At 62.3% G+C, this 56352-nt stretch carries 53 protein-coding genes; 10 read left to right on the top strand and 43 right to left on the bottom strand.

The window, feature by feature from the left end; all coding sequences use genetic code 11:
• The 5 genes from Q7T10_RS09350 to Q7T10_RS09330 form a co-directional block, all read right to left on the bottom strand.
• Positions 1-1115, bottom strand: a 1115-nt coding sequence (locus Q7T10_RS09350; RefSeq protein ID WP_304747627.1) for an acyl-CoA dehydrogenase family protein, incomplete at its 3' end; no start/stop codon positions are given.
• A complete protein-coding gene (locus Q7T10_RS09345; RefSeq protein WP_304747626.1) occupies positions 1099-1953 on the bottom strand; it encodes a PaaX family transcriptional regulator C-terminal domain-containing protein in 855 nt (284 codons plus the stop codon). The genes Q7T10_RS09350 and Q7T10_RS09345, both read right to left, overlap by 17 nt.
• Positions 1954-2094: 141 nt before the next feature.
• Complete coding sequence (locus Q7T10_RS09340; RefSeq protein ID WP_304747625.1) at positions 2095-3303, bottom strand: phospholipase A; 1209 nt, start codon at positions 3301-3303, stop codon at positions 2095-2097.
• Positions 3237-3680, bottom strand: coding sequence for a hypothetical protein (locus tag Q7T10_RS09335; protein WP_304747624.1), 444 nt, complete (start codon positions 3678-3680; stop codon positions 3237-3239). The genes Q7T10_RS09340 and Q7T10_RS09335 overlap by 67 nt, the downstream gene beginning before the upstream one ends.
• A 10-nt stretch (positions 3681-3690) precedes the next feature.
• Positions 3691-5859, bottom strand: coding sequence for an ATP-dependent helicase (locus Q7T10_RS09330; protein WP_304747623.1), 2169 nt, complete (start codon positions 5857-5859; stop codon positions 3691-3693).
• 75 nt (positions 5860-5934) lie between these two features.
• Between Q7T10_RS09330 and Q7T10_RS09325 the strand changes: the two genes are divergently transcribed.
• Positions 5935-6900, top strand: coding sequence for an AEC family transporter (locus Q7T10_RS09325; RefSeq protein WP_304747622.1), 966 nt, complete (start codon positions 5935-5937; stop codon positions 6898-6900).
• A gap of 37 nt (positions 6901-6937) precedes the next feature.
• Here the strand turns inward: Q7T10_RS09325 and Q7T10_RS09320 are convergent, their stop codons facing one another.
• Positions 6938-8257: a S8/S53 family peptidase gene (locus Q7T10_RS09320; protein WP_304747621.1), complete on the bottom strand. Its 1320-nt coding sequence runs from the start codon at positions 8255-8257 to the stop codon at positions 6938-6940.
• A gap of 320 nt (positions 8258-8577) precedes the next feature.
• Here Q7T10_RS09320 and Q7T10_RS09315 point away from each other — a divergent pair, with 320 nt between their 5' ends.
• Positions 8578-10254, top strand: a complete 1677-nt coding sequence (locus tag Q7T10_RS09315) for an AMP-binding protein (RefSeq protein WP_304747620.1) — start codon at positions 8578-8580, stop codon at positions 10252-10254.
• A gap of 37 nt (positions 10255-10291) precedes the next feature.
• Here the strand turns inward: Q7T10_RS09315 and Q7T10_RS09310 are convergent, their stop codons facing one another.
• Positions 10292-10957: a ProQ/FINO family protein gene (locus tag Q7T10_RS09310; protein WP_304747619.1), complete on the bottom strand. Its 666-nt coding sequence runs from the start codon at positions 10955-10957 to the stop codon at positions 10292-10294.
• 299 nt (positions 10958-11256) lie between these two features.
• Between Q7T10_RS09310 and Q7T10_RS09305 the strand changes: the two genes are divergently transcribed.
• Positions 11257-12702, top strand: coding sequence for a catalase (locus Q7T10_RS09305; protein WP_304747618.1), 1446 nt, complete (start codon positions 11257-11259; stop codon positions 12700-12702).
• A 26-nt stretch (positions 12703-12728) separates the two neighbouring features.
• On the opposite strand, the gene priA is transcribed toward Q7T10_RS09305, so the two are convergent.
• The 6 genes from priA to Q7T10_RS09275 form a co-directional block, all read right to left on the bottom strand.
• Positions 12729-14867, bottom strand: a complete 2139-nt coding sequence (gene priA, locus Q7T10_RS09300) for a primosomal protein N' (protein ID WP_304747617.1) — start codon at positions 14865-14867, stop codon at positions 12729-12731.
• Positions 14868-15220: 353 nt separating this feature from the next.
• Entirely contained in the window at positions 15221-16330 is a 1110-nt protein-coding gene (gene hemE / locus Q7T10_RS09295) for a uroporphyrinogen decarboxylase (protein ID WP_304747616.1), read from the bottom strand.
• Between the two features lie 31 nt (positions 16331-16361).
• On the bottom strand, positions 16362-16781 hold the full coding sequence (locus Q7T10_RS09290) for a CoA-binding protein (protein WP_304747615.1): 420 nt from the start codon (positions 16779-16781) through the stop codon (positions 16362-16364).
• A 57-nt stretch (positions 16782-16838) separates the two neighbouring features.
• Positions 16839-18893 (bottom strand): protein-disulfide reductase DsbD, encoded by a 2055-nt coding sequence (locus tag Q7T10_RS09285; RefSeq protein WP_304747614.1) that lies wholly within the window; start codon positions 18891-18893, stop codon positions 16839-16841.
• Between the two features lie 154 nt (positions 18894-19047).
• A complete protein-coding gene (locus Q7T10_RS09280) occupies positions 19048-19386 on the bottom strand; it encodes a DUF167 family protein (protein ID WP_304747613.1) in 339 nt (112 codons plus the stop codon).
• Positions 19383-20150 carry an alanyl-tRNA editing protein gene (locus tag Q7T10_RS09275; protein ID WP_304747612.1) on the bottom strand — a complete coding sequence of 256 codons (768 nt, stop codon included), beginning with the start codon at positions 20148-20150 and terminating at the stop codon, positions 19383-19385. Before Q7T10_RS09275 ends, Q7T10_RS09280 begins: the two co-directional genes overlap by 4 nt.
• A gap of 17 nt (positions 20151-20167) precedes the next feature.
• On the opposite strand from Q7T10_RS09275, the gene Q7T10_RS09270 reads away from it, so the two are divergent.
• Genes Q7T10_RS09270 through Q7T10_RS09260 form a run of 3 tightly spaced genes read left to right on the top strand, consistent with a single transcriptional unit; the run spans position 20168 to position 23080 of the window.
• Positions 20168-21817: a B12-binding domain-containing radical SAM protein gene (locus Q7T10_RS09270; protein WP_304747611.1), complete on the top strand. Its 1650-nt coding sequence runs from the start codon at positions 20168-20170 to the stop codon at positions 21815-21817.
• 15 nt (positions 21818-21832) lie between these two features.
• On the top strand, positions 21833-22174 hold the full coding sequence (locus tag Q7T10_RS09265; protein WP_304747610.1) for a zinc ribbon domain-containing protein YjdM: 342 nt from the start codon (positions 21833-21835) through the stop codon (positions 22172-22174).
• A gap of 60 nt (positions 22175-22234) precedes the next feature.
• Positions 22235-23080, top strand: coding sequence for a creatininase family protein (locus Q7T10_RS09260; RefSeq protein ID WP_304747609.1), 846 nt, complete (start codon positions 22235-22237; stop codon positions 23078-23080).
• A gap of 29 nt (positions 23081-23109) precedes the next feature.
• Here the strand turns inward: Q7T10_RS09260 and Q7T10_RS09255 are convergent, their stop codons facing one another.
• The 7 genes from Q7T10_RS09255 to Q7T10_RS09225 form a co-directional block, all read right to left on the bottom strand.
• Positions 23110-24759 (bottom strand): PAS domain-containing methyl-accepting chemotaxis protein, encoded by a 1650-nt coding sequence (locus Q7T10_RS09255; protein WP_304747608.1) that lies wholly within the window; start codon positions 24757-24759, stop codon positions 23110-23112.
• 263 nt (positions 24760-25022) lie between these two features.
• Positions 25023-25763 carry a histidine phosphatase family protein gene (locus Q7T10_RS09250; RefSeq protein ID WP_304747607.1) on the bottom strand — a complete coding sequence of 247 codons (741 nt, stop codon included), beginning with the start codon at positions 25761-25763 and terminating at the stop codon, positions 25023-25025.
• Positions 25764-25817: 54 nt separating this feature from the next.
• On the bottom strand, positions 25818-26780 hold the full coding sequence (locus Q7T10_RS09245; RefSeq protein ID WP_304747606.1) for a threonine dehydratase: 963 nt from the start codon (positions 26778-26780) through the stop codon (positions 25818-25820).
• Positions 26781-26782: 2 nt separating this feature from the next.
• On the bottom strand, positions 26783-27721 hold the full coding sequence (locus Q7T10_RS09240) for a PhzF family phenazine biosynthesis protein (RefSeq protein WP_304747605.1): 939 nt from the start codon (positions 27719-27721) through the stop codon (positions 26783-26785).
• Positions 27718-28956, bottom strand: a complete 1239-nt coding sequence (locus Q7T10_RS09235) for a PLP-dependent aminotransferase family protein (RefSeq protein ID WP_304747604.1) — start codon at positions 28954-28956, stop codon at positions 27718-27720. Before Q7T10_RS09235 ends, Q7T10_RS09240 begins: the two co-directional genes overlap by 4 nt.
• 27 nt (positions 28957-28983) lie before the next feature.
• Positions 28984-29889 carry a DMT family transporter gene (locus tag Q7T10_RS09230; protein ID WP_304747603.1) on the bottom strand — a complete coding sequence of 302 codons (906 nt, stop codon included), beginning with the start codon at positions 29887-29889 and terminating at the stop codon, positions 28984-28986.
• A gap of 18 nt (positions 29890-29907) precedes the next feature.
• Positions 29908-30519 (bottom strand): LysE family translocator, encoded by a 612-nt coding sequence (locus Q7T10_RS09225; RefSeq protein ID WP_304747602.1) that lies wholly within the window; start codon positions 30517-30519, stop codon positions 29908-29910.
• Positions 30520-30647: 128 nt separating this feature from the next.
• Here Q7T10_RS09225 and Q7T10_RS09220 point away from each other — a divergent pair, with 128 nt between their 5' ends.
• Positions 30648-32093: a PLP-dependent aminotransferase family protein gene (locus Q7T10_RS09220; protein ID WP_304747601.1), complete on the top strand. Its 1446-nt coding sequence runs from the start codon at positions 30648-30650 to the stop codon at positions 32091-32093.
• Between the two features lie 18 nt (positions 32094-32111).
• On the opposite strand, the gene Q7T10_RS09215 is transcribed toward Q7T10_RS09220, so the two are convergent.
• The 12 genes from Q7T10_RS09215 to flgB are packed head-to-tail and all read right to left on the bottom strand — an operon-like array spanning position 32112 to position 43886.
• Entirely contained in the window at positions 32112-33365 is a 1254-nt protein-coding gene (locus Q7T10_RS09215) for an HDOD domain-containing protein (protein ID WP_304747600.1), read from the bottom strand.
• Between the two features lie 4 nt (positions 33366-33369).
• Positions 33370-34662 carry a flagellar hook-associated protein FlgL gene (flgL, locus tag Q7T10_RS09210; protein ID WP_304747599.1) on the bottom strand — a complete coding sequence of 431 codons (1293 nt, stop codon included), beginning with the start codon at positions 34660-34662 and terminating at the stop codon, positions 33370-33372.
• Between the two features lie 26 nt (positions 34663-34688).
• Entirely contained in the window at positions 34689-36659 is a 1971-nt protein-coding gene (gene flgK, locus Q7T10_RS09205; protein ID WP_304747598.1) for a flagellar hook-associated protein FlgK, read from the bottom strand.
• Positions 36656-37576 carry a flagellar assembly peptidoglycan hydrolase FlgJ gene (flgJ, locus tag Q7T10_RS09200; protein ID WP_304747597.1) on the bottom strand — a complete coding sequence of 307 codons (921 nt, stop codon included), beginning with the start codon at positions 37574-37576 and terminating at the stop codon, positions 36656-36658. Before flgJ ends, flgK begins: the two co-directional genes overlap by 4 nt.
• Position 37577: 1 nt before the next feature.
• The gene (locus Q7T10_RS09195) at positions 37578-38723 is read right to left on the bottom strand and encodes a flagellar basal body P-ring protein FlgI (RefSeq protein WP_304747596.1); all 1146 of its coding nucleotides are present in this window, start codon (positions 38721-38723) and stop codon (positions 37578-37580) included.
• Between the two features lie 34 nt (positions 38724-38757).
• Positions 38758-39465, bottom strand: a complete 708-nt coding sequence (locus Q7T10_RS09190; RefSeq protein WP_304747595.1) for a flagellar basal body L-ring protein FlgH — start codon at positions 39463-39465, stop codon at positions 38758-38760.
• A gap of 8 nt (positions 39466-39473) precedes the next feature.
• Positions 39474-40256 (bottom strand): flagellar basal-body rod protein FlgG, encoded by a 783-nt coding sequence (flgG, locus tag Q7T10_RS09185; protein ID WP_304747594.1) that lies wholly within the window; start codon positions 40254-40256, stop codon positions 39474-39476.
• Positions 40257-40310: 54 nt separating this feature from the next.
• Positions 40311-41051 (bottom strand): flagellar basal body rod protein FlgF, encoded by a 741-nt coding sequence (locus Q7T10_RS09180; protein WP_304747593.1) that lies wholly within the window; start codon positions 41049-41051, stop codon positions 40311-40313.
• 40 nt (positions 41052-41091) lie between these two features.
• Positions 41092-42309 carry a flagellar hook protein FlgE gene (flgE, locus tag Q7T10_RS09175; protein WP_304747592.1) on the bottom strand — a complete coding sequence of 406 codons (1218 nt, stop codon included), beginning with the start codon at positions 42307-42309 and terminating at the stop codon, positions 41092-41094.
• A gap of 29 nt (positions 42310-42338) precedes the next feature.
• A complete protein-coding gene (locus Q7T10_RS09170; RefSeq protein WP_304747591.1) occupies positions 42339-42992 on the bottom strand; it encodes a flagellar hook assembly protein FlgD in 654 nt (217 codons plus the stop codon).
• 21 nt (positions 42993-43013) lie between these two features.
• Positions 43014-43418 carry a flagellar basal body rod protein FlgC gene (gene flgC, locus Q7T10_RS09165; RefSeq protein WP_114972581.1) on the bottom strand — a complete coding sequence of 135 codons (405 nt, stop codon included), beginning with the start codon at positions 43416-43418 and terminating at the stop codon, positions 43014-43016.
• A gap of 27 nt (positions 43419-43445) precedes the next feature.
• Positions 43446-43886 (bottom strand): flagellar basal body rod protein FlgB, encoded by a 441-nt coding sequence (flgB, locus tag Q7T10_RS09160; RefSeq protein WP_304747590.1) that lies wholly within the window; start codon positions 43884-43886, stop codon positions 43446-43448.
• A gap of 181 nt (positions 43887-44067) precedes the next feature.
• On the opposite strand from flgB, the gene flgA reads away from it, so the two are divergent.
• From flgA to Q7T10_RS09145, 3 genes are all read left to right on the top strand, one after another.
• Positions 44068-44820, top strand: coding sequence for a flagellar basal body P-ring formation chaperone FlgA (gene flgA / locus Q7T10_RS09155; protein ID WP_304747589.1), 753 nt, complete (start codon positions 44068-44070; stop codon positions 44818-44820).
• 84 nt (positions 44821-44904) lie between these two features.
• Positions 44905-45243, top strand: a complete 339-nt coding sequence (gene flgM, locus Q7T10_RS09150; RefSeq protein ID WP_304747588.1) for a flagellar biosynthesis anti-sigma factor FlgM — start codon at positions 44905-44907, stop codon at positions 45241-45243.
• A 31-nt stretch (positions 45244-45274) separates the two neighbouring features.
• Positions 45275-45658, top strand: coding sequence for a hypothetical protein (locus Q7T10_RS09145; protein WP_304747587.1), 384 nt, complete (start codon positions 45275-45277; stop codon positions 45656-45658).
• Between the two features lie 86 nt (positions 45659-45744).
• Here Q7T10_RS09145 and Q7T10_RS09140 read toward each other — a convergent pair whose 3' ends face one another.
• The 11 genes from Q7T10_RS09140 to flhD all read right to left on the bottom strand — a co-directional run bounded on the left by Q7T10_RS09140 (position 45745) and on the right by flhD (position 55951).
• Positions 45745-46461, bottom strand: a complete 717-nt coding sequence (locus Q7T10_RS09140) for an RNA polymerase sigma factor FliA (RefSeq protein WP_304747586.1) — start codon at positions 46459-46461, stop codon at positions 45745-45747.
• On the bottom strand, positions 46461-47216 hold the full coding sequence (locus tag Q7T10_RS09135) for a hypothetical protein (protein WP_304747585.1): 756 nt from the start codon (positions 47214-47216) through the stop codon (positions 46461-46463). The genes Q7T10_RS09140 and Q7T10_RS09135 overlap by 1 nt, the downstream gene beginning before the upstream one ends.
• Positions 47209-48654, bottom strand: coding sequence for a flagellar biosynthesis protein FlhF (gene flhF / locus Q7T10_RS09130; protein WP_304747584.1), 1446 nt, complete (start codon positions 48652-48654; stop codon positions 47209-47211). The genes Q7T10_RS09135 and flhF overlap by 8 nt, the downstream gene beginning before the upstream one ends.
• Entirely contained in the window at positions 48651-50732 is a 2082-nt protein-coding gene (flhA, locus tag Q7T10_RS09125; protein WP_304747583.1) for a flagellar biosynthesis protein FlhA, read from the bottom strand. The genes flhF and flhA overlap by 4 nt, the downstream gene beginning before the upstream one ends.
• Positions 50729-51880 carry a flagellar biosynthesis protein FlhB gene (locus Q7T10_RS09120; RefSeq protein WP_304747582.1) on the bottom strand — a complete coding sequence of 384 codons (1152 nt, stop codon included), beginning with the start codon at positions 51878-51880 and terminating at the stop codon, positions 50729-50731. Before Q7T10_RS09120 ends, flhA begins: the two co-directional genes overlap by 4 nt.
• Positions 51881-51997: 117 nt before the next feature.
• Entirely contained in the window at positions 51998-52654 is a 657-nt protein-coding gene (locus Q7T10_RS09115; protein ID WP_370653751.1) for a protein phosphatase CheZ, read from the bottom strand.
• Complete coding sequence (cheY, locus tag Q7T10_RS09110) at positions 52651-53040, bottom strand: chemotaxis response regulator CheY (protein ID WP_304747581.1); 390 nt, start codon at positions 53038-53040, stop codon at positions 52651-52653. Before cheY ends, Q7T10_RS09115 begins: the two co-directional genes overlap by 4 nt.
• Positions 53041-53107: 67 nt before the next feature.
• On the bottom strand, positions 53108-54046 hold the full coding sequence (motB, locus tag Q7T10_RS09105; protein ID WP_304747580.1) for a flagellar motor protein MotB: 939 nt from the start codon (positions 54044-54046) through the stop codon (positions 53108-53110).
• A 17-nt stretch (positions 54047-54063) separates the two neighbouring features.
• Positions 54064-54924 (bottom strand): flagellar motor stator protein MotA, encoded by an 861-nt coding sequence (motA, locus tag Q7T10_RS09100; RefSeq protein WP_304747579.1) that lies wholly within the window; start codon positions 54922-54924, stop codon positions 54064-54066.
• 152 nt (positions 54925-55076) lie between these two features.
• Positions 55077-55613, bottom strand: a complete 537-nt coding sequence (flhC, locus tag Q7T10_RS09095; RefSeq protein ID WP_304747578.1) for a flagellar transcriptional regulator FlhC — start codon at positions 55611-55613, stop codon at positions 55077-55079.
• 11 nt (positions 55614-55624) lie between these two features.
• Positions 55625-55951 carry a flagellar transcriptional regulator FlhD gene (gene flhD, locus Q7T10_RS09090; protein WP_304747577.1) on the bottom strand — a complete coding sequence of 109 codons (327 nt, stop codon included), beginning with the start codon at positions 55949-55951 and terminating at the stop codon, positions 55625-55627.
• Between the last annotated feature and the right edge of the window lie 401 nt (positions 55952-56352).

The following is a 56352-nucleotide window of genomic DNA, read 5'->3' as shown; positions in this document are numbered from 1 at the left end:
ATGCGCATGCTTAAGCTCAGGGCCGCTTCGCTTTCCAGGGCCAGATCGGCCAGCACGTTTTGCATCAGCGGCTGCTGGTTCAGCACCTGGCCGAAGGCCGAGCGGTTGGCGCAGTGGTGCAACGCCTGCGATGCCGCCATGCGCATGCCGGCACTGGAGCCCACCATGCAGTCGAAGCGGGTCATGCTCACCATTTCAATGATGCTGCGCACGCCGCGTCCCTCCTCGCCGACCATCCTCGCCAGGGCGCCGCGCAGTTCAGTCTCCGACGACGCGTTGGAGGCGTTGCCCATCTTCTTCTTGAGCCGCAGCACCTGCATTGGGTTCTTGCTGCCGTCCGGGCGCCAGCGCGGCAGCAGGAAGCACGAAAGGCCACCAGGCGCTTGGGCCAGCACCAGAAAAGCGTCGCACATGGGGGCCGACACAAAATACTTGTGGCCGACGAGTTCGTAGGCTTGGCCCGGCCCACCCGTGCCCAGTGGATGGGCGCGCGTGCTGTTGGTGCGGACATCCGAGCCACCCTGTTTCTCGGTCATCGCCATGCCAATGGTGATGCCCTGCTTCTGCTCCACCGGCACGTTGCGGGGGTCGTACACGCGTGCCGTGATTTTGGGTTCCCAAACACTGGCCAGCTCGGGTTGCAGGCGCAACGCGGGCACGGCGGCAAAGGTCATGGTGATGGGGCAGCCATGGCCCGCCTCCACCTGCCCGTGCAAAAAGCTCTTGGCAGCGCGGGCGACGTGGGCGCCCGGTCCGGGCGCCGTCCACGGCGAGGCATGCAGCCCGTGCTCGATGGAAGTTTTCATCAGCTGGTGGTAGGCCGGATGAAATTTGACCAGATCGATGCGGTTGCCGAAGCGGTCGTGGGTATCAAACTCGGGTGTGAACTTGTTGGCCAGATTCCCCAGCTCAAGATAGTCGGCAGACCCCGTCAACTTGCCGAATTCGGCAAGTTCGGGCTCGGCCCACTGCCCGCCTTCGCGCTGGACTGCCTCCCGTAACGCAGCGTCTTCCATGTACATGTTGTAGTCAGTCAGCTCGCGCGAGAGGTTGGTTACTTCATGCGTGTCGGCCAGATAAAGCGAACCTTGTGCGGGCTCAATACGGGTGTTCATGGCTTGTCTCCAATTCTGCAGGTTGATGGGTGAACGGCAAAGGGGAAGGTGCCTCGGCAATAGATGCGAAAAAACGGTTCCAGATGGCGCGACCGGCTTCGTCAAAACGGTGAACGGCCTGGATGAATGCGTGGCGCTCGCTGGTGTCAACAAAAGGTTCCGGCAACAGGGGATCAAAGACCAGTTGATGAATGGCCCGGCCGCCGAGCAGGAATGACTCGCGGGCCGCCGCATCCAGCGCGAGCCCATTCGCGCCGGCCAGCCACGCCTCAAGCTGGTCTCGCCATTGGCGGTAGCTTTTCGTCAGTGCGGCGCCGTCCCACAGGTGCCTCACCATGGCCGCCCGTTCCGGATCGAGGTCCTCGGCCCGGAAGACGGCCGCTTGCCGGTCCAGTCCGAGTTTGTAGAGGCGTTGGCGTACCTCGTCAACGTCCGGTCCGATGTTGTCCGGGCGGATATGCAGGCCTCGTTCGAATGGCCGAAAGCCCAGCATCTGCAGGGCACGTTCGCGCCGCTGCAGCGCCACGCGGTCGCTGCGACCCAACGCTCCGGAATGCACGACGACATAGCCGCCCCGCCACGGCCGCAGTCGCGCCTCCATCGTGCGCCAGGTGGCAACGTCGCCGGCGAGATCGATCGCGGCCGGCCCCAGGCGGTAGGCACCGCGTCCCGCGATCTCAATGAATCCGGCCGCAGACAGGCGCGCGAGGGTGACGCGAAGGCTGTTTTCGCTGATCTGAAAAAGGGAACACGCCGAAATCGCATCGCGGGCGGTCATCGGCTTGTCGCCGGCCGCCAGCATGAGATCGAGCAGCAGGTTTTTCGGGTTGACCTTCATCGGTTGGGTGTGTTGCCTGGTCGTTGCACCAAAACATTACCAATTTTCACGCAAAATATATTTGCGTGTAATGTATTGTGCTCCGACGGCCAAGGAACGTCAACCGCCGCTCAGGAACCATGCCGCGCTCTGCGTGCAGATCTACCAGTCCACCAGGCTCAAACCGATACTCAGCACAGTACGCCGGCGGTTGTAATCCACCAGGGAATCGCCGTAGCCGGTGAACAGCTGGGTGTGAAAGCGCAGGCCACTCTTGCTGCCCGGGATGCCGCCATCAGCAATGTTTCTGAGCCATTCCAGTCGCACCGAGCCATTGGTGTCGGCCTTCAGCGAATGGCGCAGCGTCACGCCCAGCGTGTTGTCTTTGTTGACGTTCCAGTAGCCGGCCACTTCCGCCCGGCCGATCAGATCACTGATGCCCGGATTGTCGTCATCGTCGGCATTTTCATTGATCCGTTTCCATAGCCGACCCTGCAACCGGAACCGATCGCCTTTTTCCATGCCGGCCATCAGTACCAGCCGGTTCCAGCTGCGCGACAGCGGCAAGTCCTGTCCATTGGACTGGTGGACCAGGCTCACGCCGCTGTAACGCAGCCGCCATCCGAGCGGCAACTGCGCATCGGTCGGGTAGACATAGGTGAGTTCCGGCTCGTGGTCCGTACTGCGAAAGGGGCGGGACAACTCCCCGTTAAACAGCTGCCAGTGGGATTGCTGCGTATAGCCAAACCACAGGGAGTCGCGCAGCAAGGGTTGCTCGCGGGTGAGCAGCCCCTGCGCAATTTTGGTACGGACCGACAGCTGGATGCGGGCCTCGCTGGGGCTGTAAGGCTTGGCCGCCGCCGTGCGACCGGGCGATGGCGAATCGGGCTGGGTATTCACGCTGTCAGCGCTGATCCATGACAGGCTGATGGGACGGTAGCCACGAATGTTGAGGGATCCGCAGTCGGTGCCGGCTTCCAGCTCCCAGAAACGGGAGAGCTCTGAAAACTCCGGACTCCTGCAGTCATGGGCCGGCGGTGTCGTGATGGTGATGGTCACCGGGGGTGCTGCCGGGGTCGGTTCTGGGCGTGACGCAGGTGTCGTCTGCGTCAGGGTGCCAGCGGCTGACGGGACGGGTGAACCCACGCGCGCCTGCTCTGCGGCCCAACGGTCAAAGCAGCCAAGTCGCGCCTCCCGGTCGTCGGTCAGGCTGGCACAGCGTTGCCAGGCCGTGTCCCCGGCAGACGGCGTGCTGCCGCCCACCTGCGCCTGCACGTTGCCCGCCACCAGCGGTGTGCACAGGGCTATTGCCAGCCCGGCTGCTTGCGCAAGACGAACGGGTAGGAGGCGTTGTTTGAAGTGTTGTTCCATATTCCTCTGATTTCCTTGCCACAAGACCCTTCCACGACCGCGCCAAGCCATGTGGCTGCAATGCGCTGACCGTCCAGCGACTCTTCCAGGGTGAATTCGCCCTGATCCACGTCACCGGCGAGCAGGGCTTTGACACCGTCGCGGTTGACGCCGCCACTGACACTGCCTGCCAGTTCGGCATGCCTTTCGAACAGGATTGTCGCGCTCTGTGGCAGGCCGTCAAACTCGGCCCGCCACAAACCATAAAGGTGTACCGGGCTGATGTCGGCGGCCAGGGGGCAGCTGGCAGTCGATGACGGGTTTGGATGATTTTGGCCTCTAGCCCCCGTCCCTATTGCGCAGACAGCTATTAAAATAATAGCATATGAAATCTTCATGGCGGGACGCTCACGCTGGCCGCGCCTGGGCCTGGGCCTGGGCCGCTGCCGTGTCCAGCACCTTTTTGGCAAACTCTGCCCGCAACGCTTTGAGCTTTTCGCGCGGGTCTTCCTTGATGGTGGTTTGATCCAGCGCCATCTCGGCGATGAAGCGGCTGGGCAGGGCGGCGATCATCTCTCGGCCCTTCTTGCGTTTGCGTGTCCAGCTCACGGCCAGGCTGCGCTGGGCGCGGGTGATGCCCACGTACATCAGGCGGCGCTCTTCCTGCAGGTGCGTCGCTGTGGCCTCATTGGCCGCCTCATGCGCGCGCTCGGAGCCACCCAGCGAGGCCGCCGCGGAGTCGCCGCTGTCTTTCAGCTTGAACGGCAGCATGCCTTCGGTCACGCCTACCAGCATCACGTGCGGCCACTCCAGGCCCTTGGCGGCGTGCAGGGTGGACAGCGTCACCACGTCCATGTCCTTCTCGCGCTCACTGATGGTGGACAGCAGCGACACCGTCTGCGCCACCTCCAGCAGCGACTTGACCTCGTTGGCGCTCGACACCCCGGCCGCATCGTCAAGCTGGCCGCCGCAGCGGGCCGACATCCAGTCGCAGAAATCCATCACGTTGGTCCAGCGCGCTGCAGCGACCTTTTCGCTGTCTTCGCCGTCGTACAGATGTTTTTCGTAGCCGATTTCCTTGAGCCACTCCAGCAGGAACGCGCGTGCGTCTTCGGCCCCCATCGTGCGGCGGGCGCGAAACTCCAGGTCGTTCACGTAGCGGCCGAACTCGTGCAGGCTGCCCACCGCCTTGGCGCTCAGCACGCTGCCCAGTGACGAGGAAAACAGGGCCTCGAACAGGCTCACCTTGTACTTGCTGGCAAACACGCCCAGTTGTGCCAAGGTCTGATGGCCAATGCCCCGCTTGGGCGTGGTCACCGCGCGCAGAAAGGCAGGGTCGTCGTTGTTGTTGATCCAGAGCCGGAACCAGCCGCACAAGTCCTTGATCTCGGCGCGGTCAAAGAAGCTGGTGCCGCCCGATACCTTGTACGGAATCTGCGCCTTGCGCAAGGCTTTCTCGAAGGTTTTGGCCTGGTGGTTGGCGCGGTACAGGATGGCGAAGTGCCGGAACTCCTGGTACTGCGGCCCACCGTGGGACAGGCCACCGGCGCGCAGGCTCTGGATGCGGGCCACCGTGCGCTCGGCCTCGTGCTCTTCGCTGTCGGCGTCCACCACGCGCACCGGCTCGCCTTCGCCCAGGTCACTCCACAGGTTCTTGGGAAACAGCTTGGGGTTGGGGCCGATCACGTTGTTGGCAGCGCGCAGGATGGCACTGGTGGAGCGGTAGTTCTGCTCCAGCTTGATGACCTTGAGCGTGGGGAAGTCGACCGGCAGTTTCTTGAGGTTGTCCAGCGTGGCGCCACGCCAGCCGTAGATTGACTGGTCGTCGTCGCCCACGGCGGTAAAACGTGCCCCGGCCGCCGGGTTGCCGCCCACCAGCAGCTTGAGCACTTCGTATTGCGTGGCATTCGTGTCCTGGTATTCATCGACCAGCACATGGCCCATCAGCCCTTGCCACTTCTGGCGCACCTGCTCATGATTTTGTAGCAGCTTGAGCGGCAGGGTGATCAGGTCGTCAAAATCGACGCTCTGGTAGGCGCTCAGGCGTTCCTCGTAATGTCCCATGACGCGGGCAATGATGCGTTCGTTGTCATCTTTGGCCAGTACCGCAGCCTGTTCGGCGGTCAGTCCCTGGCCCTTCCATCCACTGATGATCCATTGCCAGGAGCGCGCTGTGGCGGCATCCACCGTGCCCCCGGCATCTTTCAGAATGCTGGTGATGTCGTCGGTGTCCAGGATCGAGAAGGTGGGTTTCAACCCCAGCGCCTCGCCGTCCTGGCGCAGCATGCGTACGCCGAGGGCATGAAAAGTGCAAATCACCACGTCCCTGGCGGCGCGGCCAATCAGGCCCTGCGCCCGTTCGCGCATCTCGGACGCGGCCTTGTTGGTGAAGGTGATGGCGGCAATGCGTTTGGGCTCCAGCCCGGCCTGGATCAGACGGCCAATTTTGTGCGTAATAACGCGCGTCTTGCCGGAACCGGCGCCGGCCAGTACCAGGCAGGGGCCGTGCATGAAATTGACGGCTTCCTGTTGGGCCAGGTTCAGGCCGGAGGGCGCGTGAGAAGGGGGGGAGGACATTCAGATACTCGGGGCGAAGCCGGGAATCATACAGAGGCAAGGCTGCATGCCCCAACTGCTGGGACAATACCCGTCGTGCTGCAAATCCTCTTAATTACCTTTCCCTTCTTCGCCCTGGTTCTGTGCGGCTACATTGCGGCACGCCGGCGCATGCTGCCGCTGGAGGCCATTCCCGGCCTGAATAGCTTTGTGCTGTTTTTTGCCCTGCCGTGCATGCTGTACCGCTTCGGCTCGACCACGCCGCTGGCTCAACTGCTCGATGGCGGTGTTTTTTTCACCTGGTTGCTGTGCGCGCTCATCATGGTGGGTTTCGCGGTCGCGGTCAGTCTGAACCAGCGCATTCGCTGGAATGACGCGTCATTTGGCGCACTGGTGGCGGCATTTCCGAACACCGGCTTCATGGGGGTGCCGCTGCTGGTCGCCCTGCTCGGCGCGCAGGCGGCCGGCCCCATCATCGTCACCATCGTGGTCGATATGGTGATCACCACCTCGCTGTGCATCGCGCTCTCCCGGCTGGATGGCGCGGATGAACATGGCGCGAGCAAGGCGGTCAAAAACGCCCTCAAAGGCGTTGTGGCCAATCCCATGCCGTGGTCCATCCTGCTGGGTGGGGTGGCCTCGGCTGTCAGCCTCAAGTTGCCGGCACCCGTCATGCAGACCATTGGCCTGCTGGCCGATGCCGCCTCGCCCGTGGCTCTCTTCACCATCGGCGCGGTGCTGGCGCGCTCCCAGATGCTGGCGGCCGCGCACAACCATGCGCCGATTCCCCTGAGCGACTACCTGCCGGTGGCCGCCATCAAGCTGCTGCTGCATCCGCTGCTGGTGCTGCTCGTCGGCGCGGCGGCGATCTCTCTGGGTATGCCTTTGAACAAGTTTGCGCTCACCGTCATGGTGCTGGTGGCCGCGCTGCCCAGCGCCAGCAATGTGTCACTGCTGGCCGAGCGCTTTGGCGCCGACAACGGCCGCATCGCCCGCATCATCCTGGTCTCCACGGCCGCCGCGTTTGTGACGTTCTCGCTGGCCGTGACGCTGTTGACCTGACCTGACCTGGCCAGGCCTGGCCTGACGCTAGCCGGCCTCAGGGCAGCGCGAGTGATGGGTCAGTGCACAGGCGACCGGTGTCCAGAATGCCTGCGCCGAACGGAGTGGGATACCAGCCTGGCGGCTTGCGGCAGCTGGCTATGGCGGCCTGGCGGAATGCCTCCACGCGCGCGCCCGTCCTGCCGTATTTCGCCGCGATCTCGGGCCCCCATCGACACAGCCACAGGGCTGCGCTGCCGGTGGTGATCGCCGCCGCATAGGAGGTGCCGTCGCCCATGCCTTTGAATTGCGTGCCTATGCCCTGAGGCACCGGCTCGGGCCGGTAGAGGTTGGCCGCCGGGGCGCTGAAGTCAACCTCCGGACCGAAACTGCTGCCGTACCAAGGCAGGCTCTGCCAGGTGACACCCGCCACCGCGATGGTCTCGGGCAGGCGTGCGGGCGCCACCACCGGGTCCACATGGTTGCCCGCAGCACACACCACGATCACGCCTTGCGCGTGCGCATGGGCCACGGCCCGTTTCATGGCGGGCGACGCGACCGGCGGGAAGACCCCCAGACTGACGTTGATGACGTCCACCCCGACGACATCCACCAGATAGCGCAAGCCCTGCGCAAACTCGTTTTGCCGGTCGTTGATGGCCACCGAATCGGTGATGCGCACCACGGCATGCGGCACCTTGGGCGCGATCCCGCGAAAGGTGAAGCCGTCGTCCAGCACAGCATGCCCCGAGATCGTGCTGCCAACGCGGGTGCCATGACCTCTGAACAGCGCGGATGGCGACATCGGGTCCACGCCGTCGTCAGGCTGCACCAGATCAGGCGCATACCCTGGCGGCAGGTCGCTGTCCATGATGGTTCGGCACTGGTCGGTCAGCAGCCAGGTGCCGCCGGGCTGACCATGGCCCAGGGCCTTGTGCCGGGTGTAGCCGGTGTCGAGTTGGCCCACGCAGAGGGTGCCCCAATTGATCGTGTCGGGCCCGCCCAGCGCGGCCCAGGCCGGGGCCACGTTCACCGCCTGCAGGTGCCAGGCCCGGCCTCCAGCCAGATCGGGCACCGCGATCTCGATTTGCGGATCAAGGTCTTCCACGATGCGCTGCAGGTACAGCGTCTGGGCGGCGTCTTCCCTGATCCAGTCAATTCGGTTGGCACCCGCTTCGCGCAGCAACTGTTCAACCGGCACGGCCGGCTGGCGCGAGCGAATTTGCCGCAGCAGGTGAGGCCTCAGCAGCGCCTCGTGCACCCCAACCTGCAGCACCCCCACATCCATGCCCGGCCCGGCCAGTTGAACCAGTTGCTGGCGATAGTCCTCAAACGTGCCGTGGATGATGACGACTTTGGCGTAGTAAACGTGGCTCATGGAAGACCCCCGTGGATGGAGCTGGACACACAAAACATGGGAAATTCGATCACTCAGGCCAAGTATCCCACCGGGGGCGGGCAAGACGAGTTGAGTTTTTCGTCTTCTGGAAGCGGGGGTCTGTCGTTCCCCGCACAGAATGTGCCCTGCCGGCCGCGTTAAGCGGACAATCACTGCGGGTTGCTTGCTGAGAGCATTATTCGTCTCTGCGAAAAGCAAAGAACCGGCGCTACGCAAGACAGGGGCTGGCTTGTCGCAGAACGACGCGCCACGCGCCTGCGGACCGGGTGAAAAACGGGGCGTCAAATGGAGATGACAGCATGGAAAAGCTCTGGTTGAATCATTACCCGCGAGGGATTGCGGCCGAAGTGAATCTGCAGGAGTTCGCCTCGCTCAGGGAAGTACTGCGCAGCAGCTGCGAGCGCTTTGCCGACTTGCCCGCCTACAGCAACATGGGGGCGTCGATGAGCTATGCCGAACTCGACCAGCACAGCCGCGACTTTGCAGCCTACCTGCAGAACTCGCTGGGGCTGCACAAGGGCGACCGGGTGGCCATCATGATGCCGAACTTGCTGCAGTACCCGGTGGCGCTGTTTGGCGTGCTGCGAGCTGGCCTGGTGGTGGTGAATGTCAACCCGCAATACACAGCGGACGAATTGGAGCACCGCCTCAAGGACTCGGGCGCGGTGGCCATCGTGGTGCTGGAGAACTTCGCCCATACCCTGCAGCGAGTGCTGGACAGTGTGCCGCCGTTGAAGCTCAGCGTCATCACGACGGAGGTCGGTGACATGTTTCCGCTGGTGAAGGAGATAGTCACCAATGTGGTGGTGAAGTACGTCAAGAAAATGGTCCCGGATTGGAAGATCGCGCACGCCACTGAATTCAATGCGGCCTTGCGCGCGGGCCGTGAGCAGACGCTGGACCACATGCCACTGAATCACGACGACATCGCCTTTCTGCAGTACACCGGCGGCACCACCGGTGTGGCAAAGGGCACCGTGTTGACGCACGGCAATATGGTGGCGAATTTGCAGCAGCTCGCGGCGTGGATCGCGCACGACCTGCTGGACGGCAAGGAGGTGTTCGTCTGTCCCTTGCCGCTGTACCACATCTACGCGCTGAACTCGAGCCTCGTGTTCCTGAAGATCGGGGCGCACGCCGTCCTGATCACCAACCCGACGGAGATGCACGCCTTTATCCATGACCTCAAGCAGTACCCATTGACCGCGATCATTGGTGTCAATACGCTGTATCGCGCGCTGCTCGACGCGCCTGAATTTGCCGGAGTGAACACGCATAGCCTGAAGGTGGTAAATGCCGGTGGCATGGCGGTGCAGCGTGCGGTGGCTGAACGGTGGAAAGCGGCCACCGGCGTGCCGATTATCGAATCCTACGGCTTGACCGAGGCCTCGCCGGGCGCGATGTCCAACCCGCTGAACATTGAAGACTGGACTGGAACGATCGGCATGCCGCTCCCGTCGACCGATGGGACCATCCTTGACGACGACGGGCGCGAACTCCCGCTCGGCGAGGTCGGTGAGATCTGCATCCGGGGCCCGCAGGTCATGGTGGGCTACTGGAACCGCCCGGATGAAACCGCGAAGGCGTTTACCTCGGATGGCTGGCTGCGCACCGGTGACATGGGGTTCATGGATGAGCGCGGCTACTTCAAGATCACGGACCGCAAGAAGGACATGATCATCGTGTCCGGTTTCAAGGTCTTCCCGAACCAGATCGAGGATGTCGTGGCGCTGCATCCGGGCGTGGCCGAGGTTGCGGCCATCGGCGTGCCCGACGAGAAGTCCGGCGAGGTCGTCAAGATTATTGTGGTGAAGTACGATCCGGCGCTGACCGAACAGGCCCTGCGCGATCATTGCCGGCAGCACTTGACCGGTTACAAGGTGCCCAAGATCGTTGAGTTTTGGGACGGGCCCCTACCGAAGAACAACTTGGGCAAGATCCTGCGTCGGCAGTTGCGCGACGCGTCGGCGCCTTGAACATCGCAGGCGTATCTCATCACCCACGCCATTGATTTTACAGGCGGCGTTGTCGATCAATCGCGGTGACCACCTCGCGCTTGTCCATGCCGTACATGTCGGCAAACTCCTCGGGTGTCTTGCCGCTGCTCTCAAAAGCCCGCAGCAGGGCTTCCTGCCTGGCCAGTTTCTCGTCGCGCTCGGCGAACGCTTCTTCCAGCAGGGTGTTGGCTTGCGCATCGTTCGTCTGAACCCGTGCCAGGTAGTCCTGGCGTGACAGGCCCGATGCCTCAAACGCGGCCATCAGCTGCGCGCGCAACTTCGGCCGCAAGTCTTCTCTGGATCGATCCTGTCGACGGCGGAACAACTCCAGCAGGGCCAGGTAGACATGCTCCGGCGCCACGTCTTCCACCGCCACGCCCTGAAGATCGTGACGCTTGTTGCCTGCGGCAACGCTTTGCAGGTAACGCGTGGAACGCGTGTGCAGGCCCAGCGCCGCTTTGAGGCTGTCACGATCAAACTGGTCGGGGTGGCTGGCCAGCAGTTCCTGAAAAATTCCGAGCTTGAGTGGCAAAAACTCCGCGCCAAACAGGTGCGGATAGAGTTCAAACAGTTTTTCAAGAACGGGCTGGACAGACCGCGACCGGGCCGGTTTGCGGGCTTGATCGCTGGCTGGCGCGGGCTCACCGGCCTGGACAGGTGCTTCTGGGGTGGCAGAGGTCATGGAATTACTCGTTGAGTCAACCCGCGATTGTCAACCAATTGGGCAACTTGTCATCGCCGCGGTGGGCACGGGCTCCGACAACTGCCGCCGTGCTCTTTTAGGATAGTTAATAACTATTGATTAATTGTCTTAAATTATCTTGCTCTATTGATTTCAGGCCATTAAAGTTGCAAGGCATTCAAGCAGAAGGTCGACCTGATGTGCCGGTGTTGACAGAGTCGCCATCCCGCCGTCGATTGGCTGGCCACCCCGGCTATGAGCCATTGAGTTTCATCGTCGCTTTATCCAAGGAGAATCCCATGAGCACCAAACCCGTTTGCCCCGCATTGACCACTGCCGCTGGCGCACCGGTTCCTGACAACCAGAACGTCATCACCGCGGGCCCGCGTGGCCCCATGCTGCTGCAGGACGTGTGGCACCTTGAAAAGCTGGCCCACTTTGCCCGCGAAGTGATCCCTGAGCGTCGCATGCATGCCAAGGGCTCGGGCGCTTTCGGTACCTTCACGGTGACGCATGACATCACCAAGTACACCAAAGCCAAGATCTTTTCGGCCATCGGCAAGAAGACGGACCTGGCGATGCGCTTTTCCACCGTGGCCGGTGAGCGTGGCGCGGCCGACGCCGAGCGCGACATCCGCGGCTTTGCCATGAAGTTCTACACCGAAGAAGGCAACTGGGACCTGGTTGGCAACAACACCCCGGTCTTCTTCATGCGCGACCCGTTGAAGTTTCCCGACCTGAACCGCGCCGTCAAGCGCGACCCGCGCACCAACATGCGCAGTGCCGAAAACAACTGGGACTTCTGGACCCTGCTGCCGGAAGCGCTGCACCAGGTCACCATCGTCATGAGCGACCGCGGTTTGCCCAAGTCCTATCGCCACATGCACGGTTTCGGCAGCCATACCTTCAGCTTGCTCAACGCGCAGAACGAGCGTTTCTGGGTCAAGTTCCATCTGGTCACGCAGCAAGGCATCCAGAACCTGACCGACGCCGAAGCCGAGGCGCTGGTCGGCAAGGACCGCGAAAGCGGGCAGAACGATTTGCTCAACGCCATCGACAACAAGGACTTTCCGCGCTGGAAGCTGCAGATCCAGGTCATGCCCGAGAAGGACGCGGCCACCTACCACCTGAACCCTTTTGACCTGACCAAGGTCTGGCCGCACAAGGACTACCCGCTGATGGATGTGGGCGTGCTTGAACTCAACCGCAACGCCGAAAACTACTTCGCCGAAATCGAGCAGCTGGCCTTCAACCCGGCCAACGTGGTGCCAGGCATCAGCTTCTCGCCCGACAAGATGCTGCAATCGCGCCTGTTCAGCTATGGCGACGCCCAGCGCTACCGTCTGGGCGTGAACCATCACCAGATTCCGGTCAATGCGCCGAAATGCCCCTTCCACAGCTACCACCGCGATGGAAGCATGCGTGTCGACGACAACAAGGGTTCCGAGATTGGCTACGAGCCCAACAGCAAGGGTTCGTGGCAGGAGCAGCCCGACTTTGCCGAGCCGCCGCTGTCCATCGAAGGCGCTGCCGACCACTGGAACCACCGCGTGGACGAGGACTACTACTCGCAGCCGGGCAATCTGTTTCGTCTGATGACGCCGGCGCAGCAACAGGTGCTGTTTGAGAACACCGCCCGCTCGGTCGGTGGCGCGTCCAAAGCCATCCAGGAGCGCCACATCGCCAACTGCACCAAGGCTGACCCGGCCTACGGCGCCGGCGTGCGCAAGGCGCTCGGTCTGTAGTGCTGGTGCGGGGGCCGGTTGGCGCTTTAGATCGCCAGCGGGTCCACGTCCACCGCCCAGCGAATCAGGCCCTTGCCTTCGGGTTGCTGCCGGGTGGCGTGCAGCACGGCCTGCCAGGCGGTCAAGAAGCGCTGCAGCGCTGCCCGTGACGGGCTCTCGATCAGCATCTGGGCGCGCTCCACGTTAGCCACGCGCTGCATGCTCATCGGCACCGCCGGATACAGGGTGATGTGGGGCAGGATGTGTTCGGCCTCCATCATGTCCGCCGCGGCTGCACTGGCCGCCGTCAAAAAGCCCTGCGCCACTTCCTGCGTGCGCGCCTCTGCCCGCACCAATGCCTGAAAACTGAACGGTGGCATGGCGGCCTGCTCGCGTTCCTTGAGCTGCTCGGCTGCGAACGCGGGGTAGTCGTGGCGCTTCAGGGCTTCAAACAGCGGGTGTTTGGGGTGAAAGGTCTGGATCCACATCTCGCTTTGGCCGCTGATGTCGGCGTCGCGCCCGGCGCGGCCGGCCGCTTGCATCAGCAGGCTGAACAGGCGCTCCGGCGCCCGGAAGTCGCTCGAGAACAGCGCATTGTCGGGGCTGACGGCCGCCACCAGCGTGATGCGGCGAAAGTCGTGCCCCTTGGCAATCATCTGCGTGCCCACGAGCACGTCCACCTCGCCTGAATGCACCCGGGCTAGTTGCGCCTGGAGCTCGCCCTTGAGTTTGGTGGTGTCGGCGTCGATGCGGGCGATACGCACCGGTTCGCCTTCGGGCCATTGTTCCGACACCGAGTTGGGTCGCCGCACATGGGCCAGCAGTTCGGCCAGGTGTTCTTCGAGCCGCTCGGTGCCCCGGCCCAGCGGGGCGATGTCGGGGTTGCCGCAGGCGGGGCAGGCGCGCGGCACCCGCTCGGTGTAGCCGCAGTGGTGGCAGCGCAGGGTACGGTCGATCTTGTGAAACACCCGGTAGGCGCTGCAATGCGGGCACTCGCTCTTCCAGTCGCAGTCGGCGCAATGCAGCACCGGTGCGTAGCCGCGGCGGTTCAGAAACACCATGCTCTGTTCGCCGCGCGCCACCCGCTCTTCAATGGCCTTGAGCAGGGGCGGCGAAAACACGCATTTTTTGGGCTGGTGGTTCATGTCCACCCGGCGCACCAGGGGCAGGGCGGCGTTGGCGCCGATGCGGCTGGGCATTTCAATGCGGACGTAGCGGCCGCCCTCTCTGGCCGGGCGGCTGTGGTGCCAGCTTTCCAGTGACGGCGTGGCCGAGCCCAGCAGCACTTTGGCGCCTTCGAGGCGCCCCCGGTACACAGCCAGATCGCGCGCCGAGTAACGCGCACCCTCCTGCTGCTTGTAGCTGGGGTCGTGTTCTTCGTCCACGATGATCAGCTTCAGGTTCGGCATCGACGCAAACACCGCCATGCGCGTGCCCAGCACGATGCGGGCCAGGCCGCTGTGCGCCGCCAGCCAGCTTTTCAGGCGCTGCGCCGGCGTCATGCCGCTGTGCAGCGACACCACGGCGTTGTCGCCATACAGCGGGTTGAAGCGAGCCATGAAGCGGGCTTCCAGTTGGGGCGTGAGGTTGATCTCGGGCACCATCACCATCGCCTGAGCGCTGGGGTCGCGCGCCAGCAGTTGCTGCACGCTGTGCAGATAGACCTCGGTCTTGCCGCTGCCGGTGGCGCCAAACAGCAGGAACGGGCCGGCTTCAAGGTCAAATCGGGCGATAGCCCCCGCCTGCTCTGCGGTAAGCGCTACGGATTCGATAGCATTCGAGTGGTCGGGCAAGGCTGCGTCAGCAGTTTTGGCATGCTTTTTGAGCCGGCGGGCCAGTTGCAGTGTGTTCAGGTCACGCAACTGCGGGGGCAAGGCGGCCAGCGCCACTTCTCCAGCCGAGCGCTGGTAATAGCTGGCGGCAAAGGTGACCAGTTGCCGCCAGGCCGGCGTCAACGGCGCAATGCCGTCCAGGCTGCCGGCAATCGGGCGCAGTTTTTCCGGGTCGAGCAGGCTGGAGACCGGATCGCCCGCGGCGTCCCACACCACGCCCAGGATCTCGCGTTTGCCCAGCGGCACACGGACCAGGGTGCCGGCTGCAAGTGCCAGCTCACTTCGGTACGTCAGGGGTCCTGCCACCTGGCTATGGGCAGGGGTATGCACCAAGACTGGCAACCAGTGGGTCATGCCAGCGCCTGAGTTGCGGCTTTTAGTTGATGTGAACTTGCGAAAGTTCCTCTAAGTCCTTGATTCATAAACGATTTGAAGGTGATCCAGAGTTTCTGTGGATAACTTTGTTGATATCTTGTCTTCAGTGCCTTCGAGCCCTTGAAAATCAAGGCTTTCGTTGAATTGCCCACAAAAAAAGCAAAATTAAAAATCGTTATAAATCAAAGGCTTGCAACCGCTATTGGTTTCATAGCAGGGATGCTCCGAAACGGGGATGCCTGATGCACCGCAACAAAAATTTTGTGCATAAGTCAGTCCCCACCAACCAGAAACGGGCCCAAAAGATGCTAAGAGGCGCCGCGTCAAAAAAATCATGAGCGCATTTTTCGGGATTGCTCATGCACCGCTTGCACCAAAACCGCCACATGGTCGGGGGGTGTGTGCTGACTTATGCCATGGCCCAGATTGAAAATATGCGTGGGCCCATGGCCCGCGCCGGTGTGCGGCGTACCAAAGCTGTTCAGCACTTTGGCCACCTCTGCCTCAATCTGTGCCGGATTGGCAAACAGGACGTTCGGGTCGATGTTGCCCTGCAGCGCCTTGCTTTCGCCCACCAGGACGCGTGCCTTGGCCAGGTTGACCGTCCAGTCCAGCCCCAGCACGTCGCAGTCCAGCGGGCGCATTTCCCGCAGCCACATGCCGCCGCCCTTGGTGAACACGATGCTGGGGATGCGCACGCCGTTGTGTTCTTTCTTCACCTGGGCCAGCACCCGCGCCGTGTAGGCCATGCTGAATTCCTGGAATGCGCCGTCGGCCAGCACACCGCCCCAGCTGTCAAAAATCATCACCGCCTGTGCGCCGGCTTCAATTTGCGCGTTGAGGTACAGCGCGACGGCGTCGGCGTTGACCTGCAGCATCTTGTGCATCAGGTCGGGGCGGCTGTACAGCATGGTCTTGACGAGGCGGTAGTCGTCCGATCCCGCGCCTTCCACCATGTAGCAGGCCAGCGTCCAGGGGCTGCCCGAGAACCCAATCAGCGGCACGCGGCCATTCAGCGCCTTGCGGATCGAGGTCACGGCGTCAAACACGTAACGCAGCTTGTCCATGTCCGGCACTTCGAGCTTGCCGACGGCGGCTTCGTCGCGCACCGGGTGGGCAAACTTCGGGCCTTCTCCCAGGGCAAAGCTCAGGCCCAGGCCCATGGCGTCGGGGACGGTGAGGATGTCGCTGAAAAGGATGGCTGCGTCGAGCGGGAAGCGCTCCAGCGGCTGCAGCGTGACTTCGGTGGCGTAGTCGGTGTTGGTGGCCAGGCCCATGAAGCTGCCGGCTTTGGCGCGCGTGGCCCGGTATTCAGGCAGATAGCGCCCGGCCTGGCGCATCAGCCAGACCGGGGTGTAGTCGGTGGCCTGGCGCAGGCAGGCGCGGATGAAGGTGTCGTTCTTGAGAGGCGCAAATGCGCTGGTGGGGGCCGGTGTATTCATGCCCCAATTGTCGCCGCAAGCGCAAGCGCGCTTATTGCGCAATCGCGTGTTCCACCTTCAGGCATTTGTCCTGCACCACCCGCAGACCGGCGGCTCGCGCAGCAGCGGCGGCTGCTGCATTTTCAATGCCGAGTTGCAGCCACAGCGCCGGGGCACCAATGGCGATGGCATCCGTTACCACCGGTGGCACATCTTCGGCGTTGCGGAACACATTCACCAGGTCAATCTTCTCGTGCTGCGCCGCCTCAGGGAGCGTGGCATAGACCCGCTCGCCCAGGATGGTCGCGCCGCTGGCGGCCGCCACCGGATTGACCGGAATGATGCGCCAGCCATGGGCCTGCATGTAGCGCGCCACGTCAAAACTGGCGCGGTGGGGCTTGGGGCTCAAGCCCACCACGGCGACGGTGCGGCAGGTTTTGAGAATATGGTGGATGTCGTCTTTTTCAGTCATGGGTTCATGATAAGGCGCCCATGCCCGGCGCACCACCCGCCCGCGCGCACCCGCCGGTTACAGGCTGGCCAATGCCGAGCGAAGCTCGTCCACGCTCAAGATCTCGGACAGCACCACCGGCACGCGTCCTGCCTGGTAAATCACATACACCGGCACACCGTTGCGGCCGAGCTGGCTCAGCGCGGTGGTGATGGCGGGGTCGCGTCGGGTCCAGTCGGCGCGCAGCAGGGTGACCCTCTTGGCGTCCATGTCGGCCAGCACACCGGCGTCGGCCAAGGTTTTCTTGTTGTACTGGCAGGTCACGCACCAGGCAGCGGTGAAGTCCACGAACACCGGCGTACCAGCGGCCAGCGCCTGATCGACCCGGCCCGGTGCCCAGGCCTGCCAGCGTTCACCGCTGGCCGCGGCGGCCGGGGTCTCCAGAGGTTTGATGACATTCTGGCCGATAGCCCCCGCCAACAGGGCGAAGATTGCTATTGAAAAAGCAGCAATTGGCAGCCGGGCGCGCCCCTTCAGCGTCAGGGACCAGACCACCAGGCTCAGGGCCACCAGCAGCGCCAGCAGCGCGCCGGCGCCGTCGATACCGCTTTGCTGGCCCAGCACCCACACCAGCCACACGACGGTGGCAAACATCGGGAACGCCATGGCGCGGCGGAAGGTGTCCATCCACGCGCCGGGGCGCGGCAGCCACCGTGCCACGGCCGGAATCAGGCTGGCGGCCAGGTAGGGCAGGGCCATGCCGACGCCGATCGCGGCAAAGATCAGCAAGGCCTGCAGCGCCGGCAGACCCAGCGCCAGGCCAAGAGAGGCCCCCATGAACGGGGCGGTGCACGGCGATGCCACGGCCACCGCCAGCACGCCCGACAAGAACGCATTGGCGGCCGGGTTCTTGGACTCCACCAGGAGCACGCGGCTGGGCAGGAACTGGCCGAACTCAAACAGCCCGGCCAGGTTCAGCCCCATCACCGTGAACAGCACGGCCAGGGCGGCCACCACGGCGGGCGACTGCAGCTGAAAGCCCCAGCCCAGTTGCTCGCCGGCGCTGCGCAGGGCCAGCATCAACGCACCCAGCGCCACGAAGGAAAGGACCACCCCCGCGGTGTAGGCCAGGCCGCTGACGCGGTGGCCGCGCCGGTCGTTTGCGTGCCGGGTGAAGCTCATCACCTTGATCGCCAGTATCGGGAACACGCAGGGCATCAGGTTGAGGATGAGGCCGCCGAGCAGGGCACCCGCCAGGGCGGCCCACAAGGCCAGCGGCACGGCCGGATTGGCCGGGCCCGGGCTGGCGTTGGCCTTGAGGGCGGCCGCCAGCGCGGGCGAAACGCCGGCGGCAGCCGCCACCTGGGGCCAGTTGCCCACCACCCGGGCCTGGGTCACAAACCCCTGCCGTTGGCCATCGGCCTGCGTCACCAGCACCAGCGGCATCACCGCGGGGCTTTGGCTGCGCTGCTCTGACAGCGGCACCCTGGCCGTCCACAGCGCGCCCTGCCAGTCCTGCGTCCACTTGGCCGCAGTCTCGATCACCTCAGGCGTTTCCGGAAAGAACTCCAGCGTCTTGCCCTGCAGCGCCGCCGGCAGGCCGGCCACCGATACCTTGAGCGTGTTGCCATCAACCTCGACCTTGCTCTCGCCGCGCAGGGCCTGCGGCTGGGCCTTCAGGCTGGCATCAAAGGCGGCCGAGTTGAGCGCGGTCGAGCCCCGCACCGGCAAGCGCAGCGCGAACTCGCCTTCCTCGGGAATGCACTCCTTGCGGCACACCAGCCAGCTGGCCTTGAGTTTGATCTCCAGGTCGCTGTTGAGCAGCGAGGGCTTGAAGTCCGGCGTGATGGTGAGCGGCACCGGCAGCAGCACCGTGCCCTCGTAGCCGTAGTTGGCCAGGTTGCCAATCGGAATCTTCTTGGGCAGGGGCCAGGCAATGTCGCCCGCCGTCACCCCGGGCGGCAGCGTCCACTGCAGCGTGGTGGGCAGACCGGAGTCGCCCGCGTTTTTCCAGTAGGTGTGCCATTCGGGCTGATGCGTGAGCTGCAGACCCACCCACACCGTCTTGCCGGGGTCGGCGCCGTCTGGCGCATGCGCCAGCAGTTCGGCGCGCACCTGGTCCGTGGTGACCATAGAATTTGTGGCATTTTGAGCGCTAGCCCCCGTGGATATTGCGCAAGCAGCTATCAAAAACGTAGCAAAAAGCTGACGGGGAGAGAATTTGGAGAAAGTCATTGCAATGTCGGAGTGGGGCAAGAGGGCAAAGTTCCGGGGCTGCGGCCCGGTGTCAGTCATCGGCTGGCAAAAGGGAAGCTTGCGCAAACACCGCGGGCAGCTTTTTGGGCGCCCTGATGCGCAGCTGCTTGTTCACGTTTTCGCGGCCAAACACCACCTCGATGTCGCTCGCGGCAACGCCAAACAGCGGCGCCAGAAAACGCACCATGTGGTCGGTGGCCTTGCCGGCCACCGGGGCGGCGGTCACGCTGATCTTGAGTTGGGTGCCCTTGGGCTTGCCAATGGCGTCCTTGGCCGCGCTCGGTTTGCCCAGGATGTTGACCACCAGCACGTCACCCTCCCACACAAAGAAGGAATCGCCGGTGGCGTTTCTGACCTGGCCGCGGCTCATGCGCCAAAGCCCAGCACCACCCGCCGGGTGGTGGCCGACTTCTTTTCGATTTTGGTGACGATGACCGGGCCGATTTCCGCCGTGTTGGCCACATGCGTGCCGCCGCAGGGCTGCAAGTCGATCAGGTCGTCGGTGCCGATCCGGATGGTGCGAATTTGCCCGCTGCCGCGCGGCGGCTGCACCGACATGCTCTTCACCAGCGCCGGGTTGGCATCCAGTTCGGCGTCGGTGATCGTGCCCACAGCAATCGGCAGGGCGGCCGCCACGAGACGGGCAATGCCGGCGGTCAGCGCCTCCTTGTCCAGCGCGTCGGTCATGTTGAAGTCCAGCCGCGCGTAGTCGGGCGTGATGGAACAGCCATTCACCAGCTGCGGCACCAGATGGCACAGCAGGTGGGTGGTGGTGTGAAAGCGCATCAGGCGGTGACGCCGCGCCCAGTCGATGCGTGCCGTGACCATGTCGCCCACCGCCAGTTTGATCCCCGCTGCCTGCTCCTGATTCAATAGCTGGCTGAGCAATTCCGGCGCGGGCAAGTGGCATATTTCATCTGTGAAGCTGCCGTTTTCCGCCTTGCCCTTGCGGGTGTCGACAATGGCAATCTCGCTGCCGTCGGCCAGCACCAGCACGCCCGTGTCACCCGCCTGCCCGCCGCCTAACGGATAGAACACGGTGCGGTCCAGCACGATGCCCTGGGGTGTGATGGCGGTGACCGTGGCGGTGCATTCGGTCAGATAGGCGTCCGTGCGAAAGAGGTCTTGCGTCATGCTTTGATAATACCGGCATGCCTCACGCCCAACCCGCCGCGCCACACGCCGACCCCGCCATCGTCCTGTGCACCCTGAATGCCAAGTACATTCACGCCTCGCTCGGCTTGCGCTACCTGCTGGCCAACATGGGCGAACTGCGGGCCAGCACTGCGCTGTGCGAGTTCACCATTGCGCGCCAGCCGCAGGAGATCGTGGACGAGCTGCTGGCGGTGCTGGGTGAGCCGAAACCGGGCGCAGTGCAGATCGTCGGCTTTGGCGTGTACATATGGAATGTGACGCAGACCACCGAGGTGCTGCGCTTGCTGAAAGCTGCGCGGCCCAGTATCAAGGTGGTGCTGGGCGGTCCCGAGGTCAGCCATGAAGTGGATGAGCAAGACATCGTGCGCCTGGCTGACTTCGTCATCACCGGCTGGGGTGATGTGAGCTTTCCAAAACTCTGCCGCGCCCTGCTGCACGGGCCGCAGCCGCTGATGAAAGTCATCGCCGGCGAGCAGCCGCCGCTGGACCAGATTGCGCTGCCCTACGGCGAGTACACCGACGCCGATCTGGCGCACCGCCTGCTGTACGTCGAGGCCTCGCGCGGCTGCCCGTTCAAGTGCGAATTCTGTTTGAGTTCGCTGGACAAAACCGCCTGGGCGTTTGAGCTGGAGGCCTTCCTCGCTGCCATGCAGGTGTTGCACCAGCGCGGCGCGCGCAACTTCAAGTTCGTGGACCGCACCTTTAACCTGAAGATCGACGCCTCGGTGCGCATCCTGCAGTTCTTTCTCGATCGGCTGTCAGACGATCTGTTCGTGCATTTTGAGGTCATTCCCGACCAGTTGCCGGACCGCCTGAAAGTCATGATTGCGCAGTTTCCGCCGGGCGTGCTGCAGTTTGAGGTTGGCATCCAGAGCTTCAATGTGGAAGTGCAGCAGCGCATCTCGCGCAAGCAGGACAACGAGAAGACCGAGGCCAATTTGCGCTGGCTGGTCAACAACAGCCAGGCCCATTTGCATAGCGACCTGATCTTTGGCCTGCCCGGCGAAACGCTGGAGAGTTTTGCCGCCGGTTTTGACCGCCTGCACGCGCTGGGGCCACACGAAATCCAGCTCGGCATTTTGAAGCGCCTGCGCGGCACGCCGATTGCCCGCCACACGGTGACGTACGGCATGGTCTATGAGGCCGGCCCACCCTACACCGTGCTGCAGACCGGGGCGGTGGATGCGGCCACAATGCAGCGCTTCACCCGCTTCTCGCGCTATTGGGACCTGGTCGCCAATTCGGGGCGCTTCCAGCAGACGCTGGGCCTGCTGCTGGGTGAGGGCGCGCACGCGAACCTCGAATCCAGCGCGAAAACTGACGCAGCAGCGCCGTCACCCTTTCATGCGTTTCTCGGCTTTGCCGACTGGCTGTGGCAAACCAGCGGCAAGACCAGTGGCCTGTCGCCCGAGGCGCTGGTGGATGCGTTGTTTGACTACCTCGGCACCCGTGCTGGACTGCCGGCACCGGCCGTGCAAAAAACGCTGTTGGCCGACTATGTGGCCAGCGGCGCGCGCGCCAGCCCGCGGGCACTCCAGGGGCTTCTGCCCAGACGCGATGCGCCCGCGAAGACCGACGCCAAGTCGCTGGCGCAGCGCCAGGAGCGGCACCTGCTGGCCCAGCACGCCTCGCCCCATCCGCCATGATTCAAAATACCCGCTATGCAAAATTTACCTCCCTGCCCCGTTTGTACTCTCGAGAACACTTACCTGGATGGCGACAATTACGTCTGCCCCGACTGCGCCCATGAGTGGCCGGCACAGGCCGCCACTGACGACAGCGAAGAAGGGGGCGATGTCATCAAGGATGCCAACGGCAACCCGCTGGCCGATGGGGACTCGGTCATCCTGATCAAGGATTTGAAGGTCAAAGGCTCGTCCACCGTCCTCAAAAAAGGCACCAAGGTCAAGAGCATCAAGTTGACCTCGGGCGACCATGAAGTGGATTGCCGCATGGAGGCGGGCAGCTTCATGCTCAAGGCCTGCTTTCTGAAAAAAGCGTAAACCCGCCACATACTCCGCATCGCGGCCCCTCACTCCATCATCACGCGGCAGGATCAGACCATGACCACCCCATCCAGATACTGGGCCGATCTTTCCACGCAGGATTTTGCCCAGCGGATCGCCACCGGCCAGGCGGCGCAGACCATTGCCGTGTTGCCGGTCGCGGCGACTGAACAACATGGTCCGCATCTGCCACTGAGCGTGGACACGGTGCTGGTAGACGGTGTTGTGACCGCGGCGCTGCCACATCTGGCGCCCGACTTGAACGTGCTTTTTCTGCCGACGCAGGCCGTGGGACTGAGCCCGGAACATGCGCGCTTTCCCGGCACGCTCACGCTCAAATCCGAGACGATTCTGCGCCTGTGGACCGACCTGGGCGAATCCGTCGCAGCGGCCGGCATCCGCAAGTTGGTGCTGCTCAATTCGCATGGTGGCCAGGTCAGCGTGATGGACATGGTGGCGCGTGATCTGCGCGCGCGCCTCGACATGCTGGTCTACAGCGTCAGCTGGTTCAATCTGCCGCTGCACGACGCAAACGGGCAAGACGTCAATGCCTTGTTCAGCGCCGATGAGCACCGCTTTGGCATTCATGCGGGGGACGTGGAAACCTCGATGATGCTGGTATTGGACCCCGCGCATGTGGACATGGCGCATGCGCAAAACTTTGTCTCCAGTTCGCAGGAGCGTGCCAGCAAGTTTGATATTCTGGGCAACGGCAAGAGTGCCAAGCTCGGCTGGCAAATGCAGGACTACAACCCGGCCGGCGCGGTCGGCAACGCGGCCGGCGCCACGGCCGACAAAGGGCGTGCCGTGGTGGACGCCGCAGGGCGCAGCCTGGGCCAACTGCTGGCCGAGATTGACCGCTTGCCTCTGAGCACCCTGGTGGCCACGCCCGCTTCGCGTTAACCGTTCAGGCGCCCCTGCGGGCGCCGTTCTTAGCGTGCGCTGGCTGCCAGCCGCAGTGGTTTGCCCGCCGGCGCAAGCGCTGCCGGGGCGGCGGAACGCCCCAGTTTCATTTCCCGGCGCAGTGCCACTGCGTCTTGAACGCCGGCCACGGCATCATTTCGGTTCAGCCGGAACACGCGCATCGCATCGGCCACCCCGCGGGACTGCAGTTCCAGTTCTGTCGCCGAGTCGGAGAGATCGTGCACCAGCGTGGTGTTCTGCTGTGTCAGGCCCTCGATATGCGCCAGCGCTTCGTTGATCTGCCCGATGCCCGCGCTTTGCTCGGCAGTGGCCGTGTGAATTTCGGCAATCAGCGCGCTCACCTGACGTGCCGTGCCCACCGCCTCGTCCATCGTGATGCGGGCGCTGTCCGTCTGGCGTGTACCCGCCGCCACCTTGGCGGTCGAATCCTCGATGAGCTGCTTGATCTCCTTGGCCGCCCCTGCCGAGCGGCCCGCCAGACTGCGCACCTCACTGGCCACCACCGCAAAGCCGCGCCCCTGTTCCCCGGCGCGGGCCGCTTCCACGGCCGCGTTGAGGGCCAGAATGTTGGTCTGGAAGGCAATGCCCTCAATCACCTGGATGATCTCGCCGATGCGGCGGGAGGATTCATTGATCGCCTGCATGGTCTGCGTCACCGCCTGCACCGCCTCACCGCTGCGTTCCGTCACGTGCGCCGACTGCGCAGCGAGCTGCGCCGCCTGGCGCGCCGCATCGGCAGTCTGCCCCACATTGCCGGTGATCTGCTCCATCGACGCTGCCGACTCCTCCAGGCTGGCGGCCTGCGCCTCGGTGCGGGCTGACAAATCGTGGCTGCCGGCCGCAATATTCCCCGTCGCACCCCCCATGTGAACCACCTCGGTGCGGGCATCGCTGACCACAGAACGGATATTGACATTGAGCTGGTTAAGCGCCCGCTCCAGGCTGCCCATCACGCCGCCGTGCCGGGGCTCCAGGCCGGTGGTGAGGTCACAGGCCGCCATGCGATTGGCGAAATCCAGCAGGCGCTGCAGCGGCTGCGTCGTCAGGGCGCGCAGGCGCCAGGCGCCGAGCAGGCTCGCGGCCACCACCGCGGCCAGCGCACTGATCAGGGCCGTCGCTGACACAGGCGCTGACAGATCACCGGCGGCCAGCGCGCCGGCCACCAGGCCCACACCGCCCATCAGCACGGCCCATGTGGTGATCTGCGCGTTGAGACCTGGCTGCAGCGCACGGCCGATGCGCCCGCCCAGACTGTGTTTGTGCAGGGCGCCGTGGTGCAGACGGTGCACCAGTTCACCGGCCTGCTTCTCCGCACGCATCGTCGTGTACAAGGCCTCGGCCGCCTGAATCTGGTCCCGGCTGGGCTCGGTGCGCACTGACAGGTAGGCGACGGGCCGGTCGGCATCCATCACCGGCGTGACGTTGGCAACCACCCAGTAGTGGTCGCCGTCCTTGCGGCGATTCTTTACCAGCCCGGTCCAGGGCATGCCCTGCGCCAGCGTGTCCCACATGTCGCGAAACGCTTCCTCGGGCACATCGGGATGGCGCACCAGGTTGTGCGGCTGGCCCAGCAGTTCTTCCTTGGTGAACCCGCTGAGTTCGATAAAGACTTCGTTGCAGTGGGTGATGCGTCCCTTCAGGTCGGTGGTGGAAACCACAGTCTGGCCAGAGGGGAAGGGAAACTCATGTTGGGTAACAGGTAGATTGGTGCGCACAGTATGATTTTTTTGACCGGCGTGTGTCTCCGCTTGACGGAGGCGCCGGTATTCCAACGACGGATGAATTCGGCAGATCCGTTGCGTCCCAGCGTTTGCGCGCCGGTGACTGCCATGGAATATTCTGCTCAATTCGCTTTATTGATCTTGTTCAAGAATTTTAACAAAGCGCTTGTCAGGCCCGAGGCCCCGGGACAGGGCTCCACTCAGGCGTGGGTGATCCAGCTCGCATGGTCTGCGTGCTCCAGATGCGGCAGGGTGTTGAAGGTGATCAGGGTGTGGCGCTTTGGGTTGAAGGCGAACTCGGTGATGGCGCTGTTGCGGATGCGCATGTTGAGTTCGATCGTGGTCTCCGGCGTGGTGCCCAGCACGTGGCCAATAGCAGTGGCAATCGGCCCGCCGCTGGAGACGATCAGCACATTGCCTTCGAAATTCTGGCGAATGTGGTCCAGCGCGCTGGTGACCCCGTGCTGGAACTCGCGGTAGCTGGGCATGCCCTGAGGGCTGACCACGCCGTTCATCCACTGTGTCAGGCCGTCGCGCAGCAGGCGAAAGTGATGACGGTACAACTCGGGCGTGTCAGGCTTCTGGAGCTTGTGGGGGTGCACCGTCGCGATGACGGCCTCGCTGTCGAATTCGTTGAGGCCGGGCCAAAGAAGTGGTGCCCCCACGCTTGCCACTTCGTGTGCTGCGCTGCCCCCCGGGGGGGCTGTTTCCCCTTGGGGCGGTCCGGCGGTGAAGCCTGATTCCATGCCCTGGCGAATGCCGGCATAGGTTTGCAGCTGGCGGCGCAAGGTGCCGGTCATCACGGCATCGAAGCTCAGGCCTTTCTGGCGAAAGTATTCGCCCAGCCGCACGCTTTGCTGCTGGCCCAGCGGGCTCAGGTTGTCGTAGTCGGCGGCGCCAAATGAAGCCTGGCCATGGCGTACAAGATAAAGGGTTCCCATCTCGTGAATCTAAGCCAAATCGCAGCGTGGCCCTTGTCGCAGAAGCGACGGTAGCTATGAGGTTTGTAGCACTTTGGCGAGTGCCGCTGCATCCACGTTGCCGCCGCTCAGGGTGGTTCCGACCACCTGGCCCTGCAGTTGCTGGCGTTCCTGCATGGCGGCGGCGAAACTGGCCGCGCCGGCGCCTTCGGTCACGTTGTGGGTGTCGGTGTAGAGGTCGCGCATGGCCTGTGCCACCTCGGCATCGGTGACCTGCACGATGTGGTCGATGTGGGGGGCCAGGATGTCGAGTGCGGCCTGGTCGGCGACGCGGCAGGCCATGCCGTCGGCCAGTTGGGTGCTGACCGGGGCTTCCACCACGCGACCGGCTGCGAGTGAATCGGCGTAGGTGGTGGCATGGGCGCTCACCACGCCGACGATTTTGGCCTTGTGACCCAGTGCCAGCTTGGCCGCGATGGCCGCACAGGCGCCCGAACCCTGGCCGATGGGCACGTAGACCACATCGAGCTGCGGCACGGCCTTGAAAAGCTCCCACCAGTAGGTGCTCACGCCACTGAGCAAATCGGGGTGAAAGCTCGGCACCATGTGCAGGCCACGCTGCGCCGCCAGCGACAGGGCATGTTCCCGGCTTTCCTGGAAATCGGTGCCATGTTCGATCAGGGTCACGCCCAGCGCCCGCATGGCGGCATTCTTCTCAAGCGAGTTGCCGATCGGCACCACAATGCTGCATGGCACGCCGTGCGAGCGTGCCGCCCAGCCGATGCTCTGGCCGTGGTTGCCGCGCGTGGCGCTGATGACGCCGCCCGGCAGCGCGCCACGCTGTTTGAGCTGCTCGAAGTAGGTCAAGCCGCCCCGGATCTTGAACGCGCCTACCGGCGTGTGGTTCTCGTGCTTCACCCAGCAGTCGGTACCCAGGCGCTGGCTCAAAAGGGCCCAGCGGTATTGCGGTGTGGCCTGGAATTCGCGGTACACCACCTGCGCGGCGGCTTCGATCGCGGGCAGCGAGGGCAGTGTCATGTTCACAGGGTCACGCTGCCGTCGATACACGTCACCGAGTCGCCGCCGACCCAGACCTGACCGGTCGCGTCGCACGCAACATGCACCTGTCCGTTGCGGCCCAGGCAGGTGCCTTGCGTTGCCACGTAGCGGCTGGGGGCAAAACCGTCAGCGATCAGCCACTGGGCCAGACTGGCGTTGAAGCTGCCCGTCACCGGGTCTTCGTTGATGCCCACCGGTGCCGCGAAGGCGCGTACTTCAAGTTCGCTCGAGCCCAGCGAGGGCACCGCCGGTTCAATGGAACGTGGTCCAAAAGCACGCGCCTCCCGGTTTGATCGCGCTATCAAAGTAGTAGCGGGTTGCGCAGGTTCCATGCCGGCTACCCCTACTTTTTGCCCCAAATTCTTGAGCTCCAGGTGGTTGGGTGCCAGTTGCAGTACCGTCTGCGGGTTGTCCAGCAGCAGGCCCAGCCAAACCGGGCCGTTGTCCAGCAGCTGGGCGGCGACGATCTGATGGGCTTTGAGTCCCAGGGCGGCGGCAACCTTGGCGAGCAGGGCCGGGCTGGGGTTGCTGCGCTTGAGCGGGGGTGCCGCAAAGGCCAGACGTGTGCCGTCACGGCGAATCCTGACCAGACCGACCTGGCATTCCTGCACGATCTGATCTCCGGCTTTGGACGTGCCACCCGCCTCGATCCAGGCGTGGCAGCTGCCCAGGGTCGGATGACCGGCGAAAGGCAGCTCGGCGCCGGGGGTGAAGATGCGCACGCGGTAGTCGGCGCCGGCAGCGGCGCCTTGCGCGCTGGGCGGCAGCACAAATGTCGTCTCCGACAGATTGGTCCAGTGCGCAAAATGCTGCATGTCGAAGTCGCTCAGGCCGGTGCCATCCAGCACCACGGCCAGCGGGTTGCCGAGGTAGGGCTCGGCGGTGAAAACGTCGACCTGTTTGAAGGGGCGGGTTTTCATGGTGTCAAGGCTTTGATGGCCTGCTCGTCCAGCTCGGCGGCATACGCTTTGACGGCCCCCGCCAGCGCGGCCACGCCACGGTGGATTTCTTCCACGCTGGGAGTGACGAAGGACAGACGCAGGGTGCGCGGGTCACCGTGATCGGCATAAAACGGCGCGCCGGGGACGAAGGCCACGCCCTTGTCCACAGCATAAGGCAACAGGTCCACCGCGCTCATGCCCTCGGGCAGGCGGGCCCACAGGAACATGCCGCCCGCCGGCGTGTTCCAGGTGAGCGTCGCGTCCGGGTCGCCGGCTGGCATCTCGCGGGCCAGCGCTTCGAGCATGGCGTCGCGTTGCGATTTGTACAGCGTGCGGATGGTGGGCACGTGGCGGTCCAGAAAGCCGTCCTTCATGACCTCTGCAATCAGGCGCTGGTTGAAGCCGGGGCTGTGCAGGTCGGCGGCCTGCTTGGCTTGCAGCAGTTTGGGGTACACCGCTTTGGGTGCAACGATGAAGCCCAGCCGCAGGCCCGGCGCCAGCACTTTGGAGAACGAGCCCAGGTAAATGCAGCCGTCCGGATTGCGCGCCGTCAACGGTGCGGGGGGCGGCGTGTCAAACCACAGGTCGCCATACGGGTTGTCTTCAATGATGGGCAGGCCCAGGGCCGCGGCGCGGGTTGACAGTGCCGCACGGCGCGCCTCGCTCATGGTGCGCCCGGTCGGGTTCTGGAAGTTGGGCAGGGCGTAGAGAAAACGGGCATCTTTGGCCTTGGCGCTCAGGTCGGCGATGTCAATGCCCTCCTCGTCGTTGCGCACGCTGACGACCATGGGCTCCATTGGCGTGAAGGCCATGACGGCACCCAGGTAGGTGGGCGACTCCACCAGGATTTTGCTGCCGGCGTCCACCAGCACCTTGGCCACCAGATCCAGCCCCTGCTGTGAGCCGGTGGTGATCAGAACCTGTGCCGGGTCGACCTTCCATGGCAGCATGGCCGCGACCATTTCGCGCAAAGGGCCAAAGCCTTCACTCGCGGCATATTGCAGCGCGCCCTGCGGATCATCGCGCAAGACTTTGGCGCAGGCGGCTTCGAACTCGGCCACCGGAAAAGTCTTGGGCGAGGGCAGGCCGCCCGCAAAACTGATGATGCCGGGCTTCTCGGTGACCTTGAGGATCTCGCGGATCACGGAGGGGTTCATCTTGGCGGCGCGTCGGGCCAGCACCCAGGATGGATTCAGCGTTGCAGTCGTGTTCATGGTGTTGTTGCCTCTGGTATGAATTGTTTATCTGGCGGTGCTGACCGGCATTTTGCGGCCGATAAAGACGACCGCGATAACCGCCAGGCCAAAACCGGCGGTGACCGCGTCCAGCGATTCGCCCAGCAGGGGCACGGCAAACAGCATGGACAAGAAAGGTTGCATCAACTGCAGCTGGCTGACGCGCACGGTGCCACCCAGCGCCAGCCCCCGGTACCAGGCAAAGAAGCCCAGCCACATGGAGAACACGGCGACATAGGCAAAGGCCGCCCATGCTTCATTTTTGATAGCTGCTTGCGGCCATTCCATGAGGGCTAGCGGCAGATTGAACGGTAAAGAAAAGACCAGCGCCCAGCAGATGACGTAGTCGGGCCGCATGCGTTGCGAGAGTTGCGCCCCCACGCCGTAGCCGACCGCGGCGCAGGCCATGGCCAGCAAGAGCAGGGCGTCGGCCGGTGCCAGCGTCAGGCCGCCATGGCCGGAGCGCAGGACAGCAAATGCGACGACCAGGGCCGTTCCCAGGCCTGCGCAAATCCAGAATCCGATCGAGGGGCGCTGGCGGTGCAGCCAGGCACCCACCGCCGCGGTGGCCAGGGGCAGCACGCCGACAATCACGCTGGCGTGCACCGCCTCGACATGGCGCATGGCGATCGACGTGCACAACGGAAAACCGAACACCACGCCCAGCGCCACCAGCCCCAGGGGCAGCCAGTCGGCCCGGGGCGGCCAGGGGGCACGCGTGGCCAGCAGAAAGCCAGCCGACAGAATGGCCGCGATCACGGCACGGCCCACTGCAAGGAAGATGCCGGACATCTGCGGCGCATCCGGTGTGCCCACCGCCAGCCGCGTCATGGGCAGCGTCAGGGCAAAGATGGCGACACCCAGGGCGCCCAGCCAGAGCCCTTTGCGTATGTCTTGCGCGTGCGGCTTCATGGTGCTGGCGTCATCGCATCAGAAGGTGGCCATCCAGGCGGCGGTGATCACCAGCACGGTGGCCATGAAACGGTTGAACCAGCGCAGGCGACGACCTGAGTTGGCAGGCCCGGACAACCAGTCGCGCAAGAGCGAGCCGATCAGGGCATAGGTGAGGTTACTCACCAAGCCAAAGGCCAGCATCAGCGGCAGGATGATGGCAAACCGGGCGGCTGCGTCCTCGCGCCCGGCCAGCCAGCCGGCCACGACGGTGAGCGCCAGCATCCAGGCCTTGATATTGAGAAACTGCAGCATCACGCCTTGCCAGAAGGTGACGTTCAGCTGGGATGCGTCGGCCTGCGCCAGGGTGGCGGAGCGGGCCAGCTTGAAGGCCAGCCACAGCAGGTAGGCGACGCCCAGCGCCTGAATGCCGATACGCAGCGGCGGCAGCGCCACCACCATGGCCCCCACGCCACCGGCACACAGACTGAAGAGCAGGCCCCAGCCCACCGGCACCGCCAGCACAAAACGCAGCGAGTGCTTGAGCCCCAGGTTGGCCGCCAGCGCCGTGGACAACGTGGTGTTGGGGCCGGGCGTGAAGCTGGCCGCGGTGGTCAACACCATCAAGGCGGTGAATTCAACGGTGGTCATGTAGGGCTTGCTGGTTCATGCGTCTGACTTTATAGTTGAAACCAGCACACTGGCAGTACAGTTTTGAAAACAATTTAGCAATCTGTATTGCCAGTTTTGGCAGCACAGCCTGACCTGAGGGGAACTCCATGTTGATGAAGACGGCGTCGCAGTCTTTGACCGAGCAGCTTGCTGGCCGCTTTGCCGAACGCATCGCCAGCCGCCTGCTGGCGCCGGGGGCACGCCTGCCTTCCGTGCGGCAGTGCGCACAGCAGCAGGGCGTGAGCCCGTCCACCGTGGTGGCAGCCTACGACCAGCTGCTGGCGCAGGGGCTGGTGGAGGCGCGCCGGAATCGTGGATTTTTTGTGCGGGAACGGACTCTAGCCCCCGAATCCATTGTGCAATCGGCTATCAATTTAATAGCAAAAGAAAATCCTCGGCCGGGTGTCAGGGGCGGCTTTCAGGCGCAGCACGTGCCGGTCAATGCGACGGCCCTGATTCGCGGCATGTTCCATGGCAGCAGCGACAAGCCCCAGCCCGGCATGGGCGTGTTCCCGCCGGACTGGCTGGAGACCAGTTTCATGGCCGCCGCCGTGCGCCGCGTCACCAGCACGCGCGCCTTGCATGCGTTTTCGCTGCAGTACGGCGAGCCCGCCGGCGATTCCGGATTGCGCCGGTCCCTGTCACAAAAACTGGTCGGTTTGAATGTGCATGCCGCACCCGAGCAGATCATCACCACGGTCGGCGCCACCCACGCGCTGGACATCGTGAGCCGCACCCTGCTGCGGGCGGGCGACTATGTGATGGTGGAGGAGCCTGGCTGGGCGATCGAATTTGCCCGCCTGGCGGCCCTGGGCATGCGCATATTGCCGGTGCCTCGCCGCGCCGATGGCCCTGATCTGGCGGTGATGTCGCGCTATTGCGAATTGCATGCACCGAAGCTGTTTGTGAGTGTCAGCGTGTTCCACAACCCCACGGGTTATTGCCTGACGCCGGGCAGCGCGCACCGCGTGCTGCAACTGGCCAATGCGCACAACTTTCATATCGTTGAAGACGACACCTACAGCCACATCGCACCCGAACATGCCACGCGCCTGTGCGCACTCGATGGCCTGCAGCGCACGATCTACGTGAGCGGCTTCGCCAAAATCCTGGCGCCGGGCTGGCGTGTCGGTTTCATGGCCGCGCCCCCGGCGCTGGTTGAGCAGCTACTGGACACCAAATTGCTGGCGACGCTGACCACGCCCGCGCTGCTGGAGAAGTCGCTCGCCTGGTGCATTGACCAGGGGCAGTTGCGTCGCCATGCCGAGCGCATACGGACCCGGCTGGATCTGGCCCGTGCCCGCAGCGTCAAGCTGGCGCTGGCGCATGGCTGCAGTTTTGCCGCGCCGCCGGCGGGGCTGTTTGGCTGGGTGGACGCCGGCGTGGACACCGACACGCTGGCGCAGCGCATGCTCGACGTGGGCTATCTGTTGGCCCCGGGCGCCCTGTTTCATGCCAGCCGCCAGCCCAGCACGCTGATGCGGATCAACTTTGCAACGACGCAGGAAGCGCCGTTCTGGAAAACCTTCGCTGCCATACGCGCTACGCTGTGAGGACGCGCGCCTCGCTCCTTACACCAGCAGCAGGCCCTTGGCGGGATGTGGTCTGGCATTGGACAGCGTGCGCAGCAGGGCCCGGTTGACCTCTTCGAGGTTCATCCGGTGCAAATCGCACAGGACGCGGGTGGCCTGCGTGTTCGCAGACTCCAGGGCCGTGGCCATTTCCAGATAAGGCACGTAGGGGCCCGAATGGTCCAGGATGGCGGATGTGACGCGTTCCGATACCGGGAAGCGTGCGAGCGCTGCATTCAGGGGTTCCCCCAGCATCAGGTCCATCTGCGACAGCAAGCCGCACAGGTAAACCTCGCGGCGCAAATCGTTGCCGTCACCGGCGTCAAGCAGTTGCTCCATCAGGCGGGCCCGCAGCACCAGGGCCGTCCGCACCGGCTGCAGGTTCAAATCGCTGGTGGCATGGGGCAGCTGTTCCAGCAGCCAGGACCGAAGCTGCGACAAGCCCAGCACCATCAGTCCGTGTCGTATGGAATCGATCCCGGTGCGCAGGCCCAAACCGGCAGAGTTGGCGTAACGCATGAAGCGATAGGCCAGGATTGGTTCTTCACTCAGGATGAGCTCGATATGCTCCACGGAATCATCGGCGTCGATGGCCTCCGTCAAGCGGACGATCGCGCGGTGCCCGGGCTGGATTCTTTGTTGCCGATACCCATGCAGTACGTCCTCCATGGGCCAGCCCGCCACGCCCCAGGCCTTCTGTTCGTCCAGGCAATGCTCGGTCAGCACCCGGCTGGCAACCGCCTCGTAGATCTGACCGGCCAGTACCGGGCTGGTGACCTTGCTTGACTGGCTGGCGTCAGTGCCATTGTGTTTGCGCAGGGACACCCGAAGACCCGCCAGTGCTTCCTCTGCGGTCAGGGCCACCATATTGCGCAGGAAGCAGGATGCCAGTGCCGCGCTGGGCCGTTGTCCAGGTTCGCCACGCCAGATAAGCTTCATGCCGCGCTGGTGCGCCCGGTGAGCCCGCTGGGCCATGGCTGGGTCACGCAGTAGCGACTCATGCACTTCAATCCACGGACTGTCCGCGGTGCCGTGATCCAGCATGTCAGCCAGTAGCCGGGGCGACTGTACGGACAACAACAAGGTGGGTGCCTGCCCGGACCACGATTCATCCAGCGCGCTCAACAGATGGGGGGCATCCACGGGGGCGGTGTCGTCCGCGCCGACGAACAGCTGAACGCCGCCCAGCTGGCGCAGCTGGTTCCAGAGCAGCTGGTATCCGAGTGAGACGCTGCCAAGAACCGTTTTCGCCATGGTGTCAGCTGATGTAGTTGAACAGGGAAAGTTTTTGCACTTGCGCGTAGGACTGCAGCGCCGCCTGGTAGCCGGTCTGCTCTTTCTGGAAGTCCGAGATGCCCTTGACCATGTCGAGGTCTTCCGCGCGCGAGCGATCCGCTTCGAGCTGGATCGAGCGCTTGTCCTGATTGGCGCTGATGCTGTCCGCGCGGTTGAGCAAGTCGCCGGCCTGGCCCCGTATTGCCGAAACGCGGCCCATGCCGATGTCGATGTTGCCCAACGCCTGGCTGACAGCCTGGGTAGCCGCATTGCCGTTGGCGGCGCTGCCGATATCCCGAATCGCGTTGTCGAGCACGCTGAAGATGCTGGGGCTGGGTTCGACGGTGACGGTGTCGCCCACGGCAGGCGTGCCGGTGATCGTGAGGGACAGGCCCGGCATGGCAGTCACTGCAATGCTCTTGTTGGTGGGGTAGCTCACCGTGACCGGAGCAATCGCACCCGAGACCGCTGGATTCTCGGTGATGCTGTAGGTCGCCGTGGTGGTGCCGGGCGTGGTGGTGGTGTCCACTGCCGTGAAGGCGATGGTGTACGACGGGTAGTCCTGCAGGCCGCCTGAGGCGGCAAAGGCGAGCTGTGCCGTACTTGCGGCAACGCCTGGGTTGGTGATGACGACGCTGTCGGTCGACAGTTGACGGCCTGCCGAAATGCTGCCCACGGTGGCATTGAAGACCGCATCGCGGGTTGCCTGGTGCATGAACGCGCTGTCGCCGTCCAGCGTAAAAGGTATCGCCACCTCATTGCTGGCCGATTGCCCAGGCAGGCCGTTGAAGGTGTAATCCTGTGGCGGCGCTGTCGGGCCAACGAACGGCGCCAGGGCGCTGCCCAGCGCGCTGAACAGGGGTCGTCCGTTGGTGTCCTTGGAATTGGCCAGGGCAAACACTTGGTCACGCAGACCGGTGAGCTGCAGCGCAATAGTCTTTCGATCGGCTGCGGTCAGGGTGCCGTTGCCGGCAGTCACCACCAGTTCGCGGAAGTTCTGCAGGGCATTGGTGACATCGCCCAATGTGCTTTCGGCCATGACAATCGAGTTGCGTTGCGACTCCAGGGCCCGCTGGTCGGTCTGGATACGGCTGATCCGGTTCAGTGCCCGTTCGGCCTGCGCTGCGCTCGTTGGGTCGTCGCTGGCACGTACCACTTTTTTGCCCGAGGTGAGATTCTCCTGCAGGCTGGACAGTGCAGACTGCCGGTTTGAGATGTTGCGCAACGCGTTGTCGTAGGTGTTGGCGGAACCGAGCCGGGAAAATGAAGTTGTCATGTTGCTTGCTCCTGCGCGGCGCCGCGTTAGCGGCCCACGGTTTGAATCAGGGTGTCGAAAATGCTCTGTGCAATCTGGATCATCTTGGCCGAGGCCTGGTAAGCCTGCTGGTATTGCAGCAGTTTGGCGGCCTCTTCGTCCAGATTGACGCCCGAGACCCCGGTCCGGTCGGTCTCCAGGTTGGCGGCGATCGAGCTCGAGACCTTGGCTGAGTAATTGGCGCTCTGCGAGCGAATGCCGATCTGGGCAATCAGACCGGCGTAGCCGTCGGTCAGCGCCCCGCCGTCAAACATGGCCACATCGCGCAGGCCCAGCATGGCGCTGGCGTTACCGGCGTTCATGTTGCGGTTGGCAAGGGGCTGCGGCTCAACCGTGAAAGTGTCGCCAGCTTTCGGAGACCCTTGCAGGACGAGAGACCATTGGCTCAGTGGCGAGGTGGCGGGCACCGTGCCTTCAATGACCGTACCCGACGTGTAAGTGAAAGGACTGAGAGGGCCGGCATAGTCGCTGCGGGTGTAGCTGTTGGTGCCCGTGAAGGTGATCGTAACCGGCGTCACTGCTATGGGATTGCTGCGCGCCTGCAGCGAAGACAGTTGCAGACTTCCGGTGTTGGTGGCACCCATGGCGCCCGCCACCGGGCTGGCTACCGCCAGCGAACGGGGCGTGGAAAACTCGCTGCTGATTTTGCTGGCCGAGGTGCTGAAGGGCTTGAGCAGGAAGCGGTCGCCGGCAGCCGGTGTGCCGGAGGGCATGGAGATATTCAGTCCGTCCAGCGTGGCCAATACCGGTGACACGGCAGGGGGCGTCTGGGGGAAACTGAAAACCATGCCATCCGAGCGTCGTGTAATGGTGCCCGCGGTGGTTGACGAGAAGTTCACCTCGTAGTCAGAGGCCGCAAACTTGCTGGTGTCACTGATGGACAGTGTCAGGTTGGCCGTGCCGGTATTGAGCGCGACAAAGGGGGCGGGCGGGGCAGCCTGAGCTGGCTTGAATACGTTGTTGGTGATGACGGGGGGCGTGAACAGGTTGCCACCCTTGACGCCATCCAGATCGACGCCCAGCGCGTGCTGCTCGTTCATGGCGGTCGTCACCGCCAGCGTGAGCCGGCCCAGCAGATTACGTCCCTCCACCAAATCGGTGTTTTGAAAACGGAGCAAGCCCGACACCTCGCCGCCACCCAGGGTGTTTTCATCCAGCGCGACGGACTGACCATTGCTGGTGATGGCCAGTTTGCTTTTCAGGGGGTCGCCGAAATCGTCTGCCACGATTGAAACGGAAGATGCCGTTGTTCCCAGTACCAGCGCCTGACTGCCCGCAATGAAAATCCCCACGGTACCGTCGTCGGCCGCGATGGAGCTGGTCTGCACGTAGCCATTCAGGTCGCGCACCATTTGATCGCGTTTGTCCAGCAGGTCGTTGGGTGGTTGTCCCGAGCCTTGAACGCGGGCGATCTGGCCATTGATGTCGGCAATGCTCTGCGCCAGGCTGTTGATCGCGTTGGCCTTTTGCACAAGCTCTTGCGAGACGCCTTGTTGCAGTTCATCGAGACGTTGGGATGAGGCGCGCATGCGCGCCGCAGTCTCGTCCACCCGGGTGAGCACCACCGTGCGGGCCGTGAGGTCGGTTGGGGCGCTGGCCACATCAGAAAATGCATTGAGCATGTCGTTGACTGCGGCACCCAAACCGTTGGCGCCCCCTTCAAAGACGCCTTCAAGCTGCTTGAGCTTGTCTGCCCGGATGTTGTCGGCCGATTGGGTCGAACCGGCCAGCGCAGACTGGCGCGTCAGGAAGGCGCTGAAGTTGCGCTGGATGGTCTGGATGCCCACCCCTTTGCCAACGTAGCCAGCGCCGCTGAACTGACCCTCAACGGTTCGCATGACCACGGTCTGGCGCGAGTAGCCCGGTACGTTGACGTTGGCAATGTTGTTGCCGGCCGTCTGCAGTGCCACCTGGTTCGCCTGGAGGGCACGGGTGCCCACATTAAGAATGCCACTCATGCGTTCTGGCTCTCAAATTGACCGCGTTGCAGCCGCATCGTGGTGTTGATGGCCCGGCTGAGTTTGGTGGCGTAGTCCGGGTCGGTCGCGTAGCCCGCTTTCTGCAGGCTGGATGCGAATGCGAGCGGCGAGCTGGTTTGCTGACTGGCCTGGGCGTAGCGGGGTGTCTGGGTGATGAGGCGTGCGTAGTCCTTGAAGGAGTCTTCGTACGAGTCATAAGCCCGGAACTTGGCCACGGTCTTTTTGGCGGCCCCATTGACGAATTCTGTGGTGGTGATTTCCGCCACCTTGCCGGTCCAGCCGGCGCCAGCCTTGATGCCAAACAGGTTAAAGGACGGGGCACCGCCCTTCATCTTGATCTCGTGTTTTCCCCAGCCGGTTTCGTGGCCCGCCTGGCCCAGCATGTAGCCAGCGGGAATGCCGCTGGCTTTTTCCGCCCTGGCGGCCGCCTCGGTATGCCGTTGCACAAAACTGCTTTGGCTGGTTGTTGCCGCAGGTGTCGGGGCATGGGCCGCGTAGGCGGCGACCGAGGATGCCTGGCTTCTGGCGCTGATGGACGACACAGGTGCCTTTTTGTCGGAGCCGCCAGCGCCCGGCTCGCTCATGCCCATCTGGCGCGACAGCTGTTGCGCAATCAGGTCGGACAGCCCGCCGGGTTGGCCGGACATCTGCACCGCAAACTGCTGGTCCAGCAGATCGGCACCCAGGTCACCGCCCGGGCTGTCCATCAGCCCGGATTTCATGGTGGCTTCGCGCATGCTTTTGATGAGCTCGCGCATGAACAGCGACTCAAACTGTTTGGCGGCTTCCTTTATGGCGGCGGGCGTTTTTTCTCCCGCCTGCAGCTTCAGGTTGTTGAGCGAGCGCGCGTCGGCGGCCAGCGAACCGGATGCACCAGGGAGTTGCCCGTAGCTCATGCTAGATGACCTCCAGCTCCGCGTTCAAGGCGCCAGCCGCCTTGATGGCCTGCAAAATGGCCAGCAGATCCTGCGGCGTGGCACCCAACGCGTTCAAGGCGCGCACGACTTCCGACAGCTGCGTTGCGACCGGCAGTTGAATCAACATGCCGGGTTCCTGCCGGATCTGGATATTGCTTTTCTCGGTCACCACGGTCTGTCCACCCGTCGACAGGGCATTGGGCTGACTGACCATGGGTGTCGTGGTGATGCTGACGGACAGGTTGCCGTGGGCAATGGCACACGCCCCCAGGGTCACAGCCCCGTTGAGCACGACGGAGCCGGTGCGGGAGTTGATGACGACCTTGGCCGAAGGCACGGAGGACTCCAGTGGCAGTTCTTCCATCTCGGCAATGAATGAAACCCGTGCGTCCGACTCCATGGGGGCATTGACCTTGACAGTACGCCCATCCAGCGCCCGGGCCGAGCCTTCCCCAAAACGCTTGTTGATCGCCTGGGCCACCCGACGCGCGGTCTGAAAGTCAGACGCCTCCAGCCCCAGGTTGATGCTGGTGCCTTCAAGCAAAGGGGTGGGAACAATCCGTTCCACCTGCGCCCCGCCCGGAATTCGCCCGGCACTGAGGTGGTTGATTTGAACCTTGCTGCCCCCGGCCGCTGCGCCGGCACCGGCCACGATCAGGTTGCCCTGGGCCAGCGCATAGACCTCACCATCGGCGCCTTTGAGTGGCGTCGTGATCAGCATCCCGCCCTTAAGTGATTTGGAGTTCCCCATCGACGAGACATTGACGTCGATGGCTTGGCCCGGCCTGGCGAAGGCGGGCAGTTGTGCGGTGACCAGAACAGCCGCCACATTCTTGAGCTGCAGCTGGGAGACGGACGCCGCAGGCAGCGTGATGCCAAGTTGTTGCAGATAGTTGTTGATGCCCTGCGATGTGTAGGGCATCTGGGTGGTCTGGTCGCCCGTGCCATCCAGTCCAACGACCAGACCGAAGCCGGTCAACTGGTTGCTTCGCACACCTTCCACTGCCGCCACTTCCTTGATGCGGCTGGCGTAGGCCATTTCCGCGACAAAGAGACTGCCGAGCAGCCACAGCGCTGCCAGTGGCCAGAACAGGCGAATCTTTGGTGGTGTGTGACTGGTGTGCATGCTTGGTTACCCCTCGGCACTATTCTCAACAGCTTTAGAAGGGAAGAAAGCTGAAAAAGAACCGTGTTAACCAGCCAACTGTCTGCGCCTCGGCCTGTGCACCCCGTCCCTTGGATTCGATGCGCGCATTGGCGACCTGTGTTGAGTTGACAATGCTGCCCGGCTGCACGACGCGCGGATCGACCGTGCCGGAAAACCGCATGACGTCCACGTTCTGGTTCACGCCAATCTGTTTCTCTCCCGTGACGACCATGTGGCCGTTGGGCAAGACGTCCACCACAGTGGTGGTGATCGTGCCGGAGAAGGTGTTGGCGCTTTCGGTGCCGCCCTTGCCGGAGAAATCATTGGCGGATGCGGTTCCTACGCCTGCCTTCAGGTTGGCCAGGTCGAGCGGCGACAGCAGCGGGAATGCAGAGACGCTGGCAGAGCCCGAGCTTGTTCGATTGGCGGTTGATTTCGAAACCTGGCTGGCTGTCACCTTCTCAACGATCTGGATCGTGATGGTGTCGCCGATGGCGCGTGCACGTGGATCTTCAAAAGCCGGTCGATAGCTCACTTTATGGAACAGGCCGCCGGTGGCGGGTCTGTCTGCAGGCGCTGCCCGTGCCGCTATGGGCTGCACAGTCACGGGCTCCGCGAAATCCACTTTTGCGGTTTGCGGCAGGGAGCCGCAGGCGGCGCAGAGCAGGCCGGCGCCCAGCGCCAGGCCGAAGCTGCGCAGGAGGGAGGTGACTGGATTCATGATGGCTTTCACAACTGGCCAAGCTTTTGCAGCATCTGGTCGGAGGTCTGGATCGCCTTGGAATTCATCTCGTAAGCCCGCTGCGTTTGAATCATGGTGACCAGCTCCTGCACCACGTTGACGTTGGAGGTCTCCACATAGCCCTGCATCAAAGCGCCCAGACCATCTGAGCCGGGCGTGCCGCTGTTGGGCTGGCCGGACGCGGGGCTTTCGGCATACAGGTTTTGCCCCTTCGGGTCGAGGCCTGCCGGGTTGATAAAGCTGGCCAGGGCGATGGTGCCAATCGCCTGTGGTGTCGTGTTGCCCGGAACCTGGGCCGTGACGGTGCCGTCACCGCCAATGGCAATGCTGGTGGCGTTCGCTGGCACCGTCACTCCATTCGCAATGGGAAGTCCGGTGGCGGTCACCAGTCGCCCCTGCGAGTCAACCTGGAAGGAGCCGTCGCGTGTGTAGTTGGTGGTGCCGTCGGGCATGGTGACCTGAAAGAAGCCATTGCCCTGCACCGCCACATCCAGCTTGTTGCCGGACTGCTGCAGCGCCCCTTGCGAAAATGAACGGCTGGTGGCCACGGTGCGCACCCCCAGACCCACCTGGAGGCCGGTCGGCAACTGGGACTGTTCGGAACTGCTGGAGCCAGTCTGGCGCAGGTTCTGGTACATCAGGTCTTCAAACACGGCGCTGGCACGTTTGAACCCGTTGGTCGATACGTTGGCCAGGTTGTTGGAAATCACGTCCAGCTGCATTTGCTGGGCTTCCATGCCGGTCTTGGAGATCCAAAGAGAGTTGATCATGATGGTGTCCTTGGCTACTTGGTTGTGTTGGATGAACCGGAGTGCACAGCCGGCTTAGCCTTGCAGGCCCAGCAGCTGGCCGGCTGACCGGTCATTGGATTCGGCGGTTTGAAGCAGGCGCATCTGCACCTCAAACTGGCGTGCGGTCTGGATCATTCCGACCATGGTTTCGATCGGGTTCACGTTGGATCCCTCCAGCGCACCCACCTGAACGCGGGCGTTCGTGTCATTGGGCAAGGGGTCACCCGAAGCCGCACGGAACAGACCGTCGTTGCCTCGCTTCAGGGGGTCGTCGGCGGTGGGGGTCACCAGTTTCAGGCGCCCGACGCTGGTGGAGGGCTGGTCGCCCACTTTGGCGCTCAGGTTGCCGTCAAAACCGATGGCGACTTCAGCGCCGGCCGGCACGGAGATGGGGGAGCCGCCATCGGACAGAACGGTGAGTCCGCCGCTGGTCATCAAAGTGCCCTCGGACGACACTGCAAAAGAGCCGTTACGCGTATAGGATTCCGTGCCGTCCAGTGCCTGCACACCAAACCATGAATTGCCGGTGGTCATGGCGTCCAGGCTGCGCCCGGTTCGTTGTGCCGCCCCCGGCGTATCCAGATGGCCTGCGGTGGCCTCCAGTGCCAACACGCGCGTGGGCGCGCCGTCGCCACGCACTGGCACGGCCCGAAAGGTGGACAACTCGGCCCGAAAGCCGTTGGTGGACGCGTTGGCGAGGTTGTTGGACAGAACGCCCTGCCGATGGGCAGCCGCGTTGGCTCCTGTCATCGCGGTATAGATGAGACGATCCATGGCGGGTCCTGTTCAGAAGTTGGTAAGAGTGAGGGGGTGGTCAGCGCAGATTGACCAGTGTTGACAGCACCTGATCCTGCGTTTTGATCGTCTGCGCATTGGCCTGATAGGCACGCTGCGCCACCATCATGTTGACCAGTTCCCCGGTCAGGTCGACGTTGGATTCTTCCAGCGCACCAGAGCGAAGGCCTCCGAATTTTCCCTGGCCGGGAGTGCCTTGAACAGCTGCTCCGGAGGCGAAGGTTGAAACCCAGTCGTTTCCTCCGATGGGGGTAAGCCCCTGCACATTGCGGAACTCGGCCAGAGCGATCTGCCCGGACGCCTGTGTCTGGCCGTTTGAGTAACGTGCCGTGATGATCCCGTTCTCACCAATATTCATGCCCACGAACTCACCCGACGTGTAGCCGTCCTGGGTCAGGTTGGAGACGGCAAAGGAGGTGCCATATTGAGTCGCCTTGCTGAAGTCCGTTGTGACGGGAAAGGGCGGGACAATGCTGGGCGCTGCGGGCGTCAGTGTCAGGCTGCCCACCGTCGAGCTTGTCAGTTTGCCGGTCGCGTCGAATATCAGTGATCCAACCGTGGCGCCCGCCGGGGAGTCGTAAACGGCCCATTCATCTGTGCCGGCTGTCGCCGGAGTCACCTTGCTGAAATACAGCGTGACTGGAAGCGGGACACCTTGCGAGTCGTAAGCCGTCAACGACGTTCCGTAGGTGGTTCGTGGGGTGGGTGGAGCCACCGAAGCGGCAATGGGCGCACGCGCATCCAGATTGAATTCGGTCGCGATGGCCGTCGTCGCATTGGCCGGGATGGGCGCAGATGTGGGCAGGCTCAAAGGGGTGGGGGCGTTCCCGACGAGTATGTTGCCAAGCGCGTCGATCTGGTTCCCCAGGACTTTGGCACCTGAATTCGTCATGATATTGCCGTCTTTGTCCAGCTTGAACGAGCCATCCCGCGTATAGGCGGAAGTGCCATCGGGCATTTCCAGTTGAAAGAACCCACCCCCATTGATCGCGACGTCAAGATTGTTGCCTGTGACGTTGATGCTGCCTTGGGAAAACTGCTGTGAAACGGTGGCAACGGACACGCCAATGCCCGCGCCTCCGTTGCTACCGGCGCCAAGAGAGGATGCAACCACGTCAGCAAACTCTGCGCGCGATGCCTTCATCCCCGTCGTGTTGGCGTTGGCGATGTTGTTGCCGATCACGTCGAGATTGCGACTGGAGGCGTTCAAGCCTGAGAGACCTGTTTGAAATGACATGGTGTGTTCCTTTTAATCTGTGCTGAGGTCTAGAGAATGGCCTTGATGCTGTCATAGGGCACTGCTGTACGGCCCTGTAGTTGCACCGTCATGGCGCCGTTTTCGCTGCCCACCGACACGACCGTGTCGCGGGCCAAAGATGTCGTGGCGACAGCCTGACCGGCCAGGGTGGCGGTCACCCGAAAACTCGGTGCGCCGGTACCTGTGTAGGCAGACGAATCCCAGTCAAAGGACTGCCTGCCGGCGTCCAGCGCGCCCAGGTCGAAGGTGTCCAGGATCTGCCCGCCGGACGACAGGATGTCAATCTTGACCGCATCGGCCTTGCTCGCCAGATCAACCGCGCCGCTGGCCACGCCGGCACTGTTGGTCAAGGTGTTGCTTTCAATCAGGACGTTGTGGCCGACCATGGAGGAGCCTTGCAGCACCTGCAGCGAGGTGAACTGTGTCGCCATGCTTTTCAGGGTCTCATTGACCTGCTGAATGCCGGTGACCGTGTTGATCTGCGCCATCTGGCTGGTCATCTGCGCGTTGTCCATCGGGTTCATCGGGTCCTGATTGTTGAGCTGCGCAACCAGCAATTTCAGGAAACGATCCTGCGACGCGTTGGCGTCGCTGGCGGCCGTCGTGGTGCCGGACGTGGCGGTACCCGTCGTGGTTGTAGATGCGGTGGTGGCGGTAAGCATGGCAAAACCCTTGTGTAATGTTTACTGACCCATTTGCAGGGTTTTGAGCAGCAGTGTCTTGGCCGTGTTCATGACTTCGACGTTGTTCTGGTAAGAGCGCGAGGCTGAAATCATGTTGACCATTTCTTCCACCGGATTCACGTTGGAGTGCGTCACATACCCCTCTGCATCGGCCGAGGGGTGACTTGGGTTGTGCACCTTGCGCAAGGGTTCATTGCTTTCCTTGATGGCGGATACCCGCACGCCGGAAGATGCATCCGAGCCCATGGGCGTGGTCTCAAACACCACCTGCCTGCCTTTGTAGCCTTGCCCGTCGGGGCCGGCCACGGCGTCTGCATTGGCCAGATTGCTGGCGACGACGTTGAGGCGCTGCGACTGCGCGCTGATCGCGCTGCCGGACACATTGAATATGGAAAACATGGACATAAGGGGTCTCCGCAGGCGTGATCAGGTTTACTGGCCCTGAATGGCGCTCAAGATTGTCTTGGACTGGCCGTTAATAAAGCGAAGGGTTGCCTCGTATCGCACGGAGTTGTCCACAAAATTGGCGCGCTCGCGGTCAAGGTCAACACTGTTGCCGTCAAGGCTGGGCTGGCTTTGAGCGGCGTAGGCCAGGGTCGATGTGCCGCCCAGGGTTCCGATGGCGCCACCCGACAAGGGAATGTGTCTGGCATGGGTCGTGCCGCTGGAGCCGCCGTTTTGGTGATTGCTGGTGCCGGCAGTCAGGCCGCCGCCAGTGGCATTGCTCATGGCGGCCTTGAAGTCGACGTCGCGGGCCACATAGCCTGGCGTGTCGGCGTTGGCAATGTTGCTGGCAATAACCCGCTGCCGTTCGGCGCGCAACACCAGGGCCTTCGAATGGAAGTCCAGACCACTGGTCATATTTGCGAACATGAAGCACCTCAACTTTCGGTTATCGGACCCCGCGGCAGTGGCTGCAGGTTGCGATGTGAGGCAATTATGGGAAATACTTTAATTTCCGATGTCTTTAATAACGGGGGAAACCGCCGTTACTTGAGTGTTTTATCCCGCCGGGCCCTTTCTATAGTCATTGGTACACGACTGTCAGGGCGCCATGTTCAAAATACTTTTCAATCCGACTCGCCAGATGCCCACGGCATTGGGGCTGGTTGTTGCCTTTAGTGTTGTCTGGAGTGCCCCGACACCGGCCGTTGCCCAGGCCGATGGCGGCAAGCCCGAATTCATCGCCACGACGCAGCGATGGCTGGACAACGCGGTGTCGAATATTCGCCCAGCGGGGGCGGCGCCACTTCGCATGGAAGTCGCTGTTGGCGAGCTTGACAGCCGGCTCCGACTGGCTCCGTGCGCAAGGATTGAGCCCTATATCCCGGTGGGAACCCGCCTGTGGGGGAAAACCCGTCTCGGTCTTCGCTGCCTGGAGGGCAGTGCCAAATGGAATGTCTTTCTGCCTGTGACCGTCAGGGCCTATGGCCTGGCCTGGGTGGTCCAGGGCAACGTGGCGCCAGGAGCGGTATTGACGGAGGCCGACGCGATCGAGGCAGAGGTCGATTGGGCCGAGGAAGCCAGCCCTATTGTCAGCAATGCGTCTCAATGGGTGGGGCAGGTGGCGTCCAGGGCGTTGACGACAGGACAGGCAATGCGGCAGGGGATGATCAAGCCGGCGCAGGTTTTTCAGGCAGGCACCCAGGTTCGCGTTGTCGCGCAGGGGGCCGGGTTCCAGGTCACATCGGATGGACAAGCCCTGTCGGCCGGTGTGGTCGGGCAGGCTGCACGGGTCAGAATGGACAACGGGCGGGTGATGTCAGGCGTGGTACTGGATGGTCGCACAGTGAGGCTGGAGTTATGAAGCCTTCCAATCCCGTGCAAATAAGGCTAAAGTCACGCGAAATTACGCCGATAGTGATCGTACGAGGCTACATATCTGGTAGTTTTGGAGAGCACAATGAAAATAGGTCAACCTTCCGATAATCTGATTCCGGTCAGTACCACTGCAACACCCACCCCTTCCAAGGGCGGTCAGAGTGCGAGTTCGACTGCAAATGCGGTGGCAGCCAAGAGCACCCAATCTGCAGGCGTGGCGGTCACGGTGTCGACTTTGGCGCGCACGATGGGAGCCGCCAAATCCGGCGAGTCGGCAGACGTCGATATGGCAAAAGTCAAGACGGTGCGAGCGGCCATTCAAAATGGTACCTATGTGGTGAACCCTGAAGCCATCGCCGACAAATTGCTGGCCAACGCCCAGGAAATGCTCAATCGCACCCGGAATTGAGCCCGATTCACCTTATTTTTTTGAAGTCAGAATGACGCTCCCTCCTCACCTAGCAGAAGCACTGACTGAAGTTGAACACCATTTCAAGGACGTGTCGGCGGCGCTTGTGAGCGGTGAACCGATTGCACTGGCAGCGGCCAGTGCCGCCCTGCAGCAAGCAGCGATCGGTTTCTCTGGATTGTTGCAGCGGCTAACACCGGTTGATCTCAAGAACCGGGATTTGAATCTGAGGTTGAAGAGCCTGGCGGATGGCATGGCCACTCGAAGGGAGACGTTGATCCGCCGGACGGTATTGGTTGAGCGCGCCTTGAATGCCATAGTTCCGGCCATCCAAAATGCCACCTATGCCCAAGTTTCCGGCCCCTACGGGAGTCCCGGCAAGCAAACGGGCGCATTCAAGTACCTGGCCGCCTGAGGCGGGCCACCCCATCGGCCTGAGCCAGGCCACTCCTCGCATTGTCTTAGTTACAGACCTGCGGTGACCCGCAGAGTCTGGCGCAACTAGTGCGCCCGCATCTTGGCGCGCAGCCGGGCAATTGACTGGCTGTGCAACTGGCAAATTCGTGACTCAGTGACGTCGAGCACTGCCGCGATCTCTTTGAGGTTCATGTCCTTTTCGTAGTACATGCTCATGATGTGCTGTTCGCGTTCCGGTAGGTTCTTGATGGCGGCGACCAAAGCCTGACGCAAGCGCTGGTCTCGCAACATGTTCATCGGGTCCGCTTCGCTGTCCCCCACGTGGCGGTCCAGGAAGCTGTCCTCGTCTTCGGCGCCACGGGCCATATCTTCGAGGTAGACAAGTTGTGTTCCCCGCACTTTCCCGAGCAGGGTTTGATAGTCGACGAGGCTCAGGCCCAGATCGGCCGCGATTTCGCTTTCCAGCGGCGTGCGTCCCAACTGGTGTTCAAGCCGGCGCAATGCCTGCTCGATTTCCTTTTGGCTCTTGCGGGAGCCACGGGACATCCAGTCATTGCCGCGCAGTTCATCCAGCATGGCGCCGCGAATGCGCTGTGTGGCAAAGGTTTCAAACTGAACGCCCTGTGCAGCTTCGTACCGGGTCAAGGCCTCGGACAAGCCGATGAGTCCCACCTGGATCAGGTCATCCACTTGCACGTTCGCGGGTAACTTGGCCATCATGTGGTGCGCCAGGCGACGAACCAACGGCTGGTATTGCCTGATCATGGCATTGCGGTCCAGTTGCCCATTGGCGGTGTACATCAGTGACTCCCCACAAAATGGTTACGGTGAAGCGGCATGGCATTTTCCAGAAGTCGAGAGGCCAGTCTGTGCATGTCGTCAGCGCGGCACTCCTGCGGTTGCAGCGCCCGTACGGCCAGCGAGTCAAGCCGGTAATCCAGAAATGTCAATGCACATTCCTGCAAATTCTTCAATGGAGAATGGTTTGCCATGGCGGTATTCAATACGGGCTCACACACAATATTGGCGACAGTTGGTCTGAGGTTGGCGTTGAGCAACATTTGCTTGAGTGCCTGGTAGGCAGTTACAGATGACATTTTGACAGGTGACACGGTGAGTAGCGGCTCGATTTCGCTATTTGGCAATAAGACGGTCAAAACCTCTGCCCGGGCGTAAATGACAATGACGCCAAAGTTCTGAAACAGACCGACCAGGGGATCCAGCGGGAGCGCCTGCCCCGATTTTTGAAAGCCCAGTTGTTGGAGTCCAAGCGCCGCTGGAATGACAGACCAGGACAATGGTTCGGTGCTCTCGTCACCGCGCCAGCAACCGTCTTCCAGCAGTTGGACCAAGCCCGGGTTGTCGTCCGATTCGGCCGTCGTGGCGTCCAGGACTGCGACTGGGTAGCCAAAACCAACCAGGGTGGAACACAGACTCCAAAGCAAGGGCAGTTCGCCTTGCTGATCGCCGTGGCTGGCCATGGCAATCACACGAGGCGCCGCCTGCAGCGCAATGCTCTGCAACCCCGCGCCCTGGTTGACGCACATGTCAAGCATCGAGTCTTCCGATATGGGATGGGGCTGGCTGGGTAAAGATAAAGCCCAGATCGGCAACCGTGGGATCGAATGCGGACTTGGTCGCCGAGCGCATGGACATGCGCACCAGTTTGGCGGCATCGGCGGCTTCCCAGTCCTCGGGCACTTTCTGGCCCATCGTGACACCCCGCAATACCAGTTGGTGACGAATGGTGGCATCCAGAGCGGGGCCCAGTTTGGCGGCCTCGTCGATCTTGGACAGGACTGCCTGCTGTACCCCGTTGGATTTGAATGATGAAACCACATCGTCCAGCGTGTCACCGTGACCGCCTGCGTTGAGTACCAGCAAGCGGTTCACCCCTGGCAGATCAAGAACGTCCAGCATGCCCCGTTTGCGCGGGTCGTTTGGTGCGAGACCGGTCGTGTCAATCAGAACCATTTTCTTGTTGCCAAGCAGGTTCAACAGGTCTTGCAGTGCCGCACGGTCATGGGCGAGGTGGGCCACAACACCGAGCATGCGGCCGTAAGTCCGAAGTTGCTCGTGTGCACCGACGCGATAGGTATCCAGTGTGATGAGTCCGACGCTGGCCGGACCGTGCTTGCGTGCACACAGGCCGGCCAGCTTGGCGGCTGTGGTGGTCTTGCCAACACCGGTCGCTCCCACCAGCGCGTAGGTCCCGCCCTCTTCCTGGAGGGGGAGGGTTGCTGCATCGGTCTTCAGGTTGCGTTCCAGAATATCCATGACCCAGCGCACCGACTCGGCAGCGCCAATTTCCTCCGGCATCCGCTCCAGAATGGTCCGCGCCAGGGTGGGCGAATAGCCCGCGCGAATCAATTTGAGCATCAGATTGGACTGAATGGGATGCTGGCGTGCTTGCCCCAGCCAGGTCAGCGTGTTGAAGCGGTCTTCAATCAAGGCTTTCATGGCGTGAAGTTCGTCCACGATGCCCTGTGACATCGCCGGTGCATGGGATGGGGTCAGAACCGGGGCCGACTTCCGCACGGGAGCCGCCTGGACGTGGGGTCGCGGCTCAAATTCCAGGGGGGGGGTGATCCGTGCATTCACTGGCGCAGCGCGGGGTGGTTCCACTTCCGCCATGACAGCCGCCTCAGTCCGGCCTGCCATGGCTTCATGGCGGCGGCGCAGCATCCTTTCGCGCACATAGTCCTGAAACGACAGTGTGCTCATGGCCAACTGGGCGGCGTCATCCTCGACCTGGTTTCTTGATTCGGGGGCGCTCACGGGCAGCGGGCGACGCTGGGGCGCCTGATCCTTGCTCCGATTCGCAAAGGATTCCGAGTGGTCCAGCGCCGCCAGTGTGTCTTCCGCAGTTGCGACGACCTCGACGCCAGATGCGGTGGGGCGGTTTGACAAAATCAGGGTGCCATCGCCAAAAGCGAGTCGTGCCTTGGCCAGCGCTTCGCGCGAAGTCGGTGCAGTAAAGCGTTGAATGTTCATGATGATGCGCCTCTGAGAATTGGACCTATGCGGATGGTGTGGGATTCAGGAATTTCGCTGTGAGCGAGTACCTGAAGCCGTGGTGCTACGCGACGTACCAGACGGGCAATAGCGCTGCGAATCTGATCTGGCACCAGCAGGCATGCGGGGATGCCAATTTCCTCCTGCTTGAGTGCAACTTCTGCGGCTGTACGGGTGAAGATATCTGCAACGCCAGGGTCGAGTGCTGGTCCGGCAGCGTTGCCAAGCGCCTGAACCAGCAGGCGCTCGAGGGCCGGGTCGATGGCGATGACGTTGAGTTCGCGGGCTGGCCCGTAGATCTGCTGCACGATGGCCGGGGCCAGGGCGATACGCACACGGCGCGCCAGTTCTGCGGGATCGGTCACCGTGCCCGCGTGCTCAGCCAGTGACTCGATGATCGTGCGGATGTCGCGGATATGCACAGACTCATCCAGCAGCAACTGCAGGACTTTCTGGAATACAGCGATGGGTACCATTTTCGGAACTACTTCTTCGATCAGTTTGGGAGCCTGTTTGCTCACATGTTCAACAAGTTGCTGCGTCTCGGTACGGCTCAGCAATTTCGAAGCCTGTACCTGCATCAAGTGTGACAAATGGGTGGCCATCACAGTCTCGGAATCAACCACGGTAAACCCGGCCATTTGCGCGGCTTCTTTCTGTCGTTCGTCGATCCAGTGCGCCGGCAAACCGAAAGCCGGGTCTGTGGTGGCCGTACCGATCAAGGGAGTTGTAATGCCGCCTGGATTAATGGCGAGGTACATGCCGGGGAACGCCTCGCCTTCGCCCGCAATGACGCCGCGCAGGGTGATGCGATAGCCGCTGGGTTTGAGCTCCAGGTTGTCTCGCACATGAACTGCCGGCGGCAAAAACCCGACTTCCTGTGCGAACTTGCGGCGCACACCTTTGATGCGGGTCAGCAGGTCACCCTGGCGGTTCTTGTCCACCAGCGCGATCAAGCGATAACCCAGCTCCAGTCCCAATTGGTCGACCGGCTGCAGGTCATCCCAGGTGGCTTCGCCATCCGATGTGACAACTGGCGCACTCATGGCCGGGTCGGGCGGCGGGGGCTTGTGCGCCAGCACCCAGGCGGCGTAGCCGAGCACCAGCGAGATGCCGAGGAACACGATATGCGGCATGCCGGGAATCAGGCCAAGAATACCCATGATGGCCGCCGTGATGCCCAGGACGCGCGGCGAAACGAACATCTGATCCACGATCTGGCGACCCAGGTCGTGGTCCTTGCCGACGCGTGACACCACCATGGCCGCAGCTACCGAGATCAACAGACCTGGAATCTGAGCCACCAGCGCGTCGCCCACGGCCAGAAGGATGTAGGTGTCCGCTGCCTGTGACGCGGTCAGGCCATGCTGCAGGATGCCGATCAGGAAGCCGCCAAAAATATTGATCAGCAAGATCAGAATGCCGGCCACGGCGTCGCCGCGCACAAATTTGGAGGCGCCATCCATGGAGCCGAAAAAGTCCGCTTCTTCAGAGACTTCAGCACGGCGGCGTTTGGCTTCCTTCTCATCAATCAAACCAGCGTTCAAATCGGCGTCAACGGCCATCTGTTTGCCGGGCATGGCGTCAAGGGCGAAGCGGGCGGACACCTCGGCAATACGTTCTGCACCCTTGGTTACCACCACGAAATTGATGACCACCAGAATGGAGAACACGATCAGACCGACCGCAAAGTTGCCGCCAATCAGAAAGTGGCCAAAGGCTTCGATCACTGCCCCCGCTGCACCCGGGCCGGTGTGGCCTTCAAGCAGAACGACTCGGGTCGACGCCACGTTGAGCGACAGCCGCATCAGCGTCGTGAGTAGCAGGACGGCAGGAAACGAGGCAAAGTCGAGCGGGCGAATCATGTAGGCCGCCACCATCATCACCATCAGGGCGACCGAGATATTGATCGTGAAGAAGGTGTCCAGCATCCATGACGGCAGAGGCAACACCATCATGGCCAGAATGGCCACGACCAGCATCGGTGCGGCGGCGCCCTGAATCAGCGCCGCGTTGCTACCGAACCATCGTTGCAGGGATTTGAGTTGTGGATTCATGGTGTGCTGGCGATGACCTTGGACAAGGGATCAAGTTCAGCCGGGACAAACGGCTGCGGTGGCTCGCCCGGCATGGGGCCATCGCCGCGCATGGCCGCTTTGAGGCGGTAGATATAGGCCAGCACCTGGGCCACGGCGGTATAAAGACTTGCAGGAATGTCCTGATCAAGCTCTGCATTTGCGTACAGGGCGCGGGCCAGCATGGGAGACTGCAGCACCGGGATTGAATTGTTTTTGGCAATGTCCCGGATCTTCATGGCCAGGAGATCGGCGCCTTTGGAGACTACCTGTGGCGCACGCATTGTTTTCTCGTCGTACTTGATGGCGACGGCAAAGTGAGTCGGATTCATCAGAACGAAGTCGGCCTTTGGCACTGCGCCCACGCTATTTCCCTGCGAAATCTCGCGCTGTCTTTGACGCAACTTTCCCTTCATTTGGGGATTGCCGTCTGACTCCTTGTGTTCCTGCTTCATCTCCTGATGAGACATCTTCATCTTGGACTTGTGCAGAAAACCCTGGAGTGGTACATCGACCATGGCCACCAGCAACACGACCAGCAGCAGCAGACCCATGCCGGCAGTCAGCCACTCCGTCAAATGCCGGAGGGCTGCAGTGGAAGGCTGCAAAACCAGCGTGGCAATGGTGTCCAGAGTGGAGCTGAGATACGTATAGCCCAATGCAATGAGCACGACGGCGATAAACGTCATCTTCAAGACTTCAGTCAGCTTGTCCTTGGTAAACATCCGGCCGAATCCTGTCAAGGGATTCAGCCGGCTGAAGTCGGGCGTGATCGGCTTCAAGCTGGCAACCCAGCCGCCGACGGCGACGGTGCTCAGCATGACCACGGCGGTCGTGATTGCGGAAAAAATAACACATCCGAGCAGGCCGGCAGTCACCATATCCTGCAGGCGAGTGAGCATGGCGTCCGGATGCGCGACCGACGTCGCATCAAATGAGAGTTGCTGGCCCAGATGCAGTTTGAGTCGGTCAAACATGAGCGGCGCCAGCGTCATCAAGCCCAGGGCACCGGCGCCCAAGACCGCCAAATGCGACAAATCCCGTGAGCGTGACACTTGCCCGTCGTCACGCGCCTTTTGAAGCTTCCTCTCGGAGGCTGGTAGGTTGCGGTCTTGACTACTTGATTCCATGGCGGGGAGACTGTTAAGTTCTCCCCATTGTCATGAAGCGATGCGCAAACTAAAGAATGATAAGAGGGCGTTTAACCCGCCACTTCCAGTCGGGCAATGGCGCAAATGAAGGAAGGCTCAGAACCCCAGGCTTGCCAGTAGATCGTCGACTTCCGATTGACCCGTCACCACATCCGGGTTGCCCGCAGCGTTGACCGCAGGTCCCGCCAATGCCGGCTGGTATTCAGCTACCGGCGCTGGCGCCGACGCTTTGACTACCGCATCCGGTGGAGCGGTCTGAATCAGCAATAGAACCAGTTGCTCCTCAATGCTGGCCGCCAGATTGACAACCTTGGCAATGACCTGGCCTGTCAGGTCGTGAAAGTCCTGCGCCATCATGATTTCTGTCAGATGCTGGTCAACCTGTTTGGTTGACTCTTCAACATCAGTCAGGAAATTCATGACATGGCCTTTGGCCACTGCAGCCACCGGATCCTTGACGATCAGCGCGCCAATTCGCCGCGTCTCAGCCGCAATGTGATCGTGCTGCGCCTTGGCCTGATCGACGCGGTTCAGCACTTTTTCTGCGGCTTCACCGGTGAGTCGCGCAATGTAAGAGAGACGACTTTTGGCATCAGGCAACTCGCCGGCCCAGCCCTTGACCTTGTCGGTCAGGCCCAACCCGTTGAGCGAGTCGTGCAATTGACGCGTCAGCATCCCAATGGATTGATGAATATCTGGCGAAACGGCCGCGCCTGCAGCAGACGCAGGGGTATTGCTTTGCGTGGCGTTCACTTCAATCCCGCCTTGGCAAGAATCAGGTTGACTTTGTCTTCCAGCGTGGCCTTGGTAAAAGGCTTGACGATATAGCCAGCCGCCCCTGATTGCGCCGCCAGCACGATGTCTTCTTTTCGTGCTTCGGCCGTCACCATCAGGACGGGAATGTGCTTGAGCTTCTCGTCCTTTTTGATTTCCGTTAGCAGTTGAAAACCGTTCATGTTGGGCATGTTGATGTCGCTGACGACGAAATCGAAATTGCTGGCGCGCAATTTCTGCAGCGCCGCCACACCGTCTTCTGCCTCATCGGCCTCTGTGTAACCACTTTCCTTGAGCAGGTTGCGCACGATCCTCCGCATGGTGGAGAAGTCGTCGACAACCAAAAACCGTAGCTCATTTGCCATGGGGCACCCTTTCAATGGCGTTTTTTCCAACTGTTACTAATATGTACCGAATCATGAGGTCTCAATGTTATGGGCTGTTTGCCACCGTGACTTCCGCCGCCGCAGGGTCAGGGACTGATGCGACAGGTGTACGACCGGTCCCCAAGAGCCGTTCTTCGGCTTCACGCGTCATGACAATGATACTGATTCTTCGGTTCGCAGGGCTCAAGGGGTTGACCGCGTCCAGCAAGATGCTGGATGCCAGGCCAACGACCCGAGCCAATTTGTCGTCAGGCATGCCGGCAGCCACCAGTTCTCGTCGTGACGCATTGGCACGATCCGATGAGAGTTCCCAGTTGCTGTAGCCACGCTCGGCATTGCTGTACGGCGCACGGTCCGTGTGACCATCCAGACTGATTTTGTTCTCAACGCCGTTCAAGGCTGCACCGATTTCCCGCAATATGTCACGCATGTAGGGCTTGACGACAGCGCTGCCGCTGTCGAACATGGGGCGCTTTTGATCATCGACGATCTGGATCTGCAAGCCATCCGGCGTCGTATCCAGTCTGATCTGGGAGCTGAATTCCGCGAGCTTCGCGCTGTTGGATATGAGCGCGCTGATTTTTGCGCTCAGCGAGGCCAACTTCTTGGCGTCCTGCTTGGCAACTTCGGCCTTCATGGCTTCAGACGCCGCTTTCTTTTGAATTGGGTCATTGCCTTGACCGGTGCGGGATTGCCCGGCGTTTTTGGTCAGATCAGCGCCCCCACCAGGGAGAATGCTGTTGCTGGCGCCAGCACCGCTGCCCCCCATCATCGATACTTTCAGCGGCGCTGAGAAGTAGTCAGACAACCCTTTTTTGTCACCTTCCGACGTGGAGCCCAGCAGCCACATCAGCAAGAAGAACGCCATCATGGCGGTGACAAAATCGGCGTAGGCAATCTTCCAGGCACCGCCATGCACGGCATGGCCACCTTTCTTGACCTTCTTGACGATGATCGGCTGCAGCTTCTTGGCGTCTGTCGCCATATCAGCCGGCCTTCAGCTTATTTTTTGCCACGCACATAGCTTTCAAGCTCGGTAAAACTGGGTCGTTCAGTGGAAAACAACACTTTGCGACCAAATTCGATGGCCGTGGAAGGGTTGTAGCCCTGCATGCTCGCCAGCAGCGTGGTCTTGATGCACTGCAACTCCTTGGCGCCGTCTTCTGTCTTCTGCTCCAGCAGGCCTCCCAGGGGCTCCACCACACCATAGGCCAACAGAATCCCCAGGAAAGTGCCAACCAGTGCCGAGGCGATCATTCCGCCCAGCACCGCTGGCGGCTGCCCGACCGACCCCATGGTGTTCACCACGCCCAGCACGGCGGCCACAATGCCGAACGCTGGCAAGGCTCCCGCCAGACGGGCAATGGCGGCAATAGGAGCGTGTGCCTCTGCATGGTGAGTGTCAATCTCGCTGTCCATTAAGGATTCGATTTCATGGGCGTTCAGATTGCCCGAAACCATCATGCGCAGGTAGTCGGTCATGAACTCCACCACATGGTGGTCACTGCCAACCGTGGGGTATTTATTGAAAATCTCTGAGGCATGCGGGTCTTCCACATCCTTCTCGATGGCCATCAAGCCCTCTTTGCGGGCTTTTTGCAGGATGTCGTAGAGCAAGGCCATCAACTCAAGGTAGCGCGCCTTGGTGTATTTGGACCCCTTCAACGCCTGGGGAATGAGTTTCATCGTGGCCTTCAGCACCTTGGGCTGATTGTTGACCGCGAACGCGCCGAGCGCACCGCCAAAAATGGTGATCAACTCAAAGGGTAAGGCCTTGAGAATGACCTCGATGTTGCCGCCGTGAAAGACATAGACACCAAAGATGCAACCCATCGAGACCACGTAGCCGACAATAACTATCATGTTCTTATTGAGTCAAAGTGAGTGGTTGCAGCCATAGTTGGAGCGTCAAAATTATCTTGACGCTGTTTCATTCTAGGGAACTGGACTGAGAGTCAAAACAAGAAAAAGGGCCCCAAAGGAGCCCTTTCAAGAGTGCTTAAGTGTCACCCGGCTTAGTGTAGCAATATCCCCCCGGCGCTGGCGCTTTTGCCGGCGCGGGCGGGTGGCGTGCACAGACCGCATTCAAAATGACGCGCATTTTCATACGGGTCGGTGACGAAATGGCCGCCACATTTGGAGCACTTGGTCCGCCCGAGCATGTTGTTGTCGACAAACTTCACCAGGCGCCAGGCGCGTGTGATGGACAGCAGGGGTTCCACACCGCACGCCGCAATTTGCTCACTGTAAAGCCGGAATGCCTTCATGACCGCGTCAATGTCTTCCAGTTCGCTTACCTTGCTCAGGTACTCATAGGTGTTCAAGAACAGCGAGGCGTGAATGTTGGGCTGCCAGGTCAGGAACCAGTCGGTGGAAAACGGCAACTGGCCCTTGGACGGTGAACGCCCGGCCACTTCCTTGTACAGGCGCAGCAGGCGCTCGTAGGACAGGTCCGTTTCGCTCTCCAGTACTTGCAGCCGGGCACCGAGTTGAATCAGGGCGACAGCGCGGTCAACCTGGCGGGAATCATTGAGAACGCTTTTGGTTGCCATGGTGATGCTCCTTACATTGCTTCAGCGAAGCGCCCGGCCATCAAAATGCTGGCGTGCAGCTTGGTTGTGGCGTCGTTGTCTACTTTGCTGGCGGTGTGGTTGGTCAACAGGTTCCACACAATGTCGTCATCGACGCGAAAGCGGCACAGCAGCATGTTGCTGGAGGCGATCTTCAGGATCTGGGATGGCGAGAGCGTGGCAATCAGGTCAGCCGACTCATCGGACACGCCCAACCGGAACAGGGCCTCGGCCTTGTCCTTGCGAATCAGGTTCTGCGCCAGCATGAGGTAAGTCAGGTTGGCATCACGGATTTCGGCGGAAAGTTGTTCGTCGGTCATGTGGGGCTCCAGAAGCGATTCGTTAATTTGGGTGGTGTTTGCCAGCTATTTGCTTTGCCTTTCACCATGGAACCGATTCTGAACCCGGCTGCCAGGAACTTGAATCCGCATTTGCCTGTTCGGGATGTCAGCGGTCCTGCGACATTGTGTAAGGCAAACTCTTACAAAGTGGAAAATTCAGGATAGATATGGCGCCAGAACGCAACCCAATTCTCTTTCTTGACACCGCACAGTTGCGTCGAGACTCGAGGGTGTAAGAAGTTTTGTGTAAACGGTCTTTTGGCAGGAAACTGCTGTCTTGCATGGAGCAATGATGACCGTAGAAATGAAACCCTTACCCAGCGACCTGATTGATGCGCTGCTGGCGGACTACAAAAAGCCCGAAGACTTGATTGGCCAGA

Source organism: Rhodoferax sp., from assembly GCF_030646845.1.
Taxonomy (GTDB): Bacteria; Pseudomonadota; Gammaproteobacteria; order Burkholderiales; family Burkholderiaceae_C; genus Rhodoferax.
Note: the sequence above shows the minus strand (reverse complement) of the source record. Positions and strands in the feature narration are given on the sequence as shown.

Excerpts from the sequence above, each read along its gene's own strand:
- Q7T10_RS09135 (WP_304747585.1), bottom strand. The coding sequence starts at position 47,216 with ATGCTTGACATGTGCGTCAACCAGGGCGCGGGGTTGCAGAGCATTGCG.
- Q7T10_RS09235 (WP_304747604.1), bottom strand. The coding sequence starts at position 28,956 with ATGAACACGACTGCAACGCTGAATCCATCCTGGGTGCTGGCCCGACGC.
- flgC (WP_114972581.1), bottom strand. The coding sequence starts at position 43,418 with ATGTCCATGTTTTCCATATTCAATGTGTCCGGCAGCGCGATCAGCGCG.
- Q7T10_RS09225 (WP_304747602.1), bottom strand. The coding sequence starts at position 30,519 with ATGACCACCGTTGAATTCACCGCCTTGATGGTGTTGACCACCGCGGCC.
- motA (WP_304747579.1), bottom strand. The coding sequence starts at position 54,924 with ATGATAGTTATTGTCGGCTACGTGGTCTCGATGGGTTGCATCTTTGGT.
- hemE (WP_304747616.1), bottom strand. The coding sequence starts at position 16,330 with ATGAATACACCGGCCCCCACCAGCGCATTTGCGCCTCTCAAGAACGAC.
- flhC (WP_304747578.1), bottom strand. The coding sequence starts at position 55,613 with ATGGCAACCAAAAGCGTTCTCAATGATTCCCGCCAGGTTGACCGCGCT.
- Q7T10_RS09280 (WP_304747613.1), bottom strand. The coding sequence starts at position 19,386 with ATGAGCCGCGGCCAGGTCAGAAACGCCACCGGCGATTCCTTCTTTGTG.
- Q7T10_RS09140 (WP_304747586.1), bottom strand. The coding sequence starts at position 46,461 with ATGTACACCGCCAATGGGCAACTGGACCGCAATGCCATGATCAGGCAA.
- Q7T10_RS09145 (WP_304747587.1), top strand. The coding sequence starts at position 45,275 with ATGACGCTCCCTCCTCACCTAGCAGAAGCACTGACTGAAGTTGAACAC.
- Q7T10_RS09340 (WP_304747625.1), bottom strand. The coding sequence starts at position 3,303 with ATGGAACAACACTTCAAACAACGCCTCCTACCCGTTCGTCTTGCGCAA.
- cheY (WP_304747581.1), bottom strand. The coding sequence starts at position 53,040 with ATGGCAAATGAGCTACGGTTTTTGGTTGTCGACGACTTCTCCACCATG.
- Q7T10_RS09310 (WP_304747619.1), bottom strand. The coding sequence starts at position 10,957 with ATGACCTCTGCCACCCCAGAAGCACCTGTCCAGGCCGGTGAGCCCGCG.
- Q7T10_RS09270 (WP_304747611.1), top strand. The coding sequence starts at position 20,168 with ATGCCTCACGCCCAACCCGCCGCGCCACACGCCGACCCCGCCATCGTC.
- flgG (WP_304747594.1), bottom strand. The coding sequence starts at position 40,256 with ATGATCAACTCTCTTTGGATCTCCAAGACCGGCATGGAAGCCCAGCAA.
- Q7T10_RS09220 (WP_304747601.1), top strand. The coding sequence starts at position 30,648 with ATGTTGATGAAGACGGCGTCGCAGTCTTTGACCGAGCAGCTTGCTGGC.
- Q7T10_RS09290 (WP_304747615.1), bottom strand. The coding sequence starts at position 16,781 with ATGACTGAAAAAGACGACATCCACCATATTCTCAAAACCTGCCGCACC.
- flhA (WP_304747583.1), bottom strand. The coding sequence starts at position 50,732 with ATGAATCCACAACTCAAATCCCTGCAACGATGGTTCGGTAGCAACGCG.
- flgK (WP_304747598.1), bottom strand. The coding sequence starts at position 36,659 with ATGAGTGGCATTCTTAATGTGGGCACCCGTGCCCTCCAGGCGAACCAG.
- Q7T10_RS09215 (WP_304747600.1), bottom strand. The coding sequence starts at position 33,365 with ATGGCGAAAACGGTTCTTGGCAGCGTCTCACTCGGATACCAGCTGCTC.
- Q7T10_RS09320 (WP_304747621.1), bottom strand. The coding sequence starts at position 8,257 with ATGAGCCACGTTTACTACGCCAAAGTCGTCATCATCCACGGCACGTTT.
- Q7T10_RS09230 (WP_304747603.1), bottom strand. The coding sequence starts at position 29,889 with ATGAAGCCGCACGCGCAAGACATACGCAAAGGGCTCTGGCTGGGCGCC.
- Q7T10_RS09335 (WP_304747624.1), bottom strand. The coding sequence starts at position 3,680 with ATGAAGATTTCATATGCTATTATTTTAATAGCTGTCTGCGCAATAGGG.
- Q7T10_RS09170 (WP_304747591.1), bottom strand. The coding sequence starts at position 42,992 with ATGCTTACCGCCACCACCGCATCTACAACCACGACGGGTACCGCCACG.
- flgE (WP_304747592.1), bottom strand. The coding sequence starts at position 42,309 with ATGTCATTTCAAACAGGTCTCTCAGGCTTGAACGCCTCCAGTCGCAAT.
- flgL (WP_304747599.1), bottom strand. The coding sequence starts at position 34,662 with ATGACAACTTCATTTTCCCGGCTCGGTTCCGCCAACACCTACGACAAC.
- Q7T10_RS09245 (WP_304747606.1), bottom strand. The coding sequence starts at position 26,780 with ATGACACTGCCCTCGCTGCCCGCGATCGAAGCCGCCGCGCAGGTGGTG.
- Q7T10_RS09265 (WP_304747610.1), top strand. The coding sequence starts at position 21,833 with ATGCAAAATTTACCTCCCTGCCCCGTTTGTACTCTCGAGAACACTTAC.
- motB (WP_304747580.1), bottom strand. The coding sequence starts at position 54,046 with ATGGCGACAGACGCCAAGAAGCTGCAGCCGATCATCGTCAAGAAGGTC.
- flhD (WP_304747577.1), bottom strand. The coding sequence starts at position 55,951 with ATGACCGACGAACAACTTTCCGCCGAAATCCGTGATGCCAACCTGACT.
- Q7T10_RS09190 (WP_304747595.1), bottom strand. The coding sequence starts at position 39,465 with ATGAATCCAGTCACCTCCCTCCTGCGCAGCTTCGGCCTGGCGCTGGGC.
- Q7T10_RS09195 (WP_304747596.1), bottom strand. The coding sequence starts at position 38,723 with ATGCACACCAGTCACACACCACCAAAGATTCGCCTGTTCTGGCCACTG.
- Q7T10_RS09180 (WP_304747593.1), bottom strand. The coding sequence starts at position 41,051 with ATGGATCGTCTCATCTATACCGCGATGACAGGAGCCAACGCGGCTGCC.
- flgJ (WP_304747597.1), bottom strand. The coding sequence starts at position 37,576 with ATGAGCTACGGGCAACTCCCTGGTGCATCCGGTTCGCTGGCCGCCGAC.
- Q7T10_RS09260 (WP_304747609.1), top strand. The coding sequence starts at position 22,235 with ATGACCACCCCATCCAGATACTGGGCCGATCTTTCCACGCAGGATTTT.
- Q7T10_RS09330 (WP_304747623.1), bottom strand. The coding sequence starts at position 5,859 with ATGTCCTCCCCCCCTTCTCACGCGCCCTCCGGCCTGAACCTGGCCCAA.
- Q7T10_RS09250 (WP_304747607.1), bottom strand. The coding sequence starts at position 25,763 with ATGGGAACCCTTTATCTTGTACGCCATGGCCAGGCTTCATTTGGCGCC.
- Q7T10_RS09120 (WP_304747582.1), bottom strand. The coding sequence starts at position 51,880 with ATGGAATCAAGTAGTCAAGACCGCAACCTACCAGCCTCCGAGAGGAAG.
- Q7T10_RS09305 (WP_304747618.1), top strand. The coding sequence starts at position 11,257 with ATGAGCACCAAACCCGTTTGCCCCGCATTGACCACTGCCGCTGGCGCA.
- Q7T10_RS09240 (WP_304747605.1), bottom strand. The coding sequence starts at position 27,721 with ATGAAAACCCGCCCCTTCAAACAGGTCGACGTTTTCACCGCCGAGCCC.
- flgB (WP_304747590.1), bottom strand. The coding sequence starts at position 43,886 with ATGTTCGCAAATATGACCAGTGGTCTGGACTTCCATTCGAAGGCCCTG.
- flhF (WP_304747584.1), bottom strand. The coding sequence starts at position 48,654 with ATGAACATTCAACGCTTTACTGCACCGACTTCGCGCGAAGCGCTGGCC.
- Q7T10_RS09345 (WP_304747626.1), bottom strand. The coding sequence starts at position 1,953 with ATGAAGGTCAACCCGAAAAACCTGCTGCTCGATCTCATGCTGGCGGCC.
- Q7T10_RS09285 (WP_304747614.1), bottom strand. The coding sequence starts at position 18,893 with ATGGTCACCACGGACCAGGTGCGCGCCGAACTGCTGGCGCATGCGCCA.
- priA (WP_304747617.1), bottom strand. The coding sequence starts at position 14,867 with ATGACCCACTGGTTGCCAGTCTTGGTGCATACCCCTGCCCATAGCCAG.
- Q7T10_RS09315 (WP_304747620.1), top strand. The coding sequence starts at position 8,578 with ATGGAAAAGCTCTGGTTGAATCATTACCCGCGAGGGATTGCGGCCGAA.
- flgA (WP_304747589.1), top strand. The coding sequence starts at position 44,068 with ATGTTCAAAATACTTTTCAATCCGACTCGCCAGATGCCCACGGCATTG.
- Q7T10_RS09275 (WP_304747612.1), bottom strand. The coding sequence starts at position 20,150 with ATGACGCAAGACCTCTTTCGCACGGACGCCTATCTGACCGAATGCACC.